Source organism: Desulfobacterales bacterium, from assembly GCA_030066985.1.
GTDB lineage: Bacteria > Desulfobacterota > Desulfobacteria > Desulfobacterales > JAHEIW01 > JAHEIW01.
Genome location: JASJAN010000034.1, coordinates 1 through 57,671, shown reverse-complemented (window position 1 = coordinate 57,671; position 57,671 = coordinate 1). Strand labels below are relative to the sequence as shown.

Here is a 57,671-nt window from a genome sequence, read left to right as displayed (position 1 = left end):
GTTAAAATCGATGATACCCTCTAGGGGCACAAAGATAGTGGCATTTCCAATAACGGCTGTGGCCGACGATTTTGGCTTTTTTGCCTTCTGATTGACCTCCAAATCGGTTAATCTGGCCAAATTGATAATCAACTCCTGCTGCTGTTCAACTATCGCATTGACTTTTGCATCCTGGGTTTGAACCACCGCTGCCAGGGCTTTAGATGGCGAAATGTTCATTTCCCCCCTGATATTGCGGATTGCTGAAATAAGCTCAATAAGCAGGTTCATATCCGCCTCAGCCTTTTGGTCGGCACCGATGGCGTCACGGTCTTTCTGATCGGACGGGAAAACGGCTTTCATGATCGAGTCCTGCGTCCCAGGCAGATGGTGCCAGATTTCCTCGGTGATAAACGGCATAAAGGGGTGCAGCAGGATCAAGGTATCGTGCATCACGCGCCATAAGACGCCCAGGGTGGTCGCCCGTTTTTCAGGCCCCTCTTTTTCGTACAGGGCCGGTTTGATGGCTTCAAGATACCAATCACAAAATTCATGCCACACAAAATTGTAGACTGCGGAGGCCGCTTCGTTAAAGCGGTAACTATCGATCGCCTCAGACACGGTCTTGGTTACCCCATTCAGACGGGATAAAATCCAACGATCCGGTAGTGATAGCGCACCGCTGTTGATCTTCTCGTGGGGCCTATCGATATGCATCAGCGCAAAACGAGCGGCGTTCCAGAGTTTGTTGACAAAATGGCGGTAGCCCTCGATGCGCTTCTCAGACATCTTGACATCGCGGCCCTGGGCGGCAAATGCTGCTAACGTGAAGCGGAAGGCGTCCGTGCCGTATTGTTCGATGACCGTTAACGGGTCGATAACGTTACCCGTGGATTTGCTCATTTTTTTGCCGTGTTCATCCCGCACCAGTGCATGCACATAAACATCGTCAAAAGGGACGTCTTTCATGAAGTAAATACCCATCATCATCATCCGTGCCACCCAGAAGAAAAGGATGTCAAAAGCGGTGACCAGAACCGATGTCGGGTAAAACGTTTTTAAAAGTGCCGTCTTATCGGGCCACCCCATTGTTGAAAACGGCCACAAAGCTGAACTGAACCAGGTGTCGAGCACATCCGTTTCCTGTATCAGTTTGGAACTGCTGCATTGTGGGCAGGATTGGGGCGCTTCCATGGCAACCACGATCTCGTTGCAGTCTGCACAGGTCCAGGCCGGAATCTGATGTCCCCACCATATCTGGCGCGATATGCACCAGTCGCGGATATTTTCCATCCAGTCATAATAGGTTTTGGCCCAGGTGTCCGGGATAATACGGGTCTTGCCGGTTTTGACCGCATCAATCGCCTTGCGGGCCAGGGGCTTGGCTTTAACAAACCATTGCCGTGAAAGATTGGGCTCCACCATTGTCTGGCAGCGATAACAATGACCGACACTGTGCTTATAGGGCTCGATATTTTCAAGCAACTTTTGTTCCTTCAAAGCGTCGATAACGGCCTCGCGGGCGTCAAAGCGATCCAGACCCTCAAATTTGCCGGCTTCGGCGGTCATCTTGCCGTCATCGCCGATAACCTTGATGGCGGGCAGGTCGTGGCGCATGGCGATTTCAAAGTCGTTGGGATCATGGGCCGGTGTGATTTTCAATCCACCGGTGCCAAATGACTTGTCTACATAGCTGTCTTTGATCAGCGGTATTTCTCTTTCCATCAACGGGAGGATAACGGATTCGGATTGAAGATTCAGATAACGATCGTCATCCGGATGGACAGCAACCGCAGTATCTCCGAGCATGGTTTCGGGCCGGGTGGTGGCCACTACGATGGCGCCATTGCCTGCGGCAAACGGATAGCGGATATGATACAGGTGCCCGTCGCGTTCTTCGTGTTCGACTTCAAGATCAGCCAGTGCGGTGTGGCAGCGATGGCACCAGTTGATGATATAATTACCGCGGTATATCAAGTCCTGCTCGTAGAGATCGACAAAAACTTTTCGCACTGCAAGCGATAAGCCTTCATCCATGGTAAAGCGCTCACGATCCCAGTCACAGGATGCGCCCAGCCGTTTTAACTGGTTGATGATCTCACCGCCATACTTTTTGCGCCACTCCCATACGGCGGCGATAAATTTTTCGCGCCCCAGCTGGTGTCGATCCGTTTTTTCGGCAGCCAGCTTTTTTTCAACCACGTTTTGAGTGGCGATTCCGGCATGGTCTGTCCCGGGCATCCAGAGCACGTTGTCGCCGCGCAGTCGTCGGTAGCGGCACAGAATGTCCTGCAGGGTGTTGTTCAAGGCATGGCCCATATGCAGAACACCGGTTACATTCGGCGGCGGAATGACGATAGAATAGCTTTTTTGTGCGCTTTTTTCATCAGCAGCAAATAGATCGTGCTCCTCCCAGTATTGATACCACCGTTTTTCAACCTCATGGGGCGTGTAGGCCTTCTCGAGCAAATTCGAACTCATCGGTTAGATTTTCCTTCCGTTAACGGCGCTATAAAAATAGTGACGCCATTCAATCAACCGATTCAACAGCGCCTGATGCTGCAATACAAAAATAGATGCATCCAATGATTGGATGCGGTTACAAAATAAAACAGAGGATTAGTGAATAATCCCCTGCTATTAACACAGTTGGTTTTAAATGAGTAGTTTTTTTTTGGGCTCACAGACCGTCTGAGCCAATAATGTTAAAGGTCCTCGTCGCGATCCTCTTCCAAAAGCATCTTTTTTAAACTCTCAATTTCTTTGGTAACCGCTTTTTCAATGATCTGGGTGATCATGGATTCAATTTTACCTGAAAATTTACGTTCGATGATCTGTTCAATGGTTTCTTCTATCTGGTTGGGGCTGGCGGCCATAGCGGCCATCCCTCCGGCTGCCAGCGGCATATCGATGCCTTCTCCACCGCTAACACCCATATCTTCGGTTTCATCGATTTGCATCGCAGTGTCATCGGAATCGAGCTCAAAGGCTTCGCTCGCTTCTTCTTCCAGCTCGACTTCTTCTTCCAGTTCAGTTTCTGACTCCATGTCGTCAAAGAAAATGTTGTCCAGCTGGTCAATTTTTTCAGAAATATCGCTGGAATCCATACTAAAATCAAAATCCTCTTGCGAGGATGCCTGCTCAGCTATATCCATCTCTTCGCCAGATTCAACACCCAGCATGCTGACAAGATCATCATCAAATTCTTCATCAATTTGAATTTCTTCATCCAAAGAATCGCTGATAAAATCTTTTAATTCGACATCTTCGATATCAACCCCGGGGCCGTCAAATTGGATAACTTCTTGTGGAATGTCGTCAATCTCAGTTTCTTCATCTTCATCAACGTCGATCAGTTCCAGAAATTCATCTTCCTCCTCGACTTCTTCTATGTCCAGCTCTTCGCTGATGTCCGAAAGGGTCATCATATCGCTGGTGTCTTCGGACAGAATATCATCGAACTCGGTGATCTCAACCACATCATTGTGACCATCAGCTTTTCGGGCCGGCTCTTTTTCCATGGGCAGGATATCTTCGACGCTTTCATCTTCTTCTTCAAACGTCAGATCATCAGAAATTCGAATCACATTCTCCGGATCGCTGTCGTCATCTTCCAGGGCATCCAGATCGATGATATTCTCAACAGCAGGCAGCTCCGTAGATTCGAGATCCTGATCTGTGTCTGCAAGTGGTTCAGCGTCCACTTCCGGTGCCTGCGGTGGGGAACTGACCTCATCCTTAAGCTCGATGATATCATCATCGTCTTCATCAAAACCGTGGGGCATGGCCTCACTCAGATCAAGTCGCAGCTTTTTTTCCGGTTTGTCCTGTTCAGGGGGTTGGTTCTCATTATCAACCATGTTTGTCACCGTTGGCTAGAAAGGGTTATTGGTAGCGAATCGCTACAGAAGGTCGCAATCCACCTTCGGCGTACGAATCCGCGCAGGCAGACCATGGGGGCGTGGTCACCTGTTTTTTAAAGATAGGTTACACCAAATCATTATTATATTTAAAAAAAATTATCATATGGTATAGTGGAAGTCAAGGGATTTGATCCTGGCTGTTGCCAGTAAACCCTTTAATATCGAATGGTTCTGTCAGCAGAGGATAAATAAGGATGCGCTATTTTTATTTGAAACCGGCTGCATTGATAAAAAAGCCTGTTCTTCTAAAAGGCTCAGAAGCACGCCATATCAAAAATGTGCTGCGTTTAAAGCCCGGTAACAAGATTTGCCTTGTGGACGGGGAAGGGTTTGAATACGAAGCGATTATTCAGCAATTTTTGACTGATGGCGTGGAATTGGAGATTACCGACAAACGCTCTGGAAAAAGGGAGCCCCAAGTTCATATTGGTGTGGCTCAGGCCCTGTTAAAAGATAAAAAAATGGACCGTCTGTTGCGGCACTTGTGCGAGCTCGGTATTTCTCACTGGATTCCTTTTACTTGCGAGCGCTCGGTTCCTGTGCCCGGGGCAAAGCGCTCGGCTTCAAGGCGCGAGCGCTGGCAGAAGATAAGCCAAGAATCCATAAAACAATGCCAGAGAGCAAAATTGCCTCAAATATCCAAGATAAAGACCTATAAAGACGTTTTGAGTGCTGATCAAGATGATCATCTTAAAATTGTCTTTTATGAAAATGAAGATGCCACCCTCAATACATTGATAACTTCCACTCAGCAACCACCGCCGCGAGATATTCTCCTGATTATAGGTCCTGAAGGGGGCTTTACCGAAGGCGAAATTGAAACCGCGCGAGCAGCCGGCTGCCTGGTCGCCGGCCTCGGCCCGCGGATCCTGCGCGCTGAAACCGCAACCATTGCGGCCTGCGCATTAGCTCAATTTCTATTTGGTGATATGAGCTAAAAAGATCTTGACAAAGAAGGGTGCATTTAATAGAGATTCCATTTTAATTTAAGCATTAAAATCAGTAGGATTCAGTGAGCCGAGGTAGCTCAGTCGGTAGAGCAGGGGACTGAAAATCCCCGTGTCGGCAGTTCGATTCTGTCCCTCGGCACCAGTAATATTAAGGATTTAGCTAAAAGCAGCTGAATCCTTTATATTTTGGTTGCGCATAGGTTGCGGATTGTTGCGGTTTTTGCCGATCATGTCTAGTTCATCTACTTCATTGGAATTCTGATCGGGAATCCAATAATAATATGTATCAACTGTAATTTTATACGAAGAATGACCAAGCTGACGGGATATATCAGCTATATTGTGACCTGCTGAAATTCTTATGGTAGCATAGGAATGCCTTAAATCGTGGATTCTGACGCGCCTAAGCCTGGCTTTTTCGCATATCTTATAATGGATTCTCTGCCTAAGATTTCTTGGATCCAAAGGATTACCTTTGTTGTTATAGAAAAGCCACTCCGGGACTTTACCCCATCCCATTCTTGACCTGCCCTCCTTTTTTGCTTCCAGATTTACCATAACTCTAACTTAAAATCTGGATCAGTTTTTGGGGGGCAGGTCAGTGCTGCCTTGTTTTCTCATCTCTTTCTTTGATCAATGTGATCTCGACCCGACGATTGGCTTGTCGATTCTGGGCGCTGCTGTTGGGAAGAATGGGTCGGTAGGCCGAATGCCCTTCGATTGAAAGTCGTTGGGAATGGACGCCATGATCGATCAGAAACTTAGCCACATTGACGGCCCGAATCGCTGACAGCTCCCAGTTGGTGGGAAACTGCCGGGTGTGAATGGGCACATCGTCCGTATGACCTGCCACCGAGACCTTATAGCCGTGCTGGGATGAAATGAATCGGGCAATCTGCTTTAACGTGGGCTGAAAATCAGGAAGCAGGGTGGCGTCACCTACATTGAAGGCAATTTTTTCACCCAGCACCAATACCAATCGCTTTTGATCCCAGCGTACTGCAAAATCCTTTTTATCTTTTGAGCGCACGGTTTGCATAACCTGGCGGCGCAACTGCTCCAACGAGGCATCCTGCGTTTGGGCCTGGGATGCCTGCTTGGACACTGCAGCATCCCTTTTTACCGTCGCTTTGCGGGAAATGGCATGGGAATAAAACAGGATAAATAAAACCAGCAGCAGCGTGATCAGATCAACATAACTCCACAGGGTTGTGTCATCTTCAATGATCGATGACGAAAGTCGCTTTTGCAGTAGCGATCTTCTTTGCTCAGACAGCTCAAGCCGCCGTTTAAGTGTTTTGCCGTCTGATTCTGCTGTGTGATTGTCTCGCATTTGGCGGTATTACTGCATTTGCATTTGGGGTTTGGGCCGCACCTGCCGTTGGCGTTTTTTCTTCTTATGCATACGGCTGAGGCGATTGACGTCAAGATAGGAATTGAGCCTGTGGGAAATGGATTTAGAGGTTTTTTGCTCGGCGATATCCATGATGCCCTCTAATATAATATTTAGAACGGTTGCCTCGGTCTTGGTGTATTCAGACAGCTTTTTTGCTAGCGGAAAGAAAAGAAAATTGGCCAGCAAAATGCCGTAGAGCGTGGTTAACAAGGCCAGCGCCATGCCCTTTCCGATCATGGTGGGATCTTGCATACTGTTTAAGACGTTAATCAGACCCAAAATGGTACCCACAAAGCCAAACACCGGGGCCAGCTTGGCAAGGGTGTTTAAAATATTGACCTGTGACTCTTTGCGGGAAAAATAAAGCTCATAGTCCTTTTCCATGATATTGCGGATCTCATAGCGATCGTAGCCGTCAACCACCAGTTCGATACCCTTTTGCAAGAAAACATTCTCAATTCCTGTGCGGGCATGTTCAAGGGCCACCAGTCCATGGCGGCGCCAGATCAGTGCCAGCTTTTCAAGTTCCTTGATCAGCGATTCGTTATCGGTCTCCTGTCGCAGGTGAACCGCCATGAGACTTTTAAACAGGTCTTTGAAGGTTTTCAAAGGAAAGGCGATTAAGGCGCTTAACAGCGTGCCCACTGTCACCAGCAGAGCGCTTTTTAAGTTCATGATAATAGAGGTGCCATCAATAACGCTTTCTGACATGATGATAAACAAAAGCAGACCAATGGGCAGCAACAATTTCTTGAGCACTGGATTCTCCTTTTAGGGATTTCATTAAACCAATTTCTGATGTGGCTAGCAGACCCGTTTAAAATAAATTTATAATAATATCGGTTGTTAACAAATTATCCATTCAAGTTAAGGCCCGCCAATGCCCCATTATGATTTACCACGAATCAGGTAATCGCTGATCAGGTTTTCATTCATGGCCTGTTTCTGCTGAATATACGCCCCGAGGCTTGTGAAAAGGTCCTTGAGGGTTTTAAACGTTACGGCAATAAACGCACTTAACAGCATGCCGAAGGCCACCAGCAACCCACTTTTAAGATTTATAATGATCGAGGCATTCTCGACGATGTTTGTAGACAGGGTGACAAAAAACAACAGGATGAGTGGTAGAAGCAATTTCTTGATCACAGAATTGTCCTCCTATGGATTGAATTGTCGTATCCGCAATGAGTTTGCAGAAACGGATTAAAAATATTTTTTATATAATTTCAGTTGCTTAAGATTTTATCGATTGAAAATCATGTTCGAAATTGGACTAGTGCCGTTTGCTTGAAATAGCGTAATCACTTATCAACCGATCATTAATGATCTCCTTCTGCTTGAAAACCGCGTTGAAGATTTTACGAAGGATTTTGACAGTCCTAAGCGGGACGGTGATACACGCGCTGAGCAGCAGGCTGACCACCAGCAGTAGAAAGTTTTCTAATTGCATGATGATTTCGGGACCGGCAATGATGCATCCGGGTAAGATGAAAATAAGCAACCAGACAATGGGTAATAATATCCGCATGAGCAGAGCATCTTTCTCCTATGGGTGTAATTGTCGTATCTTTGCTGTCTGCAGATACTGTGCCAAACTAATATCTGTTTAATTTCAGTAAGTTATTAATTTGCACAACTATCCTGCAGTGCAAAATTTTCCTAATGGTCAACTCAAAACAGCATTTATTAGCTGTTGGCAGCTGAATACGGCGCCCATTTGTTTGCCCAAGGTCAATAGCTGCCCAGTTGTGTTAGCCAGTGATCATGATTGCTATTTGTGCGGGTTTAGCTGACCTTGTTGCCTTTGGCGAATAAACCCTATTTTGCAGGTTTAAATTTAACGCGAAATTAATTGAATGCATCGATTTATGGGTATATGATCCCGGCAGGTGTTATATTTGGGTATACCAACCTGAACAGATGGAAAAGTTGCTAGGAGGTGTTATGAAACGTTTATTGATTGTTGGTTTTGCCGTTTTGCTGATGACCTTAACCGCTGCTGCTGATGAAAACCCCAAAGTGGTCTTGGAAACCTCCAAAGGAAAAATTGTGCTTGAGCTGAATGCGAATAAGGCACCGCAAACCGTTAAAAATTTTTTGGCTTATGTGGATGCGGGATTTTACAGCAACACAGTATTTCACCGCGTGATCCCCAATTTCATGATTCAGGGGGGTGGTTTTACGGTGGATATGCAGCAAAAAGAAACCCGGGCAGCGATTCGCAACGAAGCCGCCAATGGATTGCTCAACCAGCGCGGCACCATTGCCATGGCCAGGACACCGAATCCGCACAGTGCCACTGCCCAGTTTTTTATTAACACCAAAAACAATGACTTTTTGAATTACAAAGGTAAAACCTCTCAGGGCTGGGGCTACGCGGTATTTGGACAAGTGGTGGAAGGAATGGATGTTGTCGATCGCATCTCAAAAGTTCAGACGGTTACGCGCGGCCGCTTTAGAGATGTGCCGGCAGAGCCCATTGTCATCAAGCAGGCGACTCGCATGCCCTGACAACTGCGACGAGAGATTTGACGGCCTGCGCAGAAAATTGCATGCACTATGCTTTGCGCAACCGTTTTTCGCTGGTGAATGCATGAATTAAAAAAAATATAATGGCGCCGGCAAACAGCAAAATGGCTAAAGGCATGCTCAGCAGCGTCTCAGCAACGCTTTGAACATATACAGAGGAAAACCCTTCAAGCCATTTAACGGTTGATACATCCAGGATATCGACAAAGGTGATGTTTTCAAACCTGAATTCGTCGGATGCGCCCATATTCATGAACGCCGTCATCCCTTGATACACCAGTAAAGATATCGATAGCAGCAACAAAATGAGTCCGAGCAAAGCAAAAATTGACATTGCAAATGCCTCCTGGTTTTCCTAACCGCCGGCGGACCAATCTTTTTCCAATATCTGCAAAGCTTTTTTGAGCACCTGCTGCGGTGGAATCTGTTTTAAACACAGATTGTCGCCATCGCAAGGGGAGTTGCGATGGTTATATGCTGTGAGGCAGGGTGAGCAGGGCAGGGGATTGTAAAACAGGGTCGCCTTGTCGTCCGCCGGGCCATAAAGGTCCGGGGTTTCAGGTCCGTAAAATATGATGGTCGGCACCGGTGTCAGGGCGGCAAACTGCCCCGGACCACCATCGTTAGTGATTAACAGTTCGCTAAACTGAAAGATGAGCATCAATTCCTTCACCGTGCGGGTATACCCGGTTAAATCGATGCAGGCCGGATGATTGCAATCGGATAAAATCGTGGCTGCCAGTGCCTTGTCCGCTGCCAGCCCGACAATACCCACGGCATAGCCTTTTTTTATCAATTCGCCCGCAACCTGGCTGTAATAATTGCGCGGCCAGGCCCGGATGGGCAATATGCCACCGCCCGGATAAATCAAAACCAATTTTTTTCCGGTTATGGCCTTAAAATCGGTCTGCAGCTGCGTCTGCATGGCTTGAATTTCAGCCTGTGCAAAGTCGATCACCGGTGCTTTCAAATTGTTGTGTCCCGCAGATTGCTTGACCGTCGGGGTGCTGACCGAATCAATCGCGGAGACCAAATTGAGAAATTGGCGTGACATATGATGGTAGGGATTGAACAATACCGGTCGATTGATGAAGCTGCCGCGATACAGGCCTTCCTGGGTGTGCGGATGAAATCCGACGCGAATCCGCGCACTGCTTAAAAATGAAAAAAGGCTGCTGATCCTGGCAAACAGTTCACAGTCGATGACAACATCAAGCTTCAGTTTACGAATATGGCTGAGCGCACGCAGGCAATCGACCGCAAAGACCCCAAAAGATGTATCGCGGATGGTTATAATTTTTTCAGGCGAGGTGACATCGAGCAACGATAAGACCTCTTTGTTTTTGTCAAATAAAAGCCCGTAGAGCTCAGCTCCAGGGTAGCGCCGTTTGATCTGCTGGAACATGGGGTAGGCCAGAACCAGGCTTCCCATCTCGGAGAGCAAAATGACCAGAAACTTTTTAGGCTGAAAGCCGTCATCCTCATCTTTGCTTTTGCGGTGAAAAAGGGAAAAGATTCGGCAGATCAATGCGCCGACATACCGATCCACTTTGCGTTGAAATTCAATTTCCATTTATTTGACTCTGTTCAGATGATCGAGGGATTGATAATCCGAAAATTTCGACCAAATGCGTCACATGGTGATGTCTCTGTGGGTTGTAAAAAAATGTTTCGTTTCTCAAACCTTTATTTGGTCACCGCTTATAGAAATTATTTTGCAGCGCGGTGCAACTCCACCAATGTTGCTCCCCAGCCGCCGGCCTCGGGGGGCGCGTCACAATATCGCCGGACGGACGGGTTTTTTGCCAATATTTGATGCACCTGTCTTTTCTGAATACCCTTGCCTTTGCCGTGGATGACGCGCACAGAAAATATACCCGCTTTAATACATTCAGAAAAATACTCCTGCAATAGGTCGGGGATATCCCGGGGTCGAAACGTATGCAAATCTAGCACATCTTCAATGGGTATGTGAATGGGTTCCATGATCGATCGCACGGTCGATTTTTCTGCCGGATGCCACGGTTGTTGATCTTGTTGTTATGAATGATATAGATTAGCAGAGACATCACATAAACACAACATCTGCGACAAAACGCAGCATGCGGCGATTTGCAACGCCGTTGGCAATTAGCGACAGCGCTTTCAAACTATCATTACATCATATCAGGGTATTGAATAATGAATAACCGCTTCATCGGTTTGCTCATTTTTGCCTATCTATTGGGATCCATACCATGGGGTCTGATTTTGACCCGTGTTTTTGCCCGAGATGATATCCGGCGAAAAGGCAGCGGCAACATCGGGGCCACCAATGTGACTCGGGAGGCCGGGATCCTGCCCGGTTTTTTAACATTGATCGGAGACGTTTTAAAAGGCGCTTTGCCGGTTTTGCTGGCACGCTCCGCTTTGGGTGCTGCCGAAGGACCTGGTGACGGTTATCTGGCAACCGTTGCGCTGGCCGCGTTTTTAGGTCATCTTTTTCCCGTGTATCTGAGGTTTCGTGGCGGTGGCAAAGGGGTGGCTACCGCCGCCGGATGCTTTGTCGTGATTTCGCCGACGGCAGTATGGGTTGCATTGGGCATTTTTTGCATCGCACTGTGGGTTGCCCGGCGGGTTTCCGTTGGCTCATTGTGCGCCGCGGTTGCACTGCCAATAGCAATTTGGGCAGACACCGGTTCAATGGTTATGACCATCGCCGCAGGCGTGTTTGCGCTGCTGATATGGTTGCGCCATCACGAGAACATTAAAAGACTTTTGGCCGGCACCGAACCCCCTTTTACAGTGCGCAAAGATCCCTCTGACAGATGAATTTTCTACTATCCGGTTTGTCCCGCCAATGGCGGGATTTAGCCTGTTTGGCCCGTTAAATGAGGATTGCATCCAAATCTAATAATCCGGCAAACGGGCTAACTGTTAACGGGCTCAACCCATGAACCTAAAGGGTATCTTTGACATAGCGAATACCCAAATATTGCATGCAAATTTCAGGTATTAGGTGATGCGCATCCAAACATACGTAATCACACCGGCCAAAATAAACTGTGTTTCAAGTAAAAATTCGAGTCGAATGCCTGGAAACATTTGGGCCCGTTCATAGGCCAATATCGTCAGGGTAATGAAAATTGGGCACAGCACCAATGCAAACCCTAATGTCGAGGTCAGCTGCGCAGCGCTTAAAAAGACCAATGCCACCATCAGGATCAGCAAAGTTATTTTAAGGAGCCGCATCGAACGTTTCTCCCCCAGGAGAATCGGTATGGTCTCTTTGCCCACCAACCGATCACCTTGCATATCGAGTATGTCAAAAAATGCGGTTCTGACAAAAACAATGCCGATGGCCCATATCGCCACCATCACGTTCATCCAATTGAGGGTGCCGAATTTCGACAACGGTGGCAGGACTGCCGTAACAATTCCCCAGGCCATCGCAATTAGAAGCGTTTTAGAACCAGGGATATCTCTTATTCTGCGATATTTTGCGCCTGTCAGCCACGGAGGGATCAGCTTCAGGTTGTATGAAAGGCCCAATATGCTCATGATCAGCAAGGCCAAAAACGGAAATATCCCGATGCTGGAAGCGATGACCAGACCGATGCCGCCTGACAGCGCTGCCAATACGGCCAACAGGGTTTTGTGGCGATCGTAAAATTTGGCCCGGTTGGGGTCATTATATCGATCGGCACGGGTATCGGTCAGGTGATTAAGGATATGCATGGATTGGACATAAAGCATGGAAATTAAAATATAGGGAAAGGTCTGGTAAATACCCTGCAATTTGTTACAGGCATAGCAAAGGGCGCCGGCTCCAATGGCAACATACACATTGGTCAATAACAGTGTCCGCTGAATTTCAAATGCCACCCGCCGCCAGCCTTGTTTGCGTTTGAAAAGCAGCGCCTCCAGGGCCCGGTACACTTTTTTAATCACCCAGTTGGGGGTTGAAGCGCCGGCGGTAATGCCGATCTGGCTGGTGTCTGTCAATTTGTGTAGATCAAGGTCGGCAAGATCTTCCTCGTTTTCGATATGAAAAGCGGGCTTGCCGGCCTGACGGGCAATGTCGACCAATCTTTTTGTATTTCCACTGCTGCGACCACCCACCACAATGACTGCATCTACCGATTCAGCCAATCGCTGAACTTCTGCCTGGCGGCGCTCGGTGGAGTCACAAATGGTCTCAAACACCTTATAGTGCGAATGGCTGTCTGTGGCCCAGTTTTTAACCGCTTGCCATAAATGAGTGTTCAGCGTCGTTTGAGCGACAATGATCGCATTTTCAAATTCAGGCAGGGCTTTTAGTTCGTCTATATTTTTAACCACATAACTTTTGTCTCCGCCGTAACCCCGCAAACCAACAACTTCCGGATGGTTTCTGTCTCCGACAATGATTGAAGCAAATCCTTTCCTGGCATGCTTTTTTATGATGGTCTGCACCCTGATTACCCGCGGGCAGGTCGCATCAATCACCTTGAAACCCACCTCTTGAAGTTGGTCTTTTGTCCGGGGCGGTATGCCATGGGCCCGGATGAGCATGGTTCCCGAGCCCTCCGGTGGGGGCTCATCATAAGCGGATATGCCTTTTTCTGCTAAAATCTCTAAAACCTGCGGATTGTGAATCAAGGGGCCAAAGGTTGAAATAGGGTGCTGGTGCTCTTCTGGCGCATCAAGCACCATTTCAACCGCGCGGCGGACGCCCATGCAAAATCCGGATGTTTTGGCGATTACGATTTTCATCTCAAAGCTTTTTAATTTTCATGCGATGTCGTCGCTGTTTTTTTGACAATCGGCGGGCAGGCCCTTTTTTCTTAGTTGTGGGGGTCCAGCCACTGAAATCATCCGTCTCTCCATCTTTGTGGTCCAGGTGGGCTGCCATGTCGACCTTAGCCTCAAATTGCGGTGAACTAATGGTAGCTGCACCGCAGGAAGCAGCGAAATTGATGATGTCGCGATCCGAGCTGACCACCAATGCTTTTTCGCGTTGTTTGCGCACCATGCGTTTGATCACATCGTCAGCCGATGTTCCCCGGGGTGAAAACTGCACCGAGATCCCTTTTTGCCGGTAATGTTGCTCTGAGAAATTCGGACTGTTTTGACCATCAAAAACCACCGTTATGGGATGTGACTTAATTTTGCGGTAAGTGGCCAGCATATCCACAAGCGCTTCTCGGCCCAGCAGGATGTCTCGTTCATCCAAACGGCTAAGGAATGCGGATTGCCGGATAAGATTATATCCATCAATGATAATATGAAGTGACATTTAGCTCGTCAATGTTTGCAGGCGGCTAGCGTGGGGTTTGCTGCAGGTTTTTGATCAGACGGTCCAGATCATCATTACTGTAAAATTCAATTTCGACTCTACCTTTCAAGCCGCGTCGCTTAATGGTGACTTTGGTACCCAGATGGCGTGAAAGATCTTCAGCCAGGGTCAGCAGATAGTGATTCTCAGCGCTTTTCCTGCCCACTTTTGGCTTTTTCTTTTCATCCTTTAATACCCGAACGAGATCTTCGGTTTCCCTGACGGATAAGCCCTTTTTTAGGACGGCACGCCATGCGGTCAGCTGCTGGGTGGAATTTGTCGCCCCCAGCAGTGCTCTGGCGTGACCCATTGTGAGGGCGCCTTCCTGGATGCTGGTTTTAATGGCATCGGGTAGCTGCCGCAAGCGCAAAAAATTAGCAACCGCCGAGCGGCTTTTTCCCACCCGGGTTGCAGCTTCATCCTGGGTGAGGTGAAATTCGGATATCAGCCGATGATAGGCTTCGGCTTCCTCGATGGGATTGAAGTTGGCGCGTTGAATGTTTTCAACAATTGACAATTCCAGCAATTTGGATTCACCGATCACCTTAATGATAACCGGCACCTGGGTCAGACCGGCCATTTTTGCTGCGCGCAAGCGTCTTTCCCCGGCTATCAGCTCAAACCCATCATTTTCTTCCCGGACCAAAAGCGGTTGCAGGATACCCTGCTCCTTTATCGATCGACTTAGATCTTCTAATTCGGCATCGGGAAACTGCTGTCGCGGTTGATATCGGTTGGGCTGAATCCGATCTATATCGCAGTAAAAAAAATCCTTGGGAGGTTCCGCTGCTTTTTCAATATCCGGGATAAGTGCCCCCAAGCCTCTTCCCAGAGCCTGTTTTTTGCGTTTGGCGGTCCCAACGGTAGACTTTGTAATGTCGTTTTTCTTTTGCATTTGTTCCCCAGCAACCTTCAATTTTAACAAGGACTTGTCAATGCTTATCGAATGAATCTAAACAAAACCGTTCTTTCCCCTAAACCAATAACGAATAACCAATAACACCCGATTGGGCGCGAATTTAATCGGGGATACCGTTTGTTTCCAGTATTTCTCTGGCTAATTCAAAATAGCTCTGGGCACCAGCTGACGTCGCATCATAAAGCAAAATGGGCTTGCCGAAACTGGGCGCTTCGCTCAGACGGACGTTGCGGGGAACCATTGTTTTAAAAACCAATGCCTCAAAATATTTTTCGGCCTCTGCTGCGACCTGGTAGGCAAGATTGGTACGTTTATCAAACATGGTTAATAATATTCCAGCAATGTCTAAATCAGGGTTTAGATTACGCTTGATCCGATTGACGGTATTCAGAAGTTGCCCCAGGCCTTCAAGGGCATAATATTCGGCCTGAAGCGGGATAAGCACTGAATCCGCTGCTGTGAGGGCATTAATTGTCAACAGGCTCAGGGACGGGGGGCAGTCGAGAAAAATGTAGTCAAAGGCCTGGTTGAGGCCAGATATCAAATTTTTAAGGGCTTTTTCTCGGTCGGGGTTGGACATCATCTCAACCTCAAACCCGATCAACTCCACATCAGAAGGAATCACTTTCAGGGTGGCAATCTCACTATCTACGATCAAGTTCGCGGCGCCTGCCCGACCCAACATACCGTGATAAAGCGTTTTTTCAAGTCGGGATCTATCAATACCCAGGCCTGAAGTGGCATTTGCCTGCGGGTCACAGTCGATAAGCAACGTTTTTTTTTCCGAAACGGCCAAGGCTGCCGCTAAGTTAACAGCGGTTGTGGTTTTGCCGACGCCCCCTTTCTGGTTGGCGATACAAATGATTTTAGCCATAATCCGGATGCTCTAACATAAAAAGCGGGGTTTGAAAAGAATTTTAAACTATGCCATTGAGAACCCGTCAGTCAATTTAAAATGATTGCTCAGCAATGAACAAGGTAGGATTATAATTATTAAATTTTTATTTTATATTGGTATGTTAACGTATTTACGGTATGGAATGCAGGTTAAAAAACAGATATCTGATGACAACACGCCAACGTGCCAGTACACCATCGCGCCAAGTTCGTTTTACGCCAATAGATCGGAGAGCCTTGTTTTTACCCACTTAGATGCTATAATACCCAAATCCTATTAACCGGACATATCAGAAATCAAATGTTTCAAAAACTCATATCCATCTTTTCCATCGCCATTTTCTTGTTGGCACCTCTGGGCACGCAGCTTTCTTCCGGTCTGACTGTCAGCGAAGAGGAGAAAATATCCCGCTCGATCGTCCGGTATATTTACAGACATTTTGAGATTATCGACGATCCGGTCATAGTGGACTACGTCAACCAGGTTGGCAACCGGATCGTTTCTGTCATAGAAGAACCTCTGTTTAAATATAGATTTCATGTCATCAATGTTGATACATACAATGCATTCGCTATCCCGGCGGGTTACATCTTCATTAACAGCGGCTTGGTGGCAGCAATGGACTCTGAGGACGAGCTGGCAGGTATTCTGGCACATGAAATCGCCCATGTGAATGCGCGTCACATTTCGCAGAAAATCGAAATGTCCCGAAAAATCGGCTGGGCCACCCTGGCAGGCATGGCCGCCGGTGTTTTAATTGGTGCTGCCGGCGGAGCAGAGGCCGGCCAGGCGGTGTCTCAGGGCAGCAAGGCGGCCAGTGCGGCCGCCCAACTGTCCTATAGCCGCGACAACGAGATACAGGCCGATCAGCTGGGACTGATCTACCTGAACGATGCCGGTTACGACGGCAACGGCTTGCTAAAAATTTTAAAAAAGATGCGAACCAAACAATGGTTTAGCACCGAACATATTCCCACTTATATGCGGACGCACCCCGCCATTGATGATCGCATCACCTATCTGGATTCCCAACTGGCCAGTGCGCCCAAAGGCAAGCGGCCGGGGGCGCAAGTGAACCCTGACGATTTCATGCGAGCGCACACCTATCTGATTGCGCAGTACGGTGATGAAAATTTGGTGTTAACTTATCTGGAAGCCCAGGTCAAAAAACACCCCGAAGATCCCATGGCGCATCATCGCTACGGACTCATCCTGGCCCGGGTCGGCCGCAGAAGCGAAGCGATCAAACATCTCAGAAAGGCATTGCAAAAGCGCGCGTTTGATCCTTATATGCTAAGAGATGTCGGCCGGGTTTACTATTTAGACGGGCAATTGGAGCAATCCTTGAAAATGCTCAAAACTGCCCGCAATATGATGCCGGATGATGCGGATTGCAGTCTTTACCTCGGTCAGACTTATATGGCTATGGGCTTATATGATGAGGCCTCTCCTGTCTTGAGAAGCGTCATCGAACAGTATCCCCGTTATACCAAGGCTTACTACATTCTGGGACAAAGCCTCGGCAAGCAGGGCAACCTGGCCGACGCCCATTACTACCTGGGCGTCTATCATACACATAAGATGGATTACAAAACAGCCCTTGTTCAATATCGGCGTGCATTGAAGTATACCCAGAATGCTGAAAGGCGGTCCACTATCGAGGAGCGCGTAAAAAAGCTCAAAAAAATTGTGGCCAAGCAGCTTAAAAATCAAAAAGGTTAACTGGGTATTTATCCGGAAAGGTTTGCGGTTCAGTTTCGGTGGGCATTAATTGCGGTCAAAATGGGAGAACTGCATCGAAAAGGTGCCCCGACCCTGGGTTGCTGAGCGCAGGTTGGTTGAGTAACCAAACATTTGAGAAAGCGGAACGGTTGCATTGATTACCTGAGCCCCTCCTTTATGTTCAATGGACTCTATTTTACCGCCCCGGGCGTTCAATTCACCGATGACATCACCAATAAAGGCTTCAGGCACAAATATTTCGGCCGTCATAATCGGTTCCAACAAAAACGGACTGCCCGAGTTCATGGCGTCCTTACAGGCCATGGAGGCACTGACGGTATAGGCCAGCTCAGTTGCCAGAGATTCCTTATAATTGGCCTTGATGAGTTTGACCTCGACATCCACCACCGGATATCCCATCATCGACCCGCTTTCAAAAGATTCCCAGACACCTTTTTCAACTGCTGCGATAAACATCTCGGGCAAGATATCACTTGAGATAGCGGCGTCAAACATGTTGCCGGTTCCGCGCGGCAATGGCGTCATGCTGACAGATACTTCGGCGAAATGGCGTTGCCCGGCAATTTCTTTATCAAAAATGGTTGAGGCTGTCGCCGCTTTTTCTATGGTCTCTCGGTATACCACTTGGGGCTTGCCGACATTGACATTGGTGTGAAACTCACGCAGCATCCGGCTGATAATGATCTCCAGGTGCAATTCACCCATCCCTGATAAAATCGTTTGGCCGGTGTCTTCATCTTTGCGAACAATCAATGTCGGATCTTCCGCCATAAATTTGGCAAGAACCGTATCCATTTTTTCCTGATCTGCATGGGTTTTGGGTTCCACCGCAATGGATATGACGGGTTCATAAAACTCTATTTTCTCCAGCAATAGCGGATGATCTTGGTCGCATAATGTCTCTCCGGTGGATGAGCCTTTTAGACCGACAATACCGACAATGCTGCCCGCACCCGCTGTGCTCACCCGCTCCCGCCGATTCGCATGCATATTTAATATGCGAGCAATTTTTTCTTTTTCATTGCGAGCCGGATTAAACACCTCCCCGCCGGACTTAAGTTTGCCACTGTAGATGCGAACATAGGATAATTTGCGGCCGTCCATCATTGATACCTTAAAGATGAGGGCCGCCAGCGGTTCGGTATCTTTTGGGTGGCACTGAATGGCCTGACCGGATTCGGGATGCATCCCTTCAATCGGCGGAATGTCTATCGGGCTGGGCAGAAACTGAGTAATGGCATCCAGAAGCGGCTGAATGCCTTTATTTTTTAAGGCCGCACCGCATAACAGCGGAACCAGCTTCATATCAATGGTGGCCTTGCGGATGGCATCGAGCAATGCGCCCGTATCAACGGCTGATTCCGCCAGATATGCTTCCATAATGTCATCGTCAAATTCTGCCACCGTCTCGAGCAGTTTGTCGCGGTATTCTTCGGCTGTATCTGCCATTTCCGCTGGGATCTCCTGCTCCTCAAATTCTGCACCGAGTGTGTCGTCATCCCACATGATCTGCTTCATGTGGACCAGATCGATAACCGCCTTGAAGTTATCCTCCGAACCCACCGGCAGTTGTAAAATCAGTGGATGAGCCTTTAGGCGCTCTTCGATCATTTTGACGGTCCCCAAAAAATCAGCACCGATGCGATCCATTTTATTAATAAATGCCATTTTGGGCACTTGGTATTTATCTGCCTGTCGCCAAACGGTTTCAGATTGGGGTTCCACCCCCTCAACGGCACTGAAGACGCCGATCGCCCCATCCAGAACCCGTAAAGAGCGTTCAACCTCAATTGTAAAATCAACATGCCCGGGGGTATCGATAATATGAATTTCGGTATTGTGCCACTGGCAGGTGGTCACCGCAGAGGTAATCGTAATGCCTCTTTCCTGTTCATCGGGCATCCAATCCATTACGGCCTCACCGTCATGCACTTCACCGATTTTATGAGATCGACCGGTGTAATACAAAATCCGTTCGGTAACAGTCGTTTTACCGGCATCAATATGGGCGATAATACCAATATTGCGGATATTTCCGATTTTTGCGTTTGTCTTCATCTTATTAACAGCATATTCGCTTTTATCGGGAACTGCAAATCTATATGCCCGGCAAGGGTCTTAGCTTCCGTGCCGTTGATCAAAATTTTAACCGCCTTAATCTGCGGTACATTCAGTACCAGTGAATTGACAATCGAATAAATTGTCAGCCATTCGGAATGTATGCCGCCCGGGTGGTAATCTGCCACAGTCAAAGTAAGATCCACAAAACAGATGCCTTCCTGTGTCACGAAAATCGCGCGGATGGCAGTTGCCGCCGGAAGGGTGCGCACCAATCCCTGTTGTGGGCCTTTGATCAAAGCATCTATGATACTTCTGGCAAAAAACTCAGGATCTTGCGGACTTTTCAGAACACGATTTTCAGCCATAAGATATCGGCTGTCTTTATCCGCAAAATACAAGTGAACCGGCCTATTTTGTGAGCGTTCCATCGCCGTCGGCCGCATGGTTTGTTGGTTCTTTGGCCGATTTTGCGTATCATTTGGACCCATCACCAGCAGTAAAACGATTCCTACAATCGATGCAAATGCTAGAAATCCGATATACCGTTTATTCATCATGATGCCAGCGGTGTGACAGTTTCGGGTACATAAAATAGAACCCGATTTTTATGCCAATCAATGGCTGATGTCAAGCTTAACAGCCGGATACGATTTTGGTATGTGATCAGATCACTATAAAAAAATGCGGCGGTTCCAAGCAAGCGGTCTTGGGAAGAGGGGTTTTGAAAAGCTTATTGCCTTTTTTAGTTTTATGTTCCTTTAAAAGGCTTCTAATTCTCCAACATAGATTCTAAGGCAAAAAACTGATGGATCGACTGTTTTATAGCAATATCAAAGCATGTGGGTGATAACTCCAGTTCGTCCCAGGCATCTATATCCAAAGGAGGAGCAAAAAGCTCCCCGCTGGTTCCGATCCCGAGACCATTAGTGATAATATCGGCCAAGTGGACTAGTGTTGCTGTAATAGGCTGCGGAGCCTCGGAAGGATTGTGATGATAAAAAACATTGTTTTCTAGCGAAATGGGAAGTTTCCACTGTTTTATCAGAAGCTTTGCAACATGAGCATGATCATAACCCATAAAATCTTCTTCTACTTCACGCAATAATTTATTCGTATTCCTCGCCAACCCTAAAATATGACAAGATTCTTCTGGGTAATTACTGTACAAAATTAATCGACCTAAGTCGTGTAAAAGCCCCGAGACAAAGAATTGTTCCGTTTGAGGAATGCCCTTTTGAGTGGCCAACATCCTAGATATTATACCACATGCGATGCTATGTTTTAAAAACTGAAACATATCTACTATTTTTTTGGGGATTTTGTTAAAAGTGGTAAGAATACTTATGCCAAGAGCTAACGCGGCAATCTCTTTTGTGCCAATTAAGATTACTGCCGAAGATATTTTGTCTATTCTTGATTGTAAACTGTAGAATGTCGAATTAACAAGTTTAAGCAGCATTGCTGTTAAACTTGGGCTTTTTTGCACAACCTGAGCGATATCGTCAGCTGTTGAACGTGGATTGGTGATGACGTCATTTAACTCGATAACTATTGAAGGCATTTCAGGTAAATTTATATCTTCCAAAGCAAATTTTATAAGTTTTTCTTTATCAAAATTCTCTGAAGTAATGTTCTGATCTAAGCTTAAATCTGAGTCGGAATTGAAGGAATTGTATTCAGTTCTGAACAAAACAGATATCCGAAATATCTCTTCGATTGCAGGGTGATCACAATCGTTGTGGCGAAACACCTGTTGCGTTATCTCTTTTGATTTTTTGTACTGTTCCGAATTATAATCAGGCTTAATATTTCTTTTGTCACCATTATCTCCACAAATATTTACCTCTGTAACACCCCAGATCTTAAATACCCTGAAATGCTCTGGTTGGATTGTCTTACCTTTCCCTAAAAGGAGTTTGCCACTAAGATCTCTGACCTCATCGGCTAACACCATACCGGGTTTCAGCTCGTTAAGGTGAATTGTTCCCATAGATTTTTTGCCTCCAAATAATCAATATAATTCGTGAACATTCTTTAGACGGACTATCAACTCATTGTGGTCATTTTCGACAACTTTAAGGAAGGTATCCAGATCAGGTGTTCTATTACCATCGAAAGAAGTAACCGCTCCGGCAAATTGGACTTTTAAGTCGAACCCATTTACTGTAATTGGTCCATCATGTAGAGACTTTGTGAGCCTTCGCAATGCAATTCTGGCATTCTCTTTTTCAGTCATTGGAAGAAGAACCACCAGAATGTTTTTAGTTAAAATTCCAATCAGATCCGCATTCCTTAGACTTTTTATTAATTCACCCATGACGGTCTGATTAATTTTCCGTCCACTGAGCTTGCCTATAGGAATCGGTTGATTGGGTACTATCTTAATGATTGAAAATGTGATGACCGAAAATGGGGTATCATATCGATTTGAACGGGATATCTCTTTTTCGATGAATAAAAGTGTGTTTTGATGTGTCAAAATTCCGCTCGGAAGGGCTTTGCGATTTTTCCTTGTCGCCTTTTTTTTGTTTATCCATTTAATTTTCTTAAATATTTGGCGAATATTATTTTCATCGATCTCACCGTTTTGAACGTCTTTTCGCACTCGTGATAAAATATGGTGCAACTCATCGCCTTCATCGACACTTTCTTCTAAAATTTTGAAAATCGTTGTTTGCCCGATAATTTCAGCGGGTGTAGCCGATTTTTGCTGGAGTTCCCATTCTTTTTTTAGCTTATTAAAGCACTCCTCCATACGTGCCATTAGTTTTTTCTGAACGCCCTCTAAGACTTCATCGTCTATGCCTTTTTTGTCTAATCTACTGACGATATCAGATTCTACATTAGCAATGACTTTTTTGATATGATTATCATTTGTATCACCGCCTGGATTAACCGTATCCAAAACGATCTTGGACCCAATACGTTCGATATAGTCGACAAGCAATTCAGTCAGTATCTTATCATCACCAGTTCCCTTGCGAAGCTCCGCGGCCAAATAAATAAGTTCAGCGGCACTTGAAGGATCTTTTTTAAATTCTTGGATAAGATCCTCTGGGGCCAGACCAATTTCCTCTGCACTTTTTTGAAAAATCTTTGTGAGTTCTTCATCATTCAATTCTTTACCAAGGGCATCCAACAGGCCCAGAAATTCTGATGATGACATGCCTTCCTCATTCAAAGCGTTTTTGAGTAAAGGCAGCAGCCTCTTTAGCTCAGTAGGCTCGGGAAGCATTCGCCGAATTATCTGAGCCAGTCGTTCAACGGATATTTCACCTTTTTGATATTCACTTCTTACCAGTTGAATCAGGACCTGGTCTGTAAGAGCATTTGCTTCATCTATAATTTGCTCTTCATTTTCATATATCACACCTAAAGTCTTTTGGGTCTGTATCCCTTTAATCAATTCATCGCGCATATCAGAGACTGCATAAGCCAACTCCGAAAGATTGGTATCGCCAGCATTTTTTTGTATTTTTATTGCTTCATCTCTGATGCGTGCGATCTGATTAGCGATAACAGGTCCTCCAGAGACAACAGGTCCACCTTCGACAAGAGGTTCACCAGTGGTAATTTGCCCATCAATCGGAACAGGCACACTTTGAGTGGATTGTGCTTGAATGTCCTTTGCTATTTCATAATCCTTACTGATTAAATCTTTAGAAAGTTTAATAGGATCTTCAATTAAGTTTTTCAAAGAAAACGTTTTTTCGATCTCTTCCATCAAAGTACTTTCGGTCATCATATTTAAGACTTCACCGAACATTTGATCGGAAGATGTGTCGCCTGAATCCTTAGACTTTTGCTTCAGATCTTCTTTTGAAACAATTTCATCGTCAGCCGTCATTCTTTTTAAAAAAACATGATTAACTTTGACTTTAGATACTGACATGTCTGCCAGTGCATTTTGCATTAATGATGCTTTTGGGAAACTTGTCGGATCAACAAATATTTTAACAAAGCTTTTCAGGTCTGCCTCAGCCACCCCTTTTTCAAATGATATTGATTGAATACCCAATTTTTTGAAATGAGCAGCCAGTCTGGCTGTATTTAGCCGATTATCGAAGGGTTCTTCCTCTACAAAAAAATCTTCCCGATTAAGTATAATGGATACCGGCGAAAGAAAGTTCAGGCCTTCAGAAACGGTTGCAAAAACCTCCTGAATGGATTGTTTCGTGAATTGGTGATCGATTTTATACATGGATGCACGATTATACATAATCGCAAAAGCTCTGCCGATTCTTTCAGAAATTTTATTCGGAAATTTTGATTCTGTCATAATATAGATAGCTCTGTGTTGCTATTAAAGATACGTTTGGTGGTACCATTCGATCTCGGATTTAAACTCCTGACAATTATTATACCTATTTTCAGCTTCATATTTGATTGCTTTGCCAACAATTATATCCAGTTCTTGTCTTAGTGAAGGATTAAGCTCGGAAGGTTTTTTTTTGAAAAAACCCTCTTTATTTAACAATTTATATTCTAAAAGCGCATCGGGTGAATCAAACTTGGGTAAGGGAAGATTCGGCACCAACATCTGAAAAAGCATAATGCCGATGGCGTAAATATCGCTGCGCGCACCCCTTGTTTCACCAATAATTTGCTCCGGTGCCATGTATAAGGGAGTCCCTAGCATCATAGAATGATCTTCCTTTTCTTCGCGCAGAACTTTGGCAACTCCAAAATCCGTGATGATGGGTCGGTGACCATGTTTTTCAATTAAAATATTATCCGGTTTAATGTCTCGATGGATGATATCCTGCTGATGCGCATAGTTGAGTGCATCCAGAATCTGGGTAACGAATTGAATCGTCTGTTTTAATGGAATTAAGCGTTTAGAAGGCAATACTTGTTTTTTGGCAATGTTCAACAGTTGAGTCAGCGAGAAACCCTGGATTAGTTGCATGGTAAAAAAAAGAAATTCCTTGGTTTCACCGACCTCGTAAATTGGAATAATATTCGGGTGTGACAATATGGCAGCAGATTCTGCTTCTCTCTGAAAAAGCTCTGCACTTTTACTCGTAAGACATGATTTCGGTAAGATTTTTACCGCAATTCTGCGTTTTAGTGTCTTTTGAAAAGCGACAAAGACAACAGCCATACTGCCCCTGGCCAATTCTTTTAAAATAATTGAGGTTCCAATCTGCTTACCGATTATAGTATCGGAGTTATATGACGCCATCGTAGTCATTACTTTATCCGTGAAACCGACTCAAAGTTTCCAATAGATCTGCTGTATCCCATTAAAAGGGTAGCCTTGACATTAATATCGGTAACTTCCTAAAATCCTTGATACAAAATATTAAACATTAGAGTGCTTAACTTAAACTTGATTAAATATCCGTATTAAATGTTTTTAAGGAAAAAGTTTAACGAGGCAGGTATGGATCAGAGGCGATGAAGCTGGGTGCATGCAAGGTCTTAATGATATTATAAATATTGATATTCTATATATAATTTAGTCACGTAATTAAAAACTGAAGTTTTGTTGAACCAACTGAAATTATATCCAGTTTCTCGAGTTTAATAGATTTCTTGATCGGTTTATTATTGAGTCGCGGTTTGGATAGCCCTTCAACATAGTTAATATACCAGCCGTCAGGCAATTTATTGATAACTGCGGATGTTTTGCCAATAGCAAAACCTTTAACCGGGATATCTGATTGCGGATCTTTTCCAATTCTAACTGACTTGTCATTCAGTTCTATGTCTTTTTTCCTTTCAGATAAATAAGTCAATTTACAGGACGGCTGAATGGACTCTTTAGCATTGCTTTTGTTCGACACAATAACATCATCGATTTTCTCTTTACTTTTTTTTATTAATTCTCGATACTTTTTAGTATCCATCTGCATCGTTTTGTTAATTGCATTTGATTGTTTTTCAATTCCTTTGACAATCTTTGGATTTGAGAATTTTAAGTCATGCTTGGCGATTGAAATTTTGTCACCATCATTAAGCCAATAGGATTTGATTAGCCGGTCATCCACAAATGAGCCGTTTTCACTATTGAGGTCAACATATAAAAATCCGGTCCCATCTGATTCTATTTTGGCATGTTGATTCGAAACGGCAAGGTTATCTATGACAATATCATTAATTTTGTTCCGGCCGACGAGTAAGGTATCACCTTTGCTGATTTGATAATTTGCTAAAATTTTATCTTTAAATATTAGAGAGATTGTTGGCATTTTTTAGGACTCTTTAGATTTATATTTTCATAATATGTAAGAAACCTGACATTTATCCCTTCTTTATTATCGGAGCTATTAGTGGAAATCTTTAGTGTTTAATCACAACTTTTATGTGCCAGTTGATTGAATCACCAAATATTCGTATAAATGTGGATTAGTCGACATAAGTATTCGATATTATAATTATATAAATAAAACCAGTGCCATTTTCTGGTGGCCGAAGTATAAGAAGGTACTTACGGTTTCTATCTCATTTGGGTCGATTGACGTGGTTAACCTCCCAGAGCCATAGTTTCGGTCACCATCTTTTCTACTGTGCTTAGCATTTTTTTTAATTTTTCCTGAGCCTCTCTGGACAACTCCTTCCAATCAATAAAAAAATCATTCCCTATTCCCTTATAGTCATCATAGAAAACATGGCGGTCGCTCACAATACCCAACTCGCTACCATCTTTGAGCCTGATAATTATTTCGTTTGAAAGTCCCATCTTATTTTCATTCTCCTCTGTGCACCTAATTTGTTTAGAGTAATTTGAAGGATGGAGTCGGCGAATCATCCATCCTTAACATCAACCAGAGTCTGAAAAATAAACATTATTATTCCTTATTGCCGGATTCTTCAGCGTCAACAGGGTTGGTTTTCGGAAAACATTCGTAGTGTAGCGTATCTTTTTTGTCATCATATTTGTAGGACCAGCCAATTATTAGAAGGCCTGTCCAGCCTAAAAGAAGAAAAAGAGCACCGATATACATCAGCGTATTCAAAACAAATCCTTGTTTGTTAGAAAATTCAAGTTAAAAAAAGTGATTGTTATATCAGCTAAACCGGTCCATCAATAACCATAGAACTACTAAAACAAGAAATGCAGTGACTATTGACAGCACCGTATGGAGAAAACTTATCATATCTGACTATAATGATTTATATGGTATCTACGTGTTCTCTGTAAATTCCAGTTATCGGTACAATTTCTCTTATTTGTTTTTAAAGCTGGGATAACAAATTTTCCCCTCTGTACTGATATTTGACCAATTGATATATAAATTTTAAGTACTGTGACTTCTAATTGGTATGGCCTATTTGTTGCTTTTAAATTTTGGCCGTTCAAAGATTATTAATGCTTTTGTACAAATATCGGCGGGATATAGGTTAAACTTGAGATAGAATTTCCACCAAAGTTTCGATTGGAGGCACTTTTGAAGACGAGACAAAGCAGCCCACACTTTCTAAACCATTTCCTTTTATATGACAATAAAGAGAGCAAGATTTTGCAAACAGGGGTGTAAAAGAGCCGCAGTTTAATTCTAAATTTCAATGTTGATCCGATCAACACTGGATGTTTGCATCTTTAAAATACATTCAGTCATTTTTAGTTCAATTAAAAGGTTTGCCGGTGGAGTCATTCGATTTAATTGGTAAAGTGCAAGTCTATAGCGCAAATGCATTAAGTATTCGTGGATTTCAGAAACGGGTCTTTCTTCTCTATGGGGCATATATCAATTTTCGGATTTAATACAGCAAACTTTAGAATAAAAAAGACAATTTCATCTCAAGGAGAAACAAAATCATTAAACAGGGATTGACATTTGCGTGTATTTTTATGTAACAGAGTACACGCAATAAAGAGGCCAACTATTCGCTCGATTTATAGCTTTCAAAATTGAAAGGATGTCTATTCGCGCGGTTTTATTGACAGCTTATTAGATCGCTGGAGGGTTTCCCGTTAGCAACTGGTGAGACAGTCACACGGTTCCCCCCCTCTTGTTTAACTTCATACATCGTTAAATCAGCACGATGCACAAATTGCTGATTTCCTTCATTCATCTGATTCCCAGCTATACCAATGCTTAGAGTAACTTTTGATATTTTAATTTTATTGACCACAAAAGATTCATTTGCGAATTTAGATAATATTCTATAAGCTACAAATTTAGCCTTAATTGCCGTTGTTTCTGACAATGTTAAAGTAAACTCTTCTCCTGCAAATCGATAATGGGATGTCAAAACCCAGAATTTACAGATAGTCGAGCCACGCCAATTTGCTCAGTGATAAATTTATAGTTAGTCTTAGAAATTTACATTAGAAAGGATTTAAAGGCAGAGTCGCTAGGCTCTGCCCTCTCAAATTTTCAAATGCTGTTTGCCATATTCGTATCATATCTGTAAAATTGCCAAAGTGCAGATACTCACTATATATCAGTACTTGCATGGCAAACTTCTTTTAAATGCTTGAAACTGAAAAATATCGAGACAGGGTCATATGCAAATGGATTCGAAAGTTATAATCGATAAAGAAAGACGATCCGAACCCAGACGAACGAAACTAAGAAATTATCGTATTGAAATCAAGTTCGTCGGCCAACCAATTTATCAATTCAGAGTAATAAATGTAACTGCTAAAAGTGCAGGGCTTTTGATAAAAGATAATTCTGCTTTTTTGAAAATGATCGAGGTAGGCCAGATTGTGGAGGCTGATTTTATATCTCCCAAAGGCACGGCTCCTTCTGGATTATACAAGGCTGAGATTAAACATATAACGAAGCAGGACATGCTAGAGCACAGGGGGCATCATTTAGTAGGGCTATCGATACTGAAAAAAATGGATAGCTAATTGTTTCAAGGAGATTCTAAAATTTTCGTTGAGTTTAAAAAGTATGAAAATTTCAAATCAAAAATGCAGGTTCGATTTTAATCCTTTTTAGGTAGGTACCATTAACTTTTCCTCTTATTTTTATCGTCTGTCCTGCTTTTATATTATTTAAAAATGCAGTCTCTGTCCCATCTTTTGGATATAGCATTAGGTAAGTACCAGGTATTCCATCAGATGGCACTGTAACTATTCCAAAATAGTCTGACAGATAGGTAGCAACAAAAACCTGTAAATGCAGTTCTACGATTTTCCCTTCTAATTCTCCAATCTTATCCAACATTGCTTTTTTGTTTTTATTTTTTGCCCAATTACTCACATCAACTGTGGCAGCCCCAACACTCACAATCCTTTTTCTTTCTTTTTCTAATTTGCCCTTTGTCGGAATAGCCAAAGTACTCAAAAGAATTAACAGCAATAGGCCTATTACTATTTTTGGAAGAAAATCTTTTTTAATCGGCGAACCGCAATAAGGACAATTAATTTCTTTAGGAAATACAGGTTGTTGACAATTTTCGCATGGCTTAAATTTACTTTTTTGAAACATGATTATCCATCCTGAAGATAAGAAATGAAATAGTCATATTGATTGCTTTGCATGTTATAAAAGTTTTCGTATGATCAAATTATTAGATTATTTGTATGGTCTCCCATTTCCACTATCGGCGGTTTAATAAATTTCTTTAGAAAGCCAAAAACATAATTTTGGCTATGCGTTTCATCTTGGTCATTAAAGAACATGTCAAGTAAAATAGTGAGGAATGGATGACGGATCTTCGTTGTGCCAACGAATAAACAAATTATTTCCATTATAATTGTATTCTTTTACTAAATTCGCGATAAATTTTGTCACATGCTTTTCCATACCGATAAACTTTATTCCGGAGAAATATGTTCCAATAGATGTCTTTTTCGAATAAGCTAATCTACCTTTTACTTTGAAAAGATTCTTCTCTCTATCAATCGCTGCTAAGGCAATTACTCTTGATTCAATGGCATACACAGTTTGGAGTAGTATCCCGCCCTTGCTAATATCCATAGCGATACCCAAGCCTTGAGAAATAATTTTTCCATTTTCATCGAGTAAAAAGTAGGAAATCAGATTTTGTGTTTTGATCCTCTGATATTTTCTTTTCTCAACCGTATTGGGCTTAAAGACTTTAAAGATTTTGCCACAATTTGAGCACCTGACTTTTGATCCGGTGGGCTTGATAAGCCTGTCGTCTAATCGAAATCGGGATTCACATGATTTACACGGTATTATCATCGGTAACAATCTAAGGTCACAATGGAAGTGGAATAATAAATTATTCTAAATATTTGATTAGTTAATTATCGGCTTTTTCTTAAGAATCTTTAACTTAAACAATATCTTCCTTTTATCAGGCTTGCTAAAAGTAAATGAAAGGGTTAAAGAACTGAGTTATAAATAAATTATTCCCATTAGATGATCATGAGAAAATTATAAATGCATTGAAGTGATTAACAATAGAAGACTCATTGACCGGCTTATATAATTCAAGGTATTTTTACGACTAGCATAATAGAGAGATTAAAAAATCAGCTCGCTATTTACATCCAATATCTTTAATTTTTATTGATGTTGATAATCTGAAGGAAATTAATGACAATTATGGGCACATGATTGGGGATAAAATCTTAAGACTAATAGCAAAAAGGATTAAAGCTTCTCTCAGATCAAACGATTCTGCCTTGTGTATCCGCCATCTAAAAAATACCTGATCGAATTTATCAAAGGCTATTTCGGTGAAAATAAGCCGCTATTTAATATCAGGTATGTGGACGTCGAGGCTTTCCGCAATAGACTTAGGCACAAACCCCTACAAAGCACAATAAAGACCGCTCAGACGCCTCTGTGAACCGCTGTATGGCATGTATAAGGCATATGCTTGGTAAAAGCTGTTGAATGGGAAATGATCAAACAGAATCCCTTTGAAATGGGCCAAAGTTTAGTGTTCAAGGTAAATAATGAACGCGTAAGATATCTGTTTAAAGATGAAATTGACAGGCTTCTCGCTGAATGCTCAAGACAGTTGATTGATCTGTCGGCTAAAAATTCAAAAGCCAGGAGCGTGAAGAGGTCGGATGCTGACTATCTACGCTACTTTGTGGAATGTGCGATCAATACCGGTTTGCGCAAAAAGGAAATTTTAGGCCTTAAATGGAAACAGATCAGGGACGGGTTGATCTATCTGGACAAGATTAAGGGCAAGAAAAACGACAGGTGCCAATTACTAGCACACTTGCAGAGCTATTAAGGACTATCCGCAAAAAACCGGGATTCACATTTGAGTATGTTTTCGTATATCAGGGCAACCGCATTAAAGATGTCAAGACGGCATATAATGCTGCGCTGAAGCATACTGGGATAGTGGATGCGAATCTTCACACTCTGAGGCACACATTTGTGAGCCATTTTGTTATGCGTGGGGGAAGCTTGAAGGCCCTATAGGAAATATTGGGACACTCAAATATTAAGACTACGATGCGATATGCTCATTTAAGCCAAGAGTATGAAAAAGAGGCTGTCAAATTGCATTATGGATTGACAACCTCAAATTTTATGTCACTAATTCTGAAAAATCCGGCCTTCCTCAAAATCTGCAGCCAACAGTAGTCATGTAACCCACTGTTTTTTTATAAAAAAAAATGGTGGAGCTGATCGGGATCGAACCGACGACCTCATGACTGCCAGTCATGCGCTCTCCCAGCTGAGCTACAGCCCCACATGAGCGAAATTATTTAGCATTTGAATTTTTAGGTGTCAACAGTTATATTTAACGAATCGGGCGCGTTGGCGCTATTCGGTCGGCGTCTGCGATACTGTTTGGTGTTAATTGAATCGCGCAGACGATGGGTTGACAAAATTTGAAATAATAAATATTATTAAATGGTTATATGAGTGCTGCAGATGGTTAAATCACGCACGTCTGCAGGTGATGGAATGAATCTACCGGGAAAATGGAATGAAGCGACAAGCCATACCGCCAGGGGGTGTCACGGGTGAACCCGGCGCGGCAGATGTCTACAAGGAGTTTGACGCCACCGAGCTCTATTGCCCTAAATGCAAGCAGTCCGTACCGGTTCGCAAAAGGCTTCTGCTGGTCTTGCCCGAAGGCGATAAATACGAATATTTGTGCGCTTATTGCTCTGAGACAGTTGGGACCAAAATAGACAAGCAGGAAAGCCCATTAACCTTTATTTCCTAATTTTGTGCTTCCCTTCTTTTATAATTTCATGGTATTTTTTGTTAACAAAGGTTCATAGGTTCCCGACTTCGCTTTCGCAAGCTTTGCCGCGGCAAGCAGGGTTTAGGGGTTCAGTCTTAGCATAACCTTGAACGTTGAACGGGGAACTCTGAACCCACGAGGAGAAAAATTCAATGTTAAGTTTAATGCGCAAACATGCCAGCAGCTGGATCATTAAATTTTTGCTGGCAGCCATCATTGTTGTTTTTATTCCATGGGGTGTTCAACAATATACTTCCGGTCGCTCCAGCCGGGTAGCCGAAGTCAATGGGAGCATCATTACCCTGGATGATTACCGCAGCACTTACACCAATCTTGTTGAACAGGTGCGGCAGTCATTCGGCAACAATGTCAATGATGAGTTGATCCAAACCTTGGGACTGCCAAAACGGGCCTTAGATCAGCTAATTGACAGGGCTTTGATGCTGCAGGCAGCCGAAAAACTAAGCATCCAAGTATCAGATGATGAGCTGGCGCAATCCATCGGTAGCATCGGTGCTTTTCAAACCGCCGGGGTCTTTGATAATCAACGCTATCTGAGTATGCTCAGCCGCACGCAACTGACGCCTGAAGCGTTTGAGGTGCAGCAACGCGAAGCGATGGTTATCAACAAACTGCAGGGTTTTATTTCCGGCAATATCAAAGTATCGGATACCGAGGCGCAGCAGTGGTACAAATGGAACAATACCGAAGTCGATCTGGACTATGTTCTGATTGAACCGCAGCAGATTAAAAATATAAAACCGACGGCAGAAGAGATCCAATCCCATTTTGAAGCAAACAAAGAAAAGTATAAAACCGATCCTGAATTAAAAATTCGCTACCTGTATCTAAATCCTCAAAACTATTTGGACAAGCTGAAGATTTTAGAAGAAGATATTGCCGATTACTATGAAAGCAATCTGGATAAATTTAGAACCCCGCAAACCGTGCAAGCCCGTCACATATTAATGAGAGTTGATCAGAACGCCACACCTGAGCAAGTCAAAGATGCCCGTCAAAGAATCGAAGATGCTCTTAAACTGGCCAGAGACGGTCAGGATTTTGCCGAACTGGCCGCAGAATACTCAGAAGGCCCCACCAAATCAAAAGGTGGGGACCTAGGTACATTTCGTCGGCAGGACATGGTCAAGCCGTTTTCGGATAAGGCTTTTTCCATGCAGGCCGGTGAAATCAGTGAGCCGGTGCGCACCGATTTTGGCTGGCATATCATTAAAGTTGAGAAGGTCAATCCGGCCACCGTTCAATCTTTGGATGAAGCCCGTACAGAGATCGAAGACAAACTCAAAGCCGACCGATCAAGAAACCTGGCTTATGATGAGGCCGAGGCCGTTTTTGATGCCACTTTTGAAGGTCAACAGTTTATCGATATTGCGAAAGAGCGCGGTTTGAAAATGATCAACACTGATTTTTTCACCCAGAAAAAAGGACCTGCGGGGACCCAAAATGCCAGGCAGTTGGCAGAGGCGGCTTTTAAACTGCCCCTCAATGAGGTCAGTGAAATTCAGGATCTGGGCAACGGGTATTATCTGATTGAAGCTCTTGAAAAGCGACCGGCGCAGATTCCCGAACTCAATGACGTTGAAGCTGAAGTTAAAAAGGATCTGATTAAAGAAAAAAAGGATGCCGAAGCGCTTCGTCAAGCCCAGTCTATCCTGACGGAACTTGAAAACGATACCACTCTGACGGCCGCCGCCGACAAGCTCAACTTGAAGGCTCAGACCACCGGATTGTTTAAACGAAATGATTCAATCCCGGGCATCGGCTATGAGTCTGAAATCGCAGGTGCGGCTTTTAAGCTTTCTGACAGCGATGCGTTTCATAAAGAGCCCATCAAAGGGCAAAAAGGCGTTTACGTGATCAAATTCAAAGACCGCAAAGAGCCCTCTTTAGAGGGATTTGAAAAAGAGAAGTCTGATATAAAAGCCCGCCTGCTGCAGCAAAAATCTTTTAAAGCTGTTGAAACCTGGTTGAACCGCATCAAAGAGGAAAGCGAGATCGTCATCGCAGACGGCTTCTGGAAAAGTTGAAACGATTGGTGGGTTAAGCAGTCATACCTGAATCTTGCATTAAAACTCATGCAAAATGAAGGTAACAAAGGAGAAACCAGATGCACGATGATGCCCCTTACGGCCGCTCCGGCAGATCCGGATTCATGACCAAAAAGTGTCCTGAATGTTACACGCATTTGCCGCTGCATACGACCAAATGCCCATCGTGTAAGACCAAACTCGGTGAGGTAGACAAGCTCGGGTTTGCGACACGACCCTTTGACTGGGCGGGCTACCTCATTGCAATCGTGTCTATCGTGGGGTTTGTCGTATTTGTTTGGTGGGGATTTTTTAAAGATTAGCGGTATTCATATTCCTTCTGAAGGATATCATCAGGTATGTCGTCGAGAAAACGGGACGGCTGATTCAATATCAATCCTGTACTACGGTCGTATACATTGCTCGGATAGGTAAAAAACAGATGGTCTTTGGCACGGGTTGCGGCGACATACATCAGCCTCAGCTCTTCTTCCAGTTCTTCTTCTTTGTGCAATGAATGCACCGAGGGGAACCTGCCGTCAAGCGTCCAAATGATAAAAACAGTATGCCACTCCAGCCCCTTGGCAGAATGAATCGTTGAAAGCGTCAAGCGGTCCTCTCCCGTCGTGTCAGCGTACAGTGAATTCTCAAAACTGGTGTTTGGCGGTTCGAGGGCCATATCGGTTAGAAAGAGATCCAGACGTTTGTAACGCTCCATTATTTCAACCAGATGCTCCAAATCCCTTGCGCGACGCGGGTGGTCATCAAAGCGCTCTTTTAAAATCGGTATGTAGTATTCGATGATTGCTTCCCCCATTTCGCTGACCGTCATCGGCTCGCTATCTAATATTGATATGAGTTTTTTCAAACGTTCGAGCCCTTTGCTAGAGGCGACCTCAGCTGAAAGCAAGCCGGTATAACCCGCTTTTTCCGCCAGGGTGGCTTCATAAATTTTTTGAGCGGTCTTGGGGCCAACCTTTTCGATCAGCAGCAATATTCGGTACCAGCTGATGCGGTCATAAACGTTGGCCATTACGCGCAGATGGGCCAAGACATCCTTAATATGCGCCGACTCAACAAATTTAAAACCCCCCATCTTTACAAACGCTATGCCCTCACGACTCAATTCAATTTCAAGATCAAAGGAATGAAAACTGGCGCGAAACAAAACGGCGACCTCATTAATGGGCACCCCTTGTTTTTGAAGATCTTTGATCTGATTAATGATAAAGCGGGATTGGCTGTATTCATCTTCGGCATTCACCATAACCGGTCTGGCGCCATTCTTTTTTTGGGAGAACAAATTTTTGGTAAATTTTTCTCGGGCTCTTTCAATTATGGTATTGGTCAATGTTAATATCGGCTGATTGCTGCGGTAATTTTCTTCCAGGGATACGATGCGGGTGGCTGGAAAACGTTGCGGAAAGTCGATGATATTTCGGAAATTAGCTCCCCGGAAAGCATAAATGCTTTGGGCGTCGTCACCGACGACCATAATATTTTGGTTTGAGCGGGTCAGAAGGTATAGAATTTCTGCTTGAATGGTATTGGTGTCCTGGTATTCATCCACCATAATATAATGGTAGCGTGCCGAAATGCGATCCAGTGCATCTGGATAATCAGCCAATAGTCGCTGTAAGTAAATAAGTAAATCGTCATAGTCGAGGAAGTGATGCTCCTGTTTACGAATTTTAAACAGCTGATAAAGACGGCTGATGGTTTCCAAATGAGATTCAAAATGCGGATAATCGGTTTCAACGACCTCCTCGAGCGACAAGGCTTTGTTGACGGCTCGGCTGAAAATATCTGCCAAGGTTTTACGCCTGGGAAAGGATCGCTGCTGGGTTGCCGGACGCAGTTCTTGTCGCAGCAGACCAATCAAACTCTCCGAATCATTGCGGTCTAATATGCCAAAGGCGGGATCCAAACCCATATGGGAAGCATATTGGCGTAGGGTTGTATTGGCAAAGGAGTGAAACGTACCACCCGCAATTTTGCCACAGCGTTCGTCGAGAAGTTGCGATGCCCTGCGAAGCATCTCCTGGGAAGCTTTGCGTGTGAAGGTCAACAGAAGAATTGCTGACGGCGATACACCCTTTTCTACCAGATAGGCCGCTCGATATGTCAGTGTTCTTGTTTTTCCGCTACCGGCACCGGCAATAACCAGCAGCGGCCCATCTGCATGGGTGACCGCAGCAAGTTGGTCTGGATTCAACGCTTCGGCGTATCGTTTTTTGAAATCAATATGTCTTTTCTCCATTATCTTCCCTAATATTGACTTTTAGCAATGATGTCTTACTCTTCAAGTAGCTGATCTTCAAAACAAATGCTTCCAACATGGAGGGACAAATAGAATGAAGAGGATAAAAACCCAACTGAATACAATCTCTAGATCTCTTACCAGCCTGTCAAAACAGCTGGATCGAATTAGCAAACAAGTCGACAAACTTCAATCGAAAAAAAAGGCATCACCGGCCAGTCGTAAGAAAACCGTTCGCAAAGCCGCCGCACGCAGAAAAACATCGACTGCCCGGGGCAAGACTGTATTGGATAAGGTCTATGGCGTTATTCGTCGCAGTCCCAATGGGGCTACCATTGCCACATTGAAGAAGAGAACCGGCCTTGACTCCCGGCAGTTGAGTAACGCTCTGTATAAGCTTTCCAAAAAACGTATGGTGCGTGCGAAGTCACGCGGCCACTATGTCAAAAAATAAACAGCGCTGATTCGTGCCGCTGCCGAAGAAGCGAATTATTTAAGTAAAATAGTCTTCTGTGTGCCCGCCACATGCAACGGGTGTCAGAAGACTATTTTTTTGCCGCATTTTCCTCGGATAGCTAAACGGGTGCGGTACCTGAACCCAGCGTCTGCAGCGCAATTTGAGGTCATCATTTGTTCACAGTCGGCCAGTCATCAATCATCCCAATCCATTAATCAATCCGGGCCACCCCTCTCAAACACCGCTGATGAATTGGCAACACGTTTTTACCTTATCTAGCATGTTCTAAGGGTCTTTTCAATACAGCCCGATGTTTTCAAAGGGGACTTGTTGTAGGGATAAATTCTTGAAGATGTTGAAATCAAGCAAGATTTTTTGATGGTTGCCTGATTTGACGCGATTTGTTATGAACAAAGTTTCAATTTTATCTGGAAAGGATCAACCATGAGTTCTGAGCAGAGCACTGCTGATCTCTCTGCTATGGATCGCATATGGAAAGCGTTTGCCTCTGTTAAACTGACCATTTTCCTGCTGCTGAGTCTGGCAGCGACGTCGATCATCGGAACGCTGATTCCGCAAAATGAGGCGCCGGGAGCCTATCTGCAGTCCTTTGGTGAAGTGTTATACCGGATTTTCTCTTTGCTGGGGCTGTTCGATATGTACCATTCTTGGTGGTTTCGGGCCTTGATCTTATTACTGGTGGTCAATATTATCGTCTGTTCCATCGATCGATTGCAGGCGATGTGGAAAATCATTTTTGCCCGCAATCCACGCTTTAACGTTTCGCGTTACCGCCAAATCAAGAACAAATCTGAATTTAACCCTGCTGGCGACGCGACACTGCTAAAAGACCGCTATCTGCCGATCATTTCTCGCCGTTTCAAATATCATCGTATTGAAGACACCGATAAGGGACATGCCATCTACGCTGAAAAGGGTCGCCTGACGCGATTGGGGGTATACGTTGTCCATTTGAGTGTCGTGGTCCTGTTGATTGGTGGGTTGATCGGGTCCATATTCGGCTATGAAGGTTTTATCAATCTGGCACCCGGTGATTCGGCGCATTCAATTCAGTTGCGGCATAACAATCAAATGCTGCCACTGGGTTTTGAAATTCGCTGTGATGATTTTAAGGTTGAATTCTATGATACCGGTGCTCCCAAAGAATTCCGTTCCAGTTTATCTATCCTTAAAGACGGAAAAGTCATCGAACAAAAAGATATCATCGTCAATGACCCCTTGCGCTATGAAGGCATCAGCTTTTTTCAGGCCAGCTACGGCAACCTGGCACCCACAGAGGTGATTTTAAATTTTACCAGTCAGACCACTGGTATGATTTACAATCAAAAGGCGGGAATTGGTTCAGTGGTTGAGATACCCGAAAACTTGGGGACATTTACTTTAAAACAATTTACACGCAATGCAGAATTTAAAGGCCATCAGATCGGTGAGGCATTTATCGGGATCTTAGCACCCCAGAACGGCGATCCGGTTGAGGTAACATTGCCGATAAAATTTCCAAGTTTCGATAAAATGCGAAAAGGGCAGGTGTTTATCGCCATCGCCGATTTTGTGCCGCGGTATTATACCGGGTTGCAGGTGAGCAAAGATCCCGGTGTCTGGGTGGTATATATTGGATTTATTCTGATGATCATCGGAATTTACATTACCTTTTTTATGTCTCATCAGCAAATCTGTGTTGAGATTACAGCTCAGGATCCAGAAAACCAAGTGATGGTTGCAGGAACTTCCAATAAAAACAAAATGGGGATGCAAAAAAAGGTGGCGCAGCTAGCCGATCAACTGGCGAAGCTATCTCCTGGAAAATAGACATGCCCCTTGCATATCGGATGGATGACATATCACAATCATAAATGGACAGCTAGAGGAAAATCATGAACAGTTCCCTCATTTTATCAATTGTTACATTTGTATACGCACTGGCCGGGTTTCTATACATATTTGCATGGGTATTTAAACGACCCGCCGCCGGCAAGCTGGCCTCTTGGGTGGCCATTATAGGTCTGATGGGCAATACGGCTGGTATCATTTTGCGCTGGGTGGAATCATACCGCATGGGAATCGGTCATGCGCCGTTTTCCAACCTGTATGAGTCGCTGGTCTTTTTTGCCTGGACGATTGCATTGATTTACCTGGTGGTCGAGCGTAAGGCCGGCAATCGGATTATCGGTGCATTTACCATGCCGCTCGCCTTTCTGGCAATGGCTTACGCTTCTTTAAAAACCGGCATTAGCAGCGAAATTCAGCCTTTGATCCCGGCATTAAAAAGCAACTGGCTGATCGCCCATGTCATCACCTGTTTTATCGGATATGCCGCTTTTGCCACCGCTTTTGGCATTGGCGCGATGTATCTCATGAAACAAGGACGTGAAGAGGAAGAAGTTACCTGGCTGGATATCGCCAAGCCCTTGACATTGTTTGTTTTTGTCTTGCTTTTTAGCCGGGTTCTGCTGGTTGGAAATTGGGGCATGGCAATTATAATCGCTTTGCCGCTTTGCCTGATATTTTATATTGGCGTCCTGCTGGCGCGGCGAATGCCGGCTGACACCAAAGATCGATTGCTGGGGGTGTTTCCTGAACCGGCCATCTTGGATGAACTCGGCTACCAGGTCACCCTTTTTGGTTTTCTGTTTTTGTCCATCGGTATTATCACCGGCGCCGTTTGGGCCAACTCCGCCTGGGGACGATACTGGGGGTGGGACCCTAAAGAAACATGGTCTCTGATTACCTGGTTTATCTATGCCACATTGCTGCATGCACGTTTGATGCGCGGCTGGCGAGGGCGGCGAATTGCCTATATGTCGCTGGTGGGGTTTGCTGCGGTTTTATTCACCTATTTCGGTGTTAATTTGCTGCCCGGTTTGCACAGTTACGGGGCTTTTGGCCAATGATTTTGCTTGACAAAATCGCGCCAATTAAGGTAATACAGTCACCTTTGCTGGCATGTAAGACGAGCTGCTTATCGTGTAACCCACTGTAATTGTATAAATTTTAAATTATCAGGTTGTTGCCGGTAATTATTTGTGCCAGGCGGCAATCGTTTTCAAGACTTGTTTCTATCAACCCAGATAACCATGGAGTGTTTATGACAAAAGAGGAACAAGCCAATGCGGCCAATGCAAATGATCAGCAACCCTCAACACCCTCTCCTGAAATAGCCCCTTCCGGCGAAACCGATGCCAGCGGCGCCGGCGGACCCATTATTTTGTTTTTTATTCTCGGGTTGGCGGCCAGCCTGATTGTCGGATGGGTGGTTTTCCCCAAGCTGCTTTACTCCCAAAAGAATCAACCGATTGAATTCAACCACGTCTTGCACAATGAGCTGGTGGAAGATGGCTGCGAGAGCTGTCACTTTTTCAGAGAAGACGGCTCCTATCACGGCGTCCCTAAACTGGACCAGTGCATCGAATGCCATGAAGAGGTCAACGGCGAAGATCCCGAGGAAGCCCGTTTTGTCAATGAGTTTGTGGCCAATAACCGGGAAGTGCCTTGGTTGATCTATTCGCGGCAACCCCAGAACGTGTTTTTCTCACATGCAGCGCATGTGAAAATGGGAGAAATTGACTGTGTGGTCTGTCACGGGCATATCGGGGAATCGGAAAGCTTACCGATTTATAAAGAAAACCGCATATCCGGTTACAGTATCGATATTTGGGGCAGAAGGATTTCCGGTATCAAACGCAATACCTGGGATCGGATGAAAATGGATGATTGTGCGGAGTGTCACCGCCGGGAAGGTGTGAATCAAAACAGCGTTCAAACCCATCGAGGGGGCTGTTTTGTGTGCCACCATTGATCAGTGGTGGCTGCTGGATCTTCGATCGATAGCAGGTTGTGTTTGCTAATTATTAACATGCTTGTCTTAGCAGGGAAAATTAAATGAAAGTAGATCGCAGAAGTTTTTTGGCCTTTGTTCTCGGCGGTGCTGCCGGTACGGCGTTGTCTCCGTTACCCTGGAAAGTCACCGATGACGTTGCAATCTGGAGCCAGAATTGGCCCTGGACACCAATTCCGGCAAGAGGTGCGCTCAACCGGGTAACCTCTGCTTGTACCCTGTGCCCTGGCGGCTGTGGGATCTCGGTGAAAAAAGTAGATGAACGGGTCATTAAAATTGAAGGCCTGGAAGGTCATCCTGTCAACGATGGCGGTCTTTGTCCTCTGGGGAATAGCGGTGCGCAACTCCTCTATAGCCCAACGCGTATTCGCACCCCCTTAAAAAAGGTCGACGGCCGCTGGCAGAATATTTCGTGGAAAGATGCCATTACCGAAATTGCGGCCCAATTGCGGCAGCTGCGCACGGATGGCTCAGCCCATAAGGTGGGATGGATTTCCGGATCCGATCGGGGAACCATCCCGGCACTTTTCAGCCGATTCTTGAGCGTTTACGGCTCACCTAACTTCTGGCGCATGCCATCCATGTGGGATTCTTATGAGCTGGCGTTGTATCTGACCCAGGGCACACGCTCCATGGCAGGATTTGATTTGGGAAATTCAGACTTTGTGCTCAGTTTCGGCAGCGGTCTGATTGAAGGCTGGGGCTCGCCCGGCTATATGTTTCGAGCCAAATCAACATTGCGCATGACCGGCGGTCGCATGGATCAGATTGAGCCGCGTCTGTCCAAAACAGCGGCCAAGGCCGACCACTGGATTTCGATCAACCCCGGTACCGAGGGCGCGCTGGCTTTTGGCTTGACCCATGTGATCATCAAAGAGCAGCTGTACAACCGGAATTTTGTCAGTGGCCACACAGCGGGGCTATCTGACCGCTTTCAGCAGGTCATTGACGGATTTCCGCCGGAAATTGCCTCCAAGATAACGGGCATTAGTGCCGGCACGATTCTAACCCTTGCCAGAGACTTTGCAGCTGCGCGCAAACCCCTGGCAGTTTGCGGCCAGGGGCAGGGGCATCTGCCCGGAGATTTACAGACCTTTTTGGCGGTGCACACCCTAAATGCACTGGTAGGCAATATCAACCAGCCCGGTGGTATCTGGGCGGTGCCCGAGCCTGACTACATTGAGTGGCCTGAGCTGGAAATCGATGCGGTTGCCGCTAAGGGCCTGCAGCAACCCCGTATTGATGGGGCCGGCACTTACCGCCACCCCAATGCGAGATACTTACTGCACCGACTGCCGGAGGTCGTCAATGCCAGCGCTGAATCCCCGCTGCAGGTGCTTTTTATCGCCGATGCCAATCCGGCATTTTCATTACCGGACACGGCGGCAGTTGCCAAAGCATTGGAAAAAATTCCGCTGGTCGTCAGTTTTTCGTCTTATATGGATGAAACCAGCGAGCTGGCAGATATGCTGCTGCCCAACCATATGTTCTTGGAGCGCTATCAGGATGTGGTCGGGGCCAGTGGGTTTCCGAAGCCCATTATCAGTTTGGCCCAGCCGGCTGTCGAGCCGCGTTACAACACCCGCCATGCCGGCGATGTCGTCATTCAGCTGGCCAAAGAACTGGGTCATACGGTTGGCGCTGCTTTTGAATGGGATGACTACAACGCCTGTTTGGAAGAAACCTTGGGCGATCGCTGGGATGGGTTGCTTGAAAACGGCTTTTGGTTGGATGAGGGCTTTGGTGGTGCGCAATGGGCAACAGCCTTTGAGACCGACTCGACCAAATTTGAATTTACCAACGCTGATATCCGCACATTGGCGGCCTACGAACCGGTCAAGCCCGAAGGGGACGAAGCCGGTTACCCATTACTACTGGTGCCATTTGACAGTATGCGACTGAATGCCGACGGTAAACCCGGCGCTCCGCCGTTTATGATCAAAGCGCTGGAAGACACGATTCTAATAGGCAATGATGTGCTGCTGGAAATTAATCCGGCCACAGCCAAGCAGCTGGGGCTGACAGAGGGCCGGCTATCCACTCTGACGACGCCCAAAGGGTCGGCCCAGGTGAAAATTCGTCTGACCCATGGGATTATGCCCGGTGTCATCGCTGTCCCGAGGGGTCTTGGCCATACAGCCGATAACCGATTTTTGGCCGGCAAAGGGATCAATTACAATCGGTTGAGCGGCCCCGCAGACGACCCGGCTTCTGGCTACAATGCCGCATGGGGCATACGCGCTAAGCTCACCAAAGCCTAAGTGGAATGTTTAAAATTAGAAAACTGATTGATTCTAAGAAAAGGAATTTTATCGAAACCAAGGGGTGCTGATGAAAAACGTAGAAGGCAAAAAGTTTGGAATGGTGATCGACCTGGACAAGTGCACCGGCTGCGGTGCCTGCATGGTTGCCTGTTATGCGGAAAACAACATTCCATTTCGCGAAGATGAAACTGACAAGATGCTCAGTGTTTCCTGGATGCACGTATACAAACTAAACAACGGCAAATCCTTCCCGGATTACGAAGAATGTTTTCTACCGCGTCCCTGCCAGCACTGTGAAGGCCATGAAGGGCATTCACCGTGTGTGTCGGTTTGTCCGGCGACCGCCACCGACTATGATATGGCCACCGGCATCGTCAGCCAGATTTATCCGCGTTGCTTTGGTTGCCGCTATTGCATGGGGGCCTGCCCCTATCATGTACGCCAGTTTAACTGGTGGGATCCGATCTGGCCAGACGGTATGGAGAAACTGCTCAACCCGAACGTATCGGTGCGCATGCGAGGCGTGGTTGAAAAATGCAGTTTCTGTATACATCGTTACCAGCTGGCCATGGACCAGGCCTATGTGGAGGGACGCCGCGAGATCGAAGAGGATGAATACCAGACAGCTTGCACCCAGGCCTGCCCGTCAGGGGCTATCACCTTTGGTGATTTGAATAACCCTGACCACAAAGTTCATCAGTTGGCAAAGCCCGATCCGGCGCACCACGGCCATTCCAAGAACCCCAAAGCCTTTCGCCTGTTGGAACGTCTGGGCACCAATACCAAAATTTATTATCTGACCAGCCGTGAATGGGTTCGCAAATCCGGTGACAATTACCTGGAGGGTGAATTTAAAAGTAAAGCACACAGCTAAATCTTTTATAAACGCAGATGTTAATCTTAGCTATCATTTTCATTTAGGAGCACGGAACTTATGGATGCTGCATTAATTCCCAAAGGGCTTAAACGATGCCCGATCTGGCAATTTGCTTTGTGGATTTGCGCCAATGGCCTGATTCTGGCCTGGGGTGTTTTTGCCATGCTGCTGGTTTTTATAAAAGGACTCAACCAGACCAACATGAATAACGCTTACGGGTTTGCGTTGTGGATCTGGGCCGACCTGGCGGTCATCGCTCTGGGCGGCGGTGCCTTTTTCACCGGCTTTCTGCGATATCTGGTCGGTAAAGATGAACTCAAAAACATTATCAACTATGCCGTTCTCATCGGCGTCATCTGTTACACTTCGGCCTTGCTGATTCTGAGCTTCGATGTCGGCCAACCCCTGCGGAACTGGTTTATTTTCTGGCATGCCAATGTGCATTCGATGTTGACTGAAGTGGCATTCTGTCTCTCTGCTTACTTGGGTGTGCTGATCATCGAGTATATTCCCATGGTGCTGGAAAACCGCAAGCTCGATAAAATACCGTTTTTTCATCACCTGGGTCACAACATGCATGAAATCATGGCTGTGTTTGCCGCCACCGGCGCCTTTTTGTCCTTTTTTCACCAGGGCTCGCTGGGCGGTGTGCCCGGTGTCATGTTCGGGCGTCCGTTCGGTTTTCGCGAACACATCTTAGTCTGGCCCTGGACCTTTTTTCTGTTCACCTGGTCGGCTGCGGCTTTTGGCCCCTGTTTTACCATTTTTATTACCAAAATCACCGAAGCTTTAACCCGCAAAAAGCTGGTTAAAGACAACGTCATCGACCTGCTGGCTAAAATATCCGGCTGGATGATATTTACTTATCTGATTGCCAAAACCATCGACACCATCTGGTGGGCCACGCAAACCGCCCCCGCCAGAGGCTTCACCTTTATGGAATTTTATACCTCCAGCCCAGGTTCGTGGTACGGTCTCTGGATTCTCTTTGCCGAGCTGGTCATCGGCGGTTTGGTGCCGGCGATCATTTTAATTATCCCCAGGCTCCGCAGGATAAATGCGTTGCTATGGATTGCCGTATTTTGCGGTGTTGTGGGTGTCAGCTTAAACCGCTGGGTAATGGTGCTGCAGACCTTGGCTGTTCCAGTGCTGCCGTTTGAAGACTGGTTTGCCTATCTGCCCAGCTGGCAGGAAGTGGCCACCACTATTTTACCGGTGGCATACGGTGTGATCATGATTTCAATATCGTACCGCTATTTGCCGATTTTTCCCCAGGAAAGGGAATTGAACCCGATTGACGAGCCTGCAGCACCAACTGCTGAAACCAGCTCGGAGCCGGAGCCCGATGCTGCAGGACCGGAACCGGAATTGAGCCCGGCGGAGTCATAGTGCTGTTAGGTGCTTAACTGACAGACTTTACAATCCGTGGTTTGTGTTGCACAAATATCACCACGAAGGACACAAAGGTTTAGTAAAAATGGAGGAAATGTATGTTTCCGTTTAGTTTTGAATGGATTTGGGATGCGAGTCATATGGTTTTTCATGGGGGGCTGTGGTATGCCCTGACAATAATCGGTCTGGGTATGACATATTGTATTATCAAAGCAGTCCTGAAAGCCGCAAAAGGCAACGGTGATAGTCACCACTGATATTAAATACCGATAAATCTCCAAAAGCGCTGCCCCCAAACCAATAGGGGAGCGCTTTTTTTATGTTCTATCGAATTGCAAAAACTTCACCACAAAGACTCAAAGATACAAGGATACAAAGTTCACAAAGATTTTTAAAATAGAATTTTAATTGTTTTTTTGTGCTCTTTGTGCCTTTGTGGTTAACAAATGCCATCCTTGTAATCGCCAAGATGAGGAGATTTGATGGATAAGATTATTGTTGAAGGCGGCCGTTCGCTGAAAGGGCAGGTGCGGATCAGTGGGGCTAAAAATGCAGCCCTGCCGATTCTGGTCTCATCATTGCTGGCCGAAGGGTCCAATACCTATTCCAATGTGCCTCAATTGCAGGACATCGAAAGTATTAAAGCGCTGCTATGCAATTTGGGAGCACGCGCGGAGGGGCACGGTGATACGGTCCATGTAGATACCGGTCGAATTCTCAGCTACGAAGCGCCTTATGACCTGGTTCGAAAAATGCGGGCGTCCATTCTGGTTTTAGGCCCCATGCTGGCGCGCCTGCAAAAGGCCACTGTTTCTTTGCCGGGCGGATGTGCCATCGGAGCCCGTCCGATCAATCTGCATTTAAAAGGACTGGCTCAGCTGGGCGCTGACATTCATCTGGAGCATGGTTATGTCCGCGCGGAAGCCAAAAAGTTAAAAGGGGCAGACATCTATTTTGATACCGTCACGGTCACCGGTACCGAAAACCTGATGATGGCGGCTGTTTTAGCTGAGGGCACCACTGTTTTACGCAATGCCGCTCGTGAGCCTGAGGTTGTGGCGCTGGCCGAAGTGCTCACTAAAATGGGTGCTGATGTCCAGGGCGCTGGCACCGCCGTGATGACCATAAATGGGGTAACCTCTCTAAAGCCGGTATCGGTGAAGATCATCCCGGATCGCATTGAAACGGGCACCTTTATGATCGCCGCGGCGTTGACCCACGGTGACGTGACACTGGTCGATTGTAACCCGGAGCATGTACGCGCCAGTATTCATAAACTGCGACGTGCCGGTGTCAAGATTAGCACTGAGGAAAACACCATTCATGTTCACGGCAATGATGAAATTACCAGTGTCGATGTCGAAACCCAGCCTTACCCGGGCTTTCCAACGGATATGCAGGCGCAGTTCATGGTGCTGATGTGTGTTGCCAATGGGACCAGCATGATTACGGAAACCATCTTTGAAAACCGATTCATCCATGTCAGCGAGCTAGAGCGCATGGGGGCGGATATAAAAATATCAGGCCATACGGCTATGGTAAAAGGTGTGTCCGGGTTATCGGCAGCCCCGGTCATGGCCACCGATTTAAGGGCCAGCGCCTCTCTGATTCTGGCCGGTCTGGTAGCCGAAGGCCAGACCGAAGTCAACCGCGTTTACCATCTGGACCGCGGGTATGAAACCATTGAAAAAAAGTTCAGCCAGTTGGGCGCTGCCATTAAGCGCATTAAATAACTGTTGGGTCTGGTTGGATCGCTGGGACCAAAGGGTATTATTTTGCGGACAAGATACCAGATAATTATTGATTGGGCTTCTATTCGGCACCCAAAATTTCAATAAGGACTCTGTACCCGCCCACAACCGGCTAAACAGCTTCCTACAGGCACCGCCGTGTGCGCGCGCCATAAATGTTGGGAAATGGTGCCGTTAAGCAGCACGGTGCAGATTATCTTGTCTGGCAAAAAAACACCCTTTGGCCCCAGCTAATACCGATATTCAGTTTTACGAAAAACCATTTTGCACATATACCAAACAGCGTATCAGCAACCCAAACGCCCGATTCCTCATATATAGGGATTGACTTAAACAAGCACAACAAACCAACGACAACTGACAACGGACAGAACCATGCCGGGGCAGGTTTATTCACGACCCATCGCAGCCCTTGTGTTTGCGTTGATGGGCGGCATTACGCTGGGGCCTCAATTTGCAGGCTATAGCGTTGGCGCTGTCATCATCATTATTTTGAGCGCCGCGTTAACGGGGTTCAATATCTGGCGCCGCAAAGCAACCCGCTGGTTACCGCTTATTCTTTTTGTCGCTCTGGGGTATGCCTCCATCCAACCCTGGGTTTCACCCAGCTTGCCCAACCATCACATCGATTCTTATTCCGATGAAACCCGCTGGCAGATCAGCGGTGAGGTGTTGAGCCATCCACGCGAATTCAAATATCTTCAAAGATTTGTTTTGCGGGCCGACAGCTTGGCATACAAGAAAACCACCTATCCAGTGCACGGTCGAGTCCGGGTTACGGTGCGCGGTCGGGGACCTGCGATTGCCAAAGGGGATCGGGTGGTATTTCATAGCCGCCTGCGGCGGCCACGAAACTTCAACAATCCGGGTGGTTTTAATTTCCAACGCTACATGGCCTTTAAGGGTATCTGTCGCACGGCATATACCCGGGGCGATCGGCTGCTGGTGGTACAAAAAGCTGTCGCCGTGGATCTATCCCATCAACTCACCACAGCTCGCCGGTCGATGGCGACCCTTATCGACTCTGCCGGTCGGGAACCATCGACTGCTGTCTTAAAAGCCCTGATCATAGGTGATCGCGCTGCCATATCGACCCAGCTGCGCAACCAATTTAACCGTGCCGGGGTCGGGCATCTATTGGCCATATCGGGTCTCCATATTGGCATCGTGGCAACCGTCGCTTTTTTCCTTTTTCAGCGGCTTTTGCGCTTCATGCCGCCATTGCTCTGGCGGGCCTGGACCCGTAAAGGCGCCGCTATCTTTTCCTTGTTGCCGGTTTTCAGCTATGGACTGATATCAGGGATGTCGCCCTCAACCCAGCGAGCGGTCATCATGGTGAGCGCGTTTTTGCTCACTTTCGTAGTCGAGCGCGAGCGCGATGCGCTCAATATCCTGGCGCTGGCGGCATTTATCATTCTGATCATTTACCCACCCTCTCTCTTTTCGATCTCGTTTCAGTTGTCTTTTATGGCGGTGCTGTCGATTCTTTTCGGCGTATCACTCATCAAACAGGCTAAAGCTGATGCCCAAAGCCGTCCTGCAAACGGGTTGGTCCATCAAATGGGCCGTAAAGCGCTGGATTTCTTTCTGGTATCTGTATTTGCCATCTGTGGCACATTGCCGCTGGTGATGTTTTATTTCAATCAGATCTCGCTGATCGGATTGCTGGCCAATTTTATGTTTGTGCCGCTGGTGGGCTTTGGGGTGATCCCCTGCGGCTTGCTAGCCCTTTTTGTATATCCGTTTAGCAGCCAGCTGGCTTTGATCGGCGTGAAAATCTGCGTACTTGTGCTGGACATCGTTTTGCCCCTGATTGGGTTTGTGGCTGATTTGCCGTTTGCCGCCATTAAAACCATCACACCCAGCCTGCTGGAGATCATTTGCTATTATCTGTTGGGCTGGGCCTTGTTGCGTCATTTATATCCCCAGCCCGCATCGCCCGAGCCCCATTTGCAGTCGGGCGCATTTACAGAGACTGACCCATCGGCTGATGACCACCGGTTAGATCGGTTCAAAAGAAATCTTTTTTTTACAAGGCTGAAAGCGATTTTTAGCTGGTTATCTGCCCGCTTTGCATCGAAAAAATACATCATTGTCGGCTTGGGGGTGGTCCTGGTGCTGCTTGTCGATGCAGGTTACTGGATCGGCCAACGCTATTGGGATGATGATCTGCGGATCACCTATTTAGACGTCGGGCAGGGTAACGCAGCCCTTTTGGAACTGCCGGGCGGTCATACGGCCTTAATTGATGGCGGCGGTTTTTCAGACAACACGGCCTTTGACATGGGTGCGCGGGTAATTGCACCGTTTTTATTGCGCAAGAAAATCCGCACGATCGATACGCTGGTTCTCTCGCACCCCAACAGCGATCACCTCAATGGTTTAATTTACATCGCCGAGCATTTTAACGTGAAAAACATCTGGACCAACGGTGAAACCCGCAACACAGCGGGTTATCGGCACTTTCGCAACGTAATTGAGCGCCAACAGCTGTCCGTGCCGGATTTTAAGCAGCTGGACCGCCGGCATAAGGTCAACGGGGTGGAATTTTGCTTTTTGTATCCGCCGACCAATTTTTTGGCGCGCAAAGTCTCAGACAAATGGCGCAACACCAATAACAATTCCCTGGTTTTGAAAATATCATTTGGCAACATCTCGTTTCTTTTTCCGGGAGATATTATGCTTGAAGCCGAGAAAGAGCTGGTCGAATTGGCAGCTTCTGAATTGGCCTGCGATGTGCTGCTGGTTCCCCATCACGGGAGCCGTTCGTCGAGCTCGCCACCTTTTTTAGCCGCTGTCCAACCCAAAATCGCCGTCATCTCGGCGGGCTGGCAGAACCGGTTTCGCTTTCCGCATCCCACTGTAACGGATGCCTATCGAGAAATGGGCTGCCGCATTTTACGCACCGATCGCAATGGTGCCATCCAAATCAGGACCGACGGACACGGTTTGACAGTCAAACCCTTCATATCATTGGATGTCCCGCCTTGAGGCGCCTCCTCCAATGACAGTTACTTGTTATCCGTTATTGGTTACTCGCAAAAAAAATGAAATAGTGATTTCTTATAGATTTCTGTTCATTGTAACCTCAAATACCCAATCGCCAATCTCAAATACCGGGTCCCCAAACCCATCATTGAAAACAATACACCCATGACGACAGGCCAATGGATGAAGGTTAAGCGCTCAATTCGTTGTCACAGCTTTGGGACTGAATATTGTTAAAAATATAAAGCTTTTGCTTTATATGCCGATATAGAATTCAGACCGTCTGCAATGTCGGTCTGATCGTAGGTAAAATTTAGAAAGGATCGGTGTTATGGGTACAAAAGCTATTGAAATTCTTACAGATGCCATAAAAGAATATTACGGCAATTATGAACTGGAAGATCTCTGCAACCAGTACAATGTCGATGTTGACTATCTGGGTGTCAATCTCAATCATGTCAAACTGGCCAATGATCTGGTTCGCCATGACCGACATACGCATCGACAGTTGCTGTCAAAATTATTGCAAGATCTGGTGCAGCGTTGCGACCAACGGATTTTAAATTCTACCTGGGAAAGCAACGTTTTTGACGAGCAAATGAAACCGCAGCTAAAAAAGCTGCAGCTTTTGTTATCAAAAGATGAAAAACCAGTCCAAATGGCCGAGGCTAAAAATTATCATCTTAAAAACGTTTCCGAAGCCAAAAAATTTTTTAGTGTCGCCAAAACAGCGGTGACTCTGGTAGACACGCAGTTTGGCAATACCACTTTTGAATGCCTCGAAAATGTTAAACATCCTCTGCGATTACTCACCAGCCGAGAGCCTACATCGATAGCCGATGGATTTGATGGTTTCTTACGAAGCTTTTGTTCCAATTGCCCGGACGTTGAAATTCGGCGCCATGTCATGCTGCACGACCGATACGTATTTTTTAACGGGCGCTGCTGGATGGTTAGCGCCTCGTTGGATACCATGGATCGCAAGCCGGTGACCGTGATCGAATGTGTCGATCTAAAAGCGGCAGTCGCCAGAGAAATCGAGCGCAAATGGCGTGAGGCTGAAAAATACCATATTTGAGAATCAAACCGGTGAGTGTCTAAACGCGCGGATTCAATTTTCTGCAGAAAACGCAAACCGAATTCTAAACTGACGGTTAATCCATTGCCGCCAGGACTTCAAACCCTTCCTTGGACAATGCCTTTTCGATTACATCCGTTTTGCAGGCGGACAAACGAAAATAATAAACCCGTTTGCTTTTCTGCTGGGGTGTCATACTAACGCTGATAATATCACCGCCCTGGTCGTTGATGATCTGCATGGCCCTTTTAAAGGTGGCGGGCTGATCGCCTAAAATCACATCGATGCGCGAAGTGGTCGATAAAATGCCCATCATGTCGATAAAGGCGCGCAGCATGTCTGTGGCGGTTACGATTCCCACCAACTGCCCTTCATTGACAACCGGCATCCCGCCGATTTTGTGATTGTATATCAACATGGCTGCCAATTCGATATCATCATCGGGGCTGACGGTAATCGGATTTTTAATCATCAAATCATCCAAAGAGACATCACCCAGCATCGATGGGATCAGGCCCTGCTTTAAATCGGCCAGTGTCAGGAAACCTTCGAGCCGATTGCCGCTGGTCACCACCGGCAGATGCCGAATAGAGTTGGCTTTCATCAGCTCAATGGCCTCACTGACCGATGCGTGGGGACCAATGGTGATGGGATCCGCAATCATTAACGATTGAATTTTCATATGGCCTCTGCAATGGGGTTTATCGTGGTGGTCTAAACCGTTGAAGATTTCATCCGTTTATTACAACCGCATATTGCCGGCGGTGTCTTTAAAAATGATACCAAACTGTCAGACAGGGTCAACAGTTTTCAGGCGCCAGCTAAAATTTGGAGAGGTGTCTGCCAGTGAAAAGGAGAAGCCTAACGCCAAAGGGGTAATTGGGAGGTGTTTTGGGTTTAACCCTTTTTCGAACGGGGCTCGTAACTGCAAAGCGGCTCTTCGCGCATGAAATCGCCGGTCGCCTCGTAGGCCCGCGCACGGCAGCCACCGCAGACACGTTTATATTCACAGGGCCCGCATTTTCCTTTCAACTTATCGTAATCGCGCAACTCCAAAAAGATATCCGATTGATTCCATATGTCAGCAAAGGATATCTGTCGCACATCACCGCAATTTAAATCCAGATAGCCGCAGGGTTGAACGATTCCCTGATGGGAGATAAAGCAAAAACCAATGCCGCCCAAACATCCGCGGGTAACCGCATCGAGTCCATGGGTTTCAAAGTTAACGGAGATGCCTTCTTCTTTGGCACGCTGTCTGAGAATACGATAATAATGGGGCGCACAAGTGGCTTTTAGCTGCAGCGGTGTCGTGGCTCTCTGATCATAGAACCAGTTCAGGGTGCGCTCATATTCGGCGGCATCGATCGCCTGATCAACAATATATTTGCCGCGACCGGTGGGAACCAGTAAAAAAATATGATGCGCCACGGCACCCACTTCAACAGCCAGATCCTGGATGGCCGGGATCTGATCAAGGTTGGTCTTGGTGATGGTGGTGTTGATTTGAAATTCCAGGCCGGCGTTTTTAATGAGCTCGATGCCTCGCAGGGTGCCTTCGAAAGCGCCTTTAACCTGCCGAAAACGATCATGGGTTTCAGCGTTCGAACCGTCTAAACTGACACTGATGCGTTGAATACCCGAGTCGACCAATTGGCGGGCTATTTTTTCAGTAACCAGGGTGCCGTTTAGCGCCATCACCATGCGCAAACCCAGCTCGGTGCCATGGCGGGCCAAATCAAAAATGTCGGAGCGCAGCAAAGGCTCGCCGCCGGTTAGAATGATGATCGGTTTGGCGACTTCAGCAATCTGATCCAACAGACGCAGGGCCTCTTCAGTGCCCAATTCGCCCTCGTGAGGTCCCATGTCAGCCGACGCCCGGCAGTGGACACAAGCCAAATTACAATTGCGGGTTGTTTCCCAGGCAACCAGGCGCAACTCGTTCTTTTTTTTTCCGGTATGCGGGTGGGGGGGCTTTGCGTTCATCATCAGTCCATTGTTAAGGGTTAAGCACTTTGGCAGCATCCATCGCAAAATAAGTCAAAATCATATCAGCGCCGGCGCGTTTCATGGCGGTCAATGTTTCCAACATCACTTTGGGGCCGTCGATCCAGCCCATTTTTTCAGCTGCTTTTATCATCGCAAACTCGCCGCTGACATTGTAGGCCGCCACCGGCAAATCAAATTCTTCTCTAACCCGGCAAATAATATCCAAATACGCCAGTGCCGGTTTTACCATGACGATATCCGCACCTTCTTCCACGTCCATCGAAACCTCGCGGATGGCTTCAACCGCATTGGCCGGGTCCAACTGATAGGTGCGCCGATCGCCAAATTGCGGGGCTGAATCCGCGGCGCTTCGGAAGGGACCGTAATACGCCGAGCAGTACTTGGCGGCATATGACATAATTGGTATTTGGCTAAAATCATTTTCATCAAGTATATTGCGAATTTCGGCCACACGGCCATCCATCATATCCGAAGGGGCCACCATATCGGCACCGGCTTTGGCATGCGACAATGCCGTTTGGGCCAGAAGATCCAGACTGGCATCATTGTCAACAGTGTGCCCTTCCACGACACCGCAATGGCCGTGGTCGGTATACTGGCACAGGCACACATCGGTGATGACCACCAGCTCCGGCAGCTTGTCCTTGAGAGCCCGCGTGGCTTTCTGAACGATGCCGTCAGCAGCATACGCACGGGTTGCGAGTGGATCCTTGGCATCCGGTATGCCAAAAAGCATGATCGCGGGTATCCCCAGTTTGTGAGCTGAAGTCGCGGTCTTAATCAACTGATCAATAGACAGCTGAAAATGTCCGGGCATGGATTCAATGGGGTTGCGAACATTGCGGCCGTTAATCGCAAACAGAGGTAGGATAAGATCGTCGACCATCAGGTGGGTTTCACGAATCATGCGGCGAAAAGCTTCGTTTCGCCGCAGGCGCCTGGGCCTATAGTCTGGAAACAGCATCTATTCTCCTCGTTTTGGATTGCAGTTACGGGTATATTAGGCTGGTCCCCGGTCTTGTATCAGGTTTCGGGTGTCAGGTGTCAGGTTTCAGGGTTGGCTAGACGGGCTGACACCTGAACACTGCCACCAATTTTTAATCGGCGGCCAGAAGCCAGAATTTTTCAGACTACTTGTCTGTCAAGCCGATTTCCTCGTCGGTCAAATAGCACGCCGGGTCCGGGGACCACAAATCCCCGGTAGTGGCTTCCGCGCGCACTCTAAAATTGCCGCCGCAGATATCCAGCCAGCGGCAATCCGCGCAGCGGCCTTTGACATGCTTTTTCTTTTCCTTGAGTTTTTCCAGCAGCGGGTTTGACAGATCGGCCCAGATTTCAGAAAATGCTTTTTGGCGCACGTTGCCCAGACTGCAATGGCGCCAGAATTGATCCGGATGGACCTCGCCGTCCCAGCTGACACAGCCGATACCGCGACCGGAGTTATTGCCTTCATTCCACTGCAGCAGTTCCAAAACATCCTTGGCCCGTTGCGGATCTTCTTTGCGAAGCCTTAAATAAATGTAAGGCCCGTCGGCATGGTTATCGACGGTCAACACCTCTTTGGGTTTTCCGATGTCATGCAGGCGCTTGGTTTCGTCGATAATCAGATCCACCGCAGAACGGGTTGCCTCATGAGTCAGGTCTTCTTTGACCAATTCGCTGCCGCGGCCGGCATAAACCAGGTGGTAGAAACACACCCGGGGGATGTCCATTTCTTCGATCAGATGAAATATATGGGGAATTTCATCAACATTAAACTTGTTGATCGTAAAGCGCAGCCCTACTTTGATGCCGGCATCCTGGCAGTTTTTAATACCGCCCATAGCAGATTCAAAAGCGCCGCTGACACCTCGAAAGCGGTCGTTGATCTCCTGCATACCGTCCAGACTGATGCCGACATAGGACAAGCCAATCCGTTTTAGGGTGCGCGCCATCTTGGCGCTGATCAGGGTGCCATTGGTCGAAATCACCGCCCGCATGCCTTTGTCGACCGCATAACCGGCCAACTCGGGCAGGTCTTTGCGCACCAGCGGCTCACCGCCGGAAAAAAGTATAACCGGTGCGCCATATTGCGCCAGATCATCAATGAGCTCCTTGCCTTCGCTTGTGCTCAGTTCATTATCATTTGCCAATGCTTTGGCATGGGCGTAACAGTGCACGCATTTGAGATTGCAGCGCTGGGTTGCGTTCCAGACGACCACCGGTCGCTTGTCTTTAGAAAATTGCAGCAGATGGGACGGTAGTTTGCCCGAATGGCGTCCGTAACGCAGCGCATCAGAGGGTTCCACCGTGCCACAGTAAAGTTTGGATATTCCAATCATCGGTATTCGCTTTCAAACGATAGGGGTTTGGGTCAGTTGGGCATGGCCGTTTTTGCCCGAAGCGTTCCTCGGTTTTTCGATTTGTTCAGTGATCTTCGAATTCACTCTGGATCATTTGGCTGATATAGGCTTCGGGGTCCAGCAGGGCTTGACGGGTGATAAAAAAGCGGCTGCGACCGGTTTTCTCACGGGCCAGTTTGAGCCCGTGTTTAAAGTCCATGTCAACCTTTTTATACACTTCTTGCAGATCGATCGGTGCTTGAACGACTTGTTCCATAATAAAATCGATCGCATCTTCTTCAAGGACAATGTTCATATCATGATTTTTAAAAAAATACAGTTCCATTTTTTTGATGTCATCATAGTGGGTCTTAATGCGTTTGACGACATTTTCAATGTCCATAATATTTTTGGCGTAAGCGCGGGCGATGATGTCGACCCGTGAAGGTGTCATGGTCAGATTGTGTTTTTTTTCAAGGTGCGCCCTATTTACATCCAGGTATTGTTTGATGCGCTGCTGTTCCTCCCGTACCAGGCGCTTAAAAATATCATCAAAACGGGCATCATCGGTCTGGGAGAGTTTTTCAATCGATGATTCCGGATCGTTAACCAAATCCAACGTGGCTGGAAATTTTTTGATCTGTGTCGACGGTAACTTTTTTTCAAATTTGAGCAGCGCTTTTTCAACGGCGCTCACCAGGCCTCTGGCACCCGTATTTTCGGAATAGGCCTGTTGGGCCAGCATGTGCAACACCTGATCCTCAAATTTGATCTCGATATCATATGCCGCATAATCCAGTTTTTTGCCTAGAATAATCGGATTGTTGGGATTCTTTAGGATATCGTATAGATCTTTTTCGGTTAAATGCTCAAACACCGCCCGCACCGGCAAACGCCCGACAAATTCGGTTTCAAATCCAAACTGAATGAGATCCTCGGATCTTACCTGGGCGAATATGTCAAACTGTTCCCGAGGGCGTTCGATGCGCGCACCGAATCCTATTTCCTGCTGGGTGAGGCGTTTTTGAATGATCGGTGCCAGATCCGTAAAGGCGCCGCTCATAATAAACAAAATATTGGCGGTATTGACCGATTGTTTTTCGCGCTTGCCGGTTTTGCGGAACCGTTCAATCTCCTGAATCATGGAAATGGGATCATGGGGCACCTTCAGGTCCACCTCCGTTTCTTCCATGGGTTTGAGCAACGCGCGTTGCACACCGGTGCGCGAGACGTCGGCGCCGATCAGGTTGCGGCTGGAAGCAATTTTATCAATTTCATCTATATAAATGATGCCGCACTCTGCCAGTTCGATATCATCATCGGCTTCGCGCACCAGGTCGCGCACCAGGTCTTCAACATCACCGCCGACATAGCCGGTTTCGCTAAACTTGGTGGCATCACCCTTTACAAAGGGAACGCCGATTTTAGCAGCGATTAACTTGATAATATACGTCTTGCCCACGCCGGTGGGCCCGATCATCAGGACATTGTTTTTGATGTTGCCCACCTTGGATGCGTTTTCAGTGGGTTCCTGGCCTTCCCGAGAGCGCCGGATGCGATTAAAATGGGTACAGATTTTGGTAGCCAGAATCGCTTTGGCACTGTCCTGTTTGACGACAAACTGATCCAGATAGGCGATTAGCTCCTCGGGCTTCAAATCAAAATTGATTTCCTTTTTGCGTTTGGGAGTCGGTTTAACCGTATCGACAGCATTTTCCTCGGGCAAAACCACCGGTGTGACAATTTTGACGTTTTGGCCGTATTTTTTTGACAAAAACTCGCCGATTTCTTTCTCTAATTCCTTTGGGTCCGGAATTTTTTCATCATGTGATTTCATGACTTAAAGATAACCATAGCCGCTGTCAAATGCAAGACTGGAGTGGTCGCGCCTCTTCCAAATGGGTCACGGATATGACGGCTGAATAGCAGGTCTCAAGCGGTGAAACTGACCTCGTAAAAAAATATGTAAAATGAACAAAAATCATGTTGACAAGCACCTAAAAAAAGATGTAAAAACATTAAAATTTTATAATCAAGCCCAACCCATCAAATAATGAATAAAATTTATAATTTATAAATAAATTACAATTTAACATATAAAATAAATTATATTCATTTCTAAATGCTGTATAGCCGAACCCAAATTTATCATCATTATTCAAACACTTTAAGACCATTTTGATGTAAAACTGTCAAAGAAAGGGGGATATTATGGCAGAAAAAGAAGTCGTCGAAACTTCTGAAGCTGAAATTGCGGTCCACTGGGGTGAAGAAGAGCTTATCAAACCTTCTGTTAAGTTTATTGCCCAGGCCAATATGAGCGATGAAGGCGTCTATGAGCGCTTTAGCCTGGACAATTTTCCCAATTGCTTCAAAGAATATGCCGATCTTCTCGACTGGTATGAATACTGGGATGAAATCCTGGATACCAGCGATGCGCCCTGCTGGAAGTGGTTCAAGGGCGGTAAAATAAACGCCAGCTACAATTGCGTCGATCGGCATCTGGCCCAAAACAAGAATAAGACTGCGATTCATTATGTGCCGGAACCCGAGCAAGAAAAAGTCGAACACGTCACCTA

General features: G+C 46.2%; 50 protein-coding genes, 2 tRNA genes and 1 pseudogene (1 of these 53 running past the window's edge). 21 read left to right on the top strand and 32 right to left on the bottom strand.

Annotation, left to right across the window (positions count from 1 at the left end; translation table 11 throughout):
• Positions 1-2,460 carry the 5' portion of a valine--tRNA ligase gene (locus tag QNJ26_16910; protein MDJ0987222.1) on the bottom strand. 204 nt of this gene lie to the left of the window's left edge, so 2,460 of the gene's 2,664 nt are visible here — the first part of the coding sequence; the start codon lies at positions 2,458-2,460; its stop codon lies beyond the left edge, outside the window.
• A gap of 224 nt (positions 2,461-2,684) precedes the next feature.
• Positions 2,685-3,839 carry a hypothetical protein gene (locus QNJ26_16905; GenBank protein ID MDJ0987221.1) on the bottom strand — a complete coding sequence of 385 codons (1,155 nt, stop codon included), beginning with the start codon at positions 3,837-3,839 and terminating at the stop codon, positions 2,685-2,687.
• Positions 3,840-4,096: 257 nt separating this feature from the next.
• Here QNJ26_16905 and QNJ26_16900 point away from each other — a divergent pair, with 257 nt between their 5' ends.
• Both QNJ26_16900 and QNJ26_16895 read left to right on the top strand, forming a co-directional pair.
• Positions 4,097-4,840, top strand: a complete 744-nt coding sequence (locus QNJ26_16900; protein ID MDJ0987220.1) for a 16S rRNA (uracil(1498)-N(3))-methyltransferase — start codon at positions 4,097-4,099, stop codon at positions 4,838-4,840.
• Between the two features lie 78 nt (positions 4,841-4,918).
• A tRNA-Phe gene (locus tag QNJ26_16895) sits at positions 4,919-4,994 on the top strand.
• A 14-nt stretch (positions 4,995-5,008) separates the two neighbouring features.
• Here the strand turns inward: QNJ26_16895 and QNJ26_16890 are convergent.
• The 5 genes from QNJ26_16890 to QNJ26_16870 all read right to left on the bottom strand — a co-directional run bounded on the left by QNJ26_16890 (position 5,009) and on the right by QNJ26_16870 (position 7,776).
• On the bottom strand, positions 5,009-5,371 hold the full coding sequence (locus QNJ26_16890) for a tyrosine-type recombinase/integrase (GenBank protein ID MDJ0987219.1): 363 nt from the start codon (positions 5,369-5,371) through the stop codon (positions 5,009-5,011).
• Positions 5,372-5,450: 79 nt separating this feature from the next.
• Positions 5,451-6,185: a flagellar motor protein MotB gene (locus QNJ26_16885; GenBank protein ID MDJ0987218.1), complete on the bottom strand. Its 735-nt coding sequence runs from the start codon at positions 6,183-6,185 to the stop codon at positions 5,451-5,453.
• A 9-nt stretch (positions 6,186-6,194) separates the two neighbouring features.
• Positions 6,195-7,007, bottom strand: coding sequence for a MotA/TolQ/ExbB proton channel family protein (locus tag QNJ26_16880; GenBank protein MDJ0987217.1), 813 nt, complete (start codon positions 7,005-7,007; stop codon positions 6,195-6,197).
• Between the two features lie 129 nt (positions 7,008-7,136).
• Positions 7,137-7,394 carry a hypothetical protein gene (locus QNJ26_16875; GenBank protein ID MDJ0987216.1) on the bottom strand — a complete coding sequence of 86 codons (258 nt, stop codon included), beginning with the start codon at positions 7,392-7,394 and terminating at the stop codon, positions 7,137-7,139.
• A 127-nt stretch (positions 7,395-7,521) separates the two neighbouring features.
• Positions 7,522-7,776 (bottom strand): hypothetical protein, encoded by a 255-nt coding sequence (locus QNJ26_16870; protein MDJ0987215.1) that lies wholly within the window; start codon positions 7,774-7,776, stop codon positions 7,522-7,524.
• Positions 7,777-8,192: 416 nt separating this feature from the next.
• On the opposite strand from QNJ26_16870, the gene QNJ26_16865 reads away from it, so the two are divergent.
• A complete protein-coding gene (locus QNJ26_16865; protein ID MDJ0987214.1) occupies positions 8,193-8,759 on the top strand; it encodes a peptidylprolyl isomerase in 567 nt (188 codons plus the stop codon).
• A 46-nt stretch (positions 8,760-8,805) separates the two neighbouring features.
• On the opposite strand, the gene QNJ26_16860 is transcribed toward QNJ26_16865, so the two are convergent.
• From QNJ26_16860 to QNJ26_16850, 3 genes are all read right to left on the bottom strand, one after another.
• A complete protein-coding gene (locus tag QNJ26_16860) occupies positions 8,806-9,111 on the bottom strand; it encodes a hypothetical protein (protein MDJ0987213.1) in 306 nt (101 codons plus the stop codon).
• Between the two features lie 21 nt (positions 9,112-9,132).
• On the bottom strand, positions 9,133-10,350 hold the full coding sequence (locus QNJ26_16855) for a glycosyltransferase family 9 protein (protein MDJ0987212.1): 1,218 nt from the start codon (positions 10,348-10,350) through the stop codon (positions 9,133-9,135).
• Between the two features lie 137 nt (positions 10,351-10,487).
• Entirely contained in the window at positions 10,488-10,763 is a 276-nt protein-coding gene (locus QNJ26_16850; protein ID MDJ0987211.1) for a Smr/MutS family protein, read from the bottom strand.
• Between the two features lie 195 nt (positions 10,764-10,958).
• On the opposite strand from QNJ26_16850, the gene plsY reads away from it, so the two are divergent.
• Positions 10,959-11,588 (top strand): glycerol-3-phosphate 1-O-acyltransferase PlsY, encoded by a 630-nt coding sequence (plsY, locus tag QNJ26_16845; protein MDJ0987210.1) that lies wholly within the window; start codon positions 10,959-10,961, stop codon positions 11,586-11,588.
• Positions 11,589-11,771: 183 nt separating this feature from the next.
• Here the strand turns inward: plsY and ispH are convergent, their stop codons facing one another.
• The 4 genes from ispH to QNJ26_16825 form a co-directional block, all read right to left on the bottom strand.
• Positions 11,772-13,511, bottom strand: a complete 1,740-nt coding sequence (gene ispH / locus QNJ26_16840) for a 4-hydroxy-3-methylbut-2-enyl diphosphate reductase (protein MDJ0987209.1) — start codon at positions 13,509-13,511, stop codon at positions 11,772-11,774.
• Between the two features lies 1 nt (position 13,512).
• On the bottom strand, positions 13,513-14,034 hold the full coding sequence (locus tag QNJ26_16835) for an NYN domain-containing protein (protein MDJ0987208.1): 522 nt from the start codon (positions 14,032-14,034) through the stop codon (positions 13,513-13,515).
• A 25-nt stretch (positions 14,035-14,059) separates the two neighbouring features.
• Entirely contained in the window at positions 14,060-14,968 is a 909-nt protein-coding gene (locus QNJ26_16830) for a ParB/RepB/Spo0J family partition protein (protein ID MDJ0987207.1), read from the bottom strand.
• Positions 14,969-15,092: 124 nt separating this feature from the next.
• Complete coding sequence (locus QNJ26_16825) at positions 15,093-15,866, bottom strand: AAA family ATPase (GenBank protein MDJ0987206.1); 774 nt, start codon at positions 15,864-15,866, stop codon at positions 15,093-15,095.
• A 324-nt stretch (positions 15,867-16,190) separates the two neighbouring features.
• Between QNJ26_16825 and QNJ26_16820 the strand changes: the two genes are divergently transcribed.
• A complete protein-coding gene (locus QNJ26_16820; protein MDJ0987205.1) occupies positions 16,191-17,612 on the top strand; it encodes a M48 family metalloprotease in 1,422 nt (473 codons plus the stop codon).
• Between the two features lie 45 nt (positions 17,613-17,657).
• Here the strand turns inward: QNJ26_16820 and fusA are convergent, their stop codons facing one another.
• The 8 genes from fusA to QNJ26_16780 form a co-directional block, all read right to left on the bottom strand.
• The gene (gene fusA, locus QNJ26_16815) at positions 17,658-19,691 is read right to left on the bottom strand and encodes an elongation factor G (protein ID MDJ0987204.1); all 2,034 of its coding nucleotides are present in this window, start codon (positions 19,689-19,691) and stop codon (positions 17,658-17,660) included.
• Positions 19,688-20,122, bottom strand: coding sequence for a GerMN domain-containing protein (locus tag QNJ26_16810; GenBank protein MDJ0987203.1), 435 nt, complete (start codon positions 20,120-20,122; stop codon positions 19,688-19,690). Before QNJ26_16810 ends, fusA begins: the two co-directional genes overlap by 4 nt.
• A 341-nt stretch (positions 20,123-20,463) precedes the next feature.
• A complete protein-coding gene (locus QNJ26_16805; protein ID MDJ0987202.1) occupies positions 20,464-21,684 on the bottom strand; it encodes an HDOD domain-containing protein in 1,221 nt (406 codons plus the stop codon).
• 21 nt (positions 21,685-21,705) lie between these two features.
• Positions 21,706-23,973 (bottom strand): hypothetical protein, encoded by a 2,268-nt coding sequence (locus QNJ26_16800; GenBank protein ID MDJ0987201.1) that lies wholly within the window; start codon positions 23,971-23,973, stop codon positions 21,706-21,708.
• 24 nt (positions 23,974-23,997) lie between these two features.
• A complete protein-coding gene (locus QNJ26_16795; GenBank protein ID MDJ0987200.1) occupies positions 23,998-24,888 on the bottom strand; it encodes a serine/threonine-protein kinase in 891 nt (296 codons plus the stop codon).
• A gap of 271 nt (positions 24,889-25,159) precedes the next feature.
• Positions 25,160-25,888, bottom strand: a complete 729-nt coding sequence (locus QNJ26_16790) for an FHA domain-containing protein (protein ID MDJ0987199.1) — start codon at positions 25,886-25,888, stop codon at positions 25,160-25,162.
• A 275-nt stretch (positions 25,889-26,163) separates the two neighbouring features.
• On the bottom strand, positions 26,164-26,379 hold the full coding sequence (locus tag QNJ26_16785; protein ID MDJ0987198.1) for a hypothetical protein: 216 nt from the start codon (positions 26,377-26,379) through the stop codon (positions 26,164-26,166).
• A gap of 1,199 nt (positions 26,380-27,578) precedes the next feature.
• Positions 27,579-27,896, bottom strand: a complete 318-nt coding sequence (locus QNJ26_16780) for a diguanylate cyclase (protein MDJ0987197.1) — start codon at positions 27,894-27,896, stop codon at positions 27,579-27,581.
• A gap of 262 nt (positions 27,897-28,158) precedes the next feature.
• Here QNJ26_16780 and QNJ26_16775 point away from each other — a divergent pair, with 262 nt between their 5' ends.
• Positions 28,159-28,503 (top strand): hypothetical protein, encoded by a 345-nt coding sequence (locus tag QNJ26_16775; protein ID MDJ0987196.1) that lies wholly within the window; start codon positions 28,159-28,161, stop codon positions 28,501-28,503.
• A gap of 52 nt (positions 28,504-28,555) precedes the next feature.
• Here QNJ26_16775 and QNJ26_16770 read toward each other — a convergent pair whose 3' ends face one another.
• From QNJ26_16770 to QNJ26_16760, 3 genes and pseudogenes are all read right to left on the bottom strand, one after another.
• Positions 28,556-29,086 (bottom strand): zinc ribbon domain-containing protein, encoded by a 531-nt coding sequence (locus QNJ26_16770; GenBank protein ID MDJ0987195.1) that lies wholly within the window; start codon positions 29,084-29,086, stop codon positions 28,556-28,558.
• A 195-nt stretch (positions 29,087-29,281) separates the two neighbouring features.
• Positions 29,282-29,578 carry a hypothetical protein gene (locus QNJ26_16765; GenBank protein ID MDJ0987194.1) on the bottom strand — a complete coding sequence of 99 codons (297 nt, stop codon included), beginning with the start codon at positions 29,576-29,578 and terminating at the stop codon, positions 29,282-29,284.
• A gap of 129 nt (positions 29,579-29,707) precedes the next feature.
• A pseudogene (locus tag QNJ26_16760) lies at positions 29,708-29,806 on the bottom strand (zinc-ribbon domain-containing protein).
• Positions 29,807-30,449: 643 nt separating this feature from the next.
• Here QNJ26_16760 and QNJ26_16755 point away from each other — a divergent pair.
• The gene (locus tag QNJ26_16755) at positions 30,450-30,818 is read left to right on the top strand and encodes a tyrosine-type recombinase/integrase (protein MDJ0987193.1); all 369 of its coding nucleotides are present in this window, start codon (positions 30,450-30,452) and stop codon (positions 30,816-30,818) included.
• 392 nt (positions 30,819-31,210) lie between these two features.
• Here QNJ26_16755 and QNJ26_16750 read toward each other — a convergent pair.
• Positions 31,211-31,286, bottom strand: a tRNA-Ala gene (locus QNJ26_16750).
• A gap of 240 nt (positions 31,287-31,526) precedes the next feature.
• Here QNJ26_16750 and QNJ26_16745 point away from each other — a divergent pair.
• The 3 genes from QNJ26_16745 to QNJ26_16735 all read left to right on the top strand — a co-directional run bounded on the left by QNJ26_16745 (position 31,527) and on the right by QNJ26_16735 (position 34,161).
• A complete protein-coding gene (locus QNJ26_16745) occupies positions 31,527-31,769 on the top strand; it encodes a hypothetical protein (protein ID MDJ0987192.1) in 243 nt (80 codons plus the stop codon).
• Between the two features lie 173 nt (positions 31,770-31,942).
• Positions 31,943-33,838, top strand: a complete 1,896-nt coding sequence (locus tag QNJ26_16740; GenBank protein ID MDJ0987191.1) for a SurA N-terminal domain-containing protein — start codon at positions 31,943-31,945, stop codon at positions 33,836-33,838.
• An 80-nt stretch (positions 33,839-33,918) separates the two neighbouring features.
• A complete protein-coding gene (locus QNJ26_16735; GenBank protein ID MDJ0987190.1) occupies positions 33,919-34,161 on the top strand; it encodes a hypothetical protein in 243 nt (80 codons plus the stop codon).
• Here the strand turns inward: QNJ26_16735 and QNJ26_16730 are convergent.
• Complete coding sequence (locus tag QNJ26_16730) at positions 34,158-36,098, bottom strand: ATP-dependent helicase (protein MDJ0987189.1); 1,941 nt, start codon at positions 36,096-36,098, stop codon at positions 34,158-34,160. The two genes, QNJ26_16735 and QNJ26_16730, sit on opposite strands and share 4 nt — an antisense overlap.
• A gap of 94 nt (positions 36,099-36,192) precedes the next feature.
• On the opposite strand from QNJ26_16730, the gene QNJ26_16725 reads away from it, so the two are divergent.
• The 10 genes from QNJ26_16725 (at position 36,193) to QNJ26_16680 (ending at position 50,761) form a co-directional block, all read left to right on the top strand.
• Positions 36,193-36,552 (top strand): hypothetical protein, encoded by a 360-nt coding sequence (locus tag QNJ26_16725; GenBank protein ID MDJ0987188.1) that lies wholly within the window; start codon positions 36,193-36,195, stop codon positions 36,550-36,552.
• 447 nt (positions 36,553-36,999) lie between these two features.
• Positions 37,000-38,385, top strand: a complete 1,386-nt coding sequence (locus QNJ26_16720; GenBank protein MDJ0987187.1) for a cytochrome c biogenesis protein ResB — start codon at positions 37,000-37,002, stop codon at positions 38,383-38,385.
• Between the two features lie 65 nt (positions 38,386-38,450).
• Positions 38,451-39,467 carry a c-type cytochrome biogenesis protein CcsB gene (gene ccsB, locus QNJ26_16715; GenBank protein MDJ0987186.1) on the top strand — a complete coding sequence of 339 codons (1,017 nt, stop codon included), beginning with the start codon at positions 38,451-38,453 and terminating at the stop codon, positions 39,465-39,467.
• A 194-nt stretch (positions 39,468-39,661) separates the two neighbouring features.
• Complete coding sequence (locus QNJ26_16710; GenBank protein ID MDJ0987185.1) at positions 39,662-40,372, top strand: cytochrome c3 family protein; 711 nt, start codon at positions 39,662-39,664, stop codon at positions 40,370-40,372.
• 83 nt (positions 40,373-40,455) lie between these two features.
• The gene (locus QNJ26_16705) at positions 40,456-42,672 is read left to right on the top strand and encodes a molybdopterin-dependent oxidoreductase (protein MDJ0987184.1); all 2,217 of its coding nucleotides are present in this window, start codon (positions 40,456-40,458) and stop codon (positions 42,670-42,672) included.
• A gap of 67 nt (positions 42,673-42,739) precedes the next feature.
• Positions 42,740-43,549 carry a 4Fe-4S dicluster domain-containing protein gene (locus tag QNJ26_16700; protein ID MDJ0987183.1) on the top strand — a complete coding sequence of 270 codons (810 nt, stop codon included), beginning with the start codon at positions 42,740-42,742 and terminating at the stop codon, positions 43,547-43,549.
• 60 nt (positions 43,550-43,609) lie between these two features.
• Positions 43,610-44,941, top strand: coding sequence for a polysulfide reductase NrfD (nrfD, locus tag QNJ26_16695; protein MDJ0987182.1), 1,332 nt, complete (start codon positions 43,610-43,612; stop codon positions 44,939-44,941).
• Between the two features lie 485 nt (positions 44,942-45,426).
• Positions 45,427-46,677 (top strand): UDP-N-acetylglucosamine 1-carboxyvinyltransferase, encoded by a 1,251-nt coding sequence (murA, locus tag QNJ26_16690; protein MDJ0987181.1) that lies wholly within the window; start codon positions 45,427-45,429, stop codon positions 46,675-46,677.
• 393 nt (positions 46,678-47,070) lie between these two features.
• A complete protein-coding gene (locus tag QNJ26_16685; protein ID MDJ0987180.1) occupies positions 47,071-49,686 on the top strand; it encodes a ComEC/Rec2 family competence protein in 2,616 nt (871 codons plus the stop codon).
• A gap of 328 nt (positions 49,687-50,014) precedes the next feature.
• Entirely contained in the window at positions 50,015-50,761 is a 747-nt protein-coding gene (locus QNJ26_16680) for a hypothetical protein (protein ID MDJ0987179.1), read from the top strand.
• Positions 50,762-50,837: 76 nt separating this feature from the next.
• On the opposite strand, the gene QNJ26_16675 is transcribed toward QNJ26_16680, so the two are convergent.
• From QNJ26_16675 to QNJ26_16655, 5 genes are all read right to left on the bottom strand, one after another.
• Positions 50,838-51,443 (bottom strand): CBS and ACT domain-containing protein, encoded by a 606-nt coding sequence (locus QNJ26_16675; GenBank protein ID MDJ0987178.1) that lies wholly within the window; start codon positions 51,441-51,443, stop codon positions 50,838-50,840.
• 215 nt (positions 51,444-51,658) lie between these two features.
• On the bottom strand, positions 51,659-52,750 hold the full coding sequence (gene ahbD, locus QNJ26_16670; protein ID MDJ0987177.1) for a heme b synthase: 1,092 nt from the start codon (positions 52,748-52,750) through the stop codon (positions 51,659-51,661).
• 10 nt (positions 52,751-52,760) lie between these two features.
• The gene (gene hemB, locus QNJ26_16665; protein MDJ0987176.1) at positions 52,761-53,735 is read right to left on the bottom strand and encodes a porphobilinogen synthase; all 975 of its coding nucleotides are present in this window, start codon (positions 53,733-53,735) and stop codon (positions 52,761-52,763) included.
• A gap of 166 nt (positions 53,736-53,901) precedes the next feature.
• Positions 53,902-55,092, bottom strand: a complete 1,191-nt coding sequence (gene ahbC, locus QNJ26_16660; protein ID MDJ0987175.1) for a 12,18-didecarboxysiroheme deacetylase — start codon at positions 55,090-55,092, stop codon at positions 53,902-53,904.
• Between the two features lie 85 nt (positions 55,093-55,177).
• Positions 55,178-56,929 (bottom strand): AAA family ATPase, encoded by a 1,752-nt coding sequence (locus QNJ26_16655; GenBank protein ID MDJ0987174.1) that lies wholly within the window; start codon positions 56,927-56,929, stop codon positions 55,178-55,180.
• Between the two features lie 374 nt (positions 56,930-57,303).
• On the opposite strand from QNJ26_16655, the gene QNJ26_16650 reads away from it, so the two are divergent.
• The coding region (locus QNJ26_16650; GenBank protein MDJ0987173.1) for an acetyl-coenzyme A synthetase N-terminal domain-containing protein at positions 57,304-57,671 on the top strand (368 nt) is incomplete at its 3' end.

Excerpts from the sequence above, each read along its gene's own strand:
- QNJ26_16905 (MDJ0987221.1), bottom strand. The coding sequence starts at position 3,839 with ATGGTTGATAATGAGAACCAACCCCCTGAACAGGACAAACCGGAAAAA.
- QNJ26_16900 (MDJ0987220.1), top strand. The coding sequence starts at position 4,097 with ATGCGCTATTTTTATTTGAAACCGGCTGCATTGATAAAAAAGCCTGTT.
- QNJ26_16890 (MDJ0987219.1), bottom strand. The coding sequence starts at position 5,371 with ATGGGATGGGGTAAAGTCCCGGAGTGGCTTTTCTATAACAACAAAGGT.
- QNJ26_16885 (MDJ0987218.1), bottom strand. The coding sequence starts at position 6,185 with ATGCGAGACAATCACACAGCAGAATCAGACGGCAAAACACTTAAACGG.
- QNJ26_16870 (MDJ0987215.1), bottom strand. The coding sequence starts at position 7,776 with ATGCGGATATTATTACCCATTGTCTGGTTGCTTATTTTCATCTTACCC.
- QNJ26_16865 (MDJ0987214.1), top strand. The coding sequence starts at position 8,193 with ATGAAACGTTTATTGATTGTTGGTTTTGCCGTTTTGCTGATGACCTTA.
- QNJ26_16860 (MDJ0987213.1), bottom strand. The coding sequence starts at position 9,111 with ATGTCAATTTTTGCTTTGCTCGGACTCATTTTGTTGCTGCTATCGATA.
- QNJ26_16855 (MDJ0987212.1), bottom strand. The coding sequence starts at position 10,350 with ATGGAAATTGAATTTCAACGCAAAGTGGATCGGTATGTCGGCGCATTG.
- QNJ26_16850 (MDJ0987211.1), bottom strand. The coding sequence starts at position 10,763 with ATGGAACCCATTCACATACCCATTGAAGATGTGCTAGATTTGCATACG.
- plsY (MDJ0987210.1), top strand. The coding sequence starts at position 10,959 with ATGAATAACCGCTTCATCGGTTTGCTCATTTTTGCCTATCTATTGGGA.
- ispH (MDJ0987209.1), bottom strand. The coding sequence starts at position 13,511 with ATGAAAATCGTAATCGCCAAAACATCCGGATTTTGCATGGGCGTCCGC.
- QNJ26_16835 (MDJ0987208.1), bottom strand. The coding sequence starts at position 14,034 with ATGTCACTTCATATTATCATTGATGGATATAATCTTATCCGGCAATCC.
- QNJ26_16830 (MDJ0987207.1), bottom strand. The coding sequence starts at position 14,968 with ATGCAAAAGAAAAACGACATTACAAAGTCTACCGTTGGGACCGCCAAA.
- QNJ26_16825 (MDJ0987206.1), bottom strand. The coding sequence starts at position 15,866 with ATGGCTAAAATCATTTGTATCGCCAACCAGAAAGGGGGCGTCGGCAAA.
- QNJ26_16820 (MDJ0987205.1), top strand. The coding sequence starts at position 16,191 with ATGTTTCAAAAACTCATATCCATCTTTTCCATCGCCATTTTCTTGTTG.
- fusA (MDJ0987204.1), bottom strand. The coding sequence starts at position 19,691 with ATGAAGACAAACGCAAAAATCGGAAATATCCGCAATATTGGTATTATC.
- QNJ26_16810 (MDJ0987203.1), bottom strand. The coding sequence starts at position 20,122 with ATGGAACGCTCACAAAATAGGCCGGTTCACTTGTATTTTGCGGATAAA.
- QNJ26_16805 (MDJ0987202.1), bottom strand. The coding sequence starts at position 21,684 with ATGGGAACAATTCACCTTAACGAGCTGAAACCCGGTATGGTGTTAGCC.
- QNJ26_16800 (MDJ0987201.1), bottom strand. The coding sequence starts at position 23,973 with ATGACAGAATCAAAATTTCCGAATAAAATTTCTGAAAGAATCGGCAGA.
- QNJ26_16795 (MDJ0987200.1), bottom strand. The coding sequence starts at position 24,888 with ATGACTACGATGGCGTCATATAACTCCGATACTATAATCGGTAAGCAG.
- QNJ26_16790 (MDJ0987199.1), bottom strand. The coding sequence starts at position 25,888 with ATGCCAACAATCTCTCTAATATTTAAAGATAAAATTTTAGCAAATTAT.
- QNJ26_16785 (MDJ0987198.1), bottom strand. The coding sequence starts at position 26,379 with ATGGGACTTTCAAACGAAATAATTATCAGGCTCAAAGATGGTAGCGAG.
- QNJ26_16775 (MDJ0987196.1), top strand. The coding sequence starts at position 28,159 with ATGGATTCGAAAGTTATAATCGATAAAGAAAGACGATCCGAACCCAGA.
- QNJ26_16770 (MDJ0987195.1), bottom strand. The coding sequence starts at position 29,086 with ATGTTTCAAAAAAGTAAATTTAAGCCATGCGAAAATTGTCAACAACCT.
- QNJ26_16765 (MDJ0987194.1), bottom strand. The coding sequence starts at position 29,578 with ATGGATATTAGCAAGGGCGGGATACTACTCCAAACTGTGTATGCCATT.
- QNJ26_16745 (MDJ0987192.1), top strand. The coding sequence starts at position 31,527 with ATGAAGCGACAAGCCATACCGCCAGGGGGTGTCACGGGTGAACCCGGC.
- QNJ26_16740 (MDJ0987191.1), top strand. The coding sequence starts at position 31,943 with ATGTTAAGTTTAATGCGCAAACATGCCAGCAGCTGGATCATTAAATTT.
- QNJ26_16735 (MDJ0987190.1), top strand. The coding sequence starts at position 33,919 with ATGCACGATGATGCCCCTTACGGCCGCTCCGGCAGATCCGGATTCATG.
- QNJ26_16730 (MDJ0987189.1), bottom strand. The coding sequence starts at position 36,098 with ATGGAGAAAAGACATATTGATTTCAAAAAACGATACGCCGAAGCGTTG.
- QNJ26_16725 (MDJ0987188.1), top strand. The coding sequence starts at position 36,193 with ATGAAGAGGATAAAAACCCAACTGAATACAATCTCTAGATCTCTTACC.
- QNJ26_16720 (MDJ0987187.1), top strand. The coding sequence starts at position 37,000 with ATGAGTTCTGAGCAGAGCACTGCTGATCTCTCTGCTATGGATCGCATA.
- ccsB (MDJ0987186.1), top strand. The coding sequence starts at position 38,451 with ATGAACAGTTCCCTCATTTTATCAATTGTTACATTTGTATACGCACTG.
- QNJ26_16710 (MDJ0987185.1), top strand. The coding sequence starts at position 39,662 with ATGACAAAAGAGGAACAAGCCAATGCGGCCAATGCAAATGATCAGCAA.
- QNJ26_16705 (MDJ0987184.1), top strand. The coding sequence starts at position 40,456 with ATGAAAGTAGATCGCAGAAGTTTTTTGGCCTTTGTTCTCGGCGGTGCT.
- nrfD (MDJ0987182.1), top strand. The coding sequence starts at position 43,610 with ATGGATGCTGCATTAATTCCCAAAGGGCTTAAACGATGCCCGATCTGG.
- murA (MDJ0987181.1), top strand. The coding sequence starts at position 45,427 with ATGGATAAGATTATTGTTGAAGGCGGCCGTTCGCTGAAAGGGCAGGTG.
- QNJ26_16685 (MDJ0987180.1), top strand. The coding sequence starts at position 47,071 with ATGCCGGGGCAGGTTTATTCACGACCCATCGCAGCCCTTGTGTTTGCG.
- QNJ26_16680 (MDJ0987179.1), top strand. The coding sequence starts at position 50,015 with ATGGGTACAAAAGCTATTGAAATTCTTACAGATGCCATAAAAGAATAT.
- QNJ26_16675 (MDJ0987178.1), bottom strand. The coding sequence starts at position 51,443 with ATGAAAATTCAATCGTTAATGATTGCGGATCCCATCACCATTGGTCCC.
- ahbD (MDJ0987177.1), bottom strand. The coding sequence starts at position 52,750 with ATGATGAACGCAAAGCCCCCCCACCCGCATACCGGAAAAAAAAAGAAC.
- hemB (MDJ0987176.1), bottom strand. The coding sequence starts at position 53,735 with ATGCTGTTTCCAGACTATAGGCCCAGGCGCCTGCGGCGAAACGAAGCT.
- ahbC (MDJ0987175.1), bottom strand. The coding sequence starts at position 55,092 with ATGATTGGAATATCCAAACTTTACTGTGGCACGGTGGAACCCTCTGAT.
- QNJ26_16655 (MDJ0987174.1), bottom strand. The coding sequence starts at position 56,929 with ATGAAATCACATGATGAAAAAATTCCGGACCCAAAGGAATTAGAGAAA.